This is a genomic window from Parapusillimonas granuli (genome assembly GCF_013416525.1).
GTDB lineage: Bacteria > Pseudomonadota > Gammaproteobacteria > Burkholderiales > Burkholderiaceae_B > Parapusillimonas > Parapusillimonas granuli.
On record NZ_JACCEM010000002.1, the window covers coordinates 396297 to 453967 of the forward strand.

General features: G+C 64.9%; 46 protein-coding genes and 2 tRNA genes (2 of these 48 cut by a window edge). 13 read left to right on the plus strand and 35 right to left on the minus strand.

Annotated features, from left to right (window positions below):
- The 4 genes in view from H0A72_RS04585 to H0A72_RS04600 are tightly spaced (at most 1 nt apart) and all read right to left on the minus strand, a layout consistent with a single transcriptional unit that may run on beyond the window.
- Nucleotides 1-926, minus strand: the 5' portion of a protein-coding gene (locus tag H0A72_RS04585; RefSeq protein WP_246436774.1) for a malonate--CoA ligase. Its footprint begins 607 nt before the window's first position; the window shows 926 of its 1533 coding nt (coding positions 1-926); its start codon is at nucleotides 924-926; its stop codon lies beyond the left edge, outside the window.
- Between the two features lies 1 nt (nucleotide 927).
- The gene (locus H0A72_RS04590) at nucleotides 928-1734 is read right to left on the minus strand and encodes an enoyl-CoA hydratase/isomerase family protein (protein WP_180153871.1); all 807 of its coding nucleotides are present in this window, start codon (nucleotides 1732-1734) and stop codon (nucleotides 928-930) included.
- On the minus strand, nucleotides 1725-3017 hold the full coding sequence (locus H0A72_RS04595; RefSeq protein ID WP_180153872.1) for a malonyl-CoA decarboxylase domain-containing protein: 1293 nt from the start codon (nucleotides 3015-3017) through the stop codon (nucleotides 1725-1727). The genes H0A72_RS04590 and H0A72_RS04595 overlap by 10 nt, the downstream gene beginning before the upstream one ends.
- Nucleotides 3014-3733 (minus strand): GntR family transcriptional regulator, encoded by a 720-nt coding sequence (locus H0A72_RS04600; RefSeq protein ID WP_180153873.1) that lies wholly within the window; start codon nucleotides 3731-3733, stop codon nucleotides 3014-3016. The genes H0A72_RS04595 and H0A72_RS04600 overlap by 4 nt, the downstream gene beginning before the upstream one ends.
- A gap of 137 nt (nucleotides 3734-3870) precedes the next feature.
- On the opposite strand from H0A72_RS04600, the gene H0A72_RS04605 reads away from it, so the two are divergent.
- On the plus strand, nucleotides 3871-5091 hold the full coding sequence (locus H0A72_RS04605; RefSeq protein WP_180153874.1) for a trans-sulfuration enzyme family protein: 1221 nt from the start codon (nucleotides 3871-3873) through the stop codon (nucleotides 5089-5091).
- A gap of 160 nt (nucleotides 5092-5251) precedes the next feature.
- On the opposite strand, the gene H0A72_RS04610 is transcribed toward H0A72_RS04605, so the two are convergent.
- Both H0A72_RS04610 and H0A72_RS04615 read right to left on the minus strand, forming a co-directional pair.
- Nucleotides 5252-7837, minus strand: a complete 2586-nt coding sequence (locus tag H0A72_RS04610) for a glucose/quinate/shikimate family membrane-bound PQQ-dependent dehydrogenase (RefSeq protein ID WP_180153875.1) — start codon at nucleotides 7835-7837, stop codon at nucleotides 5252-5254.
- Nucleotides 7838-8156: 319 nt separating this feature from the next.
- On the minus strand, nucleotides 8157-12620 hold the full coding sequence (locus H0A72_RS04615; protein WP_180153876.1) for a beta strand repeat-containing protein: 4464 nt from the start codon (nucleotides 12618-12620) through the stop codon (nucleotides 8157-8159).
- A gap of 262 nt (nucleotides 12621-12882) precedes the next feature.
- On the opposite strand from H0A72_RS04615, the gene H0A72_RS04620 reads away from it, so the two are divergent.
- Both H0A72_RS04620 and H0A72_RS04625 read left to right on the plus strand, forming a co-directional pair.
- Nucleotides 12883-14778, plus strand: a complete 1896-nt coding sequence (locus H0A72_RS04620) for a sensor histidine kinase (RefSeq protein ID WP_180153877.1) — start codon at nucleotides 12883-12885, stop codon at nucleotides 14776-14778.
- 21 nt (nucleotides 14779-14799) lie between these two features.
- A complete protein-coding gene (locus H0A72_RS04625) occupies nucleotides 14800-15489 on the plus strand; it encodes a response regulator transcription factor (protein WP_180153878.1) in 690 nt (229 codons plus the stop codon).
- A gap of 33 nt (nucleotides 15490-15522) precedes the next feature.
- Here the strand turns inward: H0A72_RS04625 and H0A72_RS04630 are convergent.
- Nucleotides 15523-15599 (minus strand) — tRNA-Arg (locus H0A72_RS04630).
- 116 nt (nucleotides 15600-15715) lie between these two features.
- Here H0A72_RS04630 and H0A72_RS04635 point away from each other — a divergent pair.
- Nucleotides 15716-17017 (plus strand): phospholipase A, encoded by a 1302-nt coding sequence (locus H0A72_RS04635; RefSeq protein ID WP_180153879.1) that lies wholly within the window; start codon nucleotides 15716-15718, stop codon nucleotides 17015-17017.
- 42 nt (nucleotides 17018-17059) lie between these two features.
- Here H0A72_RS04635 and H0A72_RS04640 read toward each other — a convergent pair whose 3' ends face one another.
- Genes H0A72_RS04640 through H0A72_RS04655 form a run of 4 tightly spaced genes read right to left on the minus strand, consistent with a single transcriptional unit; the run spans nucleotide 17060 to nucleotide 21665 of the window.
- Nucleotides 17060-17794, minus strand: a complete 735-nt coding sequence (locus tag H0A72_RS04640) for an ABC transporter ATP-binding protein (RefSeq protein ID WP_180153880.1) — start codon at nucleotides 17792-17794, stop codon at nucleotides 17060-17062.
- On the minus strand, nucleotides 17791-18570 hold the full coding sequence (locus H0A72_RS04645; protein ID WP_180153881.1) for an ABC transporter ATP-binding protein: 780 nt from the start codon (nucleotides 18568-18570) through the stop codon (nucleotides 17791-17793). The genes H0A72_RS04640 and H0A72_RS04645 overlap by 4 nt, the downstream gene beginning before the upstream one ends.
- Nucleotides 18567-20450, minus strand: a complete 1884-nt coding sequence (locus tag H0A72_RS04650) for an ABC transporter permease (protein WP_180153882.1) — start codon at nucleotides 20448-20450, stop codon at nucleotides 18567-18569. Before H0A72_RS04650 ends, H0A72_RS04645 begins: the two co-directional genes overlap by 4 nt.
- 3 nt (nucleotides 20451-20453) lie before the next feature.
- On the minus strand, nucleotides 20454-21665 hold the full coding sequence (locus tag H0A72_RS04655) for an ABC transporter substrate-binding protein (protein WP_180153883.1): 1212 nt from the start codon (nucleotides 21663-21665) through the stop codon (nucleotides 20454-20456).
- Between the two features lie 125 nt (nucleotides 21666-21790).
- On the opposite strand from H0A72_RS04655, the gene H0A72_RS04660 reads away from it, so the two are divergent.
- The 3 genes from H0A72_RS04660 to H0A72_RS04670 all read left to right on the plus strand — a co-directional run bounded on the left by H0A72_RS04660 (nucleotide 21791) and on the right by H0A72_RS04670 (nucleotide 25451).
- On the plus strand, nucleotides 21791-23680 hold the full coding sequence (locus H0A72_RS04660; protein WP_180153884.1) for an LTA synthase family protein: 1890 nt from the start codon (nucleotides 21791-21793) through the stop codon (nucleotides 23678-23680).
- A gap of 52 nt (nucleotides 23681-23732) precedes the next feature.
- Nucleotides 23733-25310 carry a TerC family protein gene (locus H0A72_RS04665; protein ID WP_180153885.1) on the plus strand — a complete coding sequence of 526 codons (1578 nt, stop codon included), beginning with the start codon at nucleotides 23733-23735 and terminating at the stop codon, nucleotides 25308-25310.
- Nucleotides 25311-25374: 64 nt separating this feature from the next.
- Nucleotides 25375-25451: transfer RNA gene (locus H0A72_RS04670), tRNA-Pro, on the plus strand.
- A gap of 91 nt (nucleotides 25452-25542) precedes the next feature.
- On the opposite strand, the gene H0A72_RS22500 is transcribed toward H0A72_RS04670, so the two are convergent.
- The 5 genes from H0A72_RS22500 to H0A72_RS04695 form a co-directional block, all read right to left on the minus strand.
- The gene (locus tag H0A72_RS22500; RefSeq protein WP_180153886.1) at nucleotides 25543-25788 is read right to left on the minus strand and encodes a helix-turn-helix domain-containing protein; all 246 of its coding nucleotides are present in this window, start codon (nucleotides 25786-25788) and stop codon (nucleotides 25543-25545) included.
- On the minus strand, nucleotides 25761-26339 hold the full coding sequence (locus H0A72_RS04680) for an HD domain-containing protein (RefSeq protein ID WP_180153887.1): 579 nt from the start codon (nucleotides 26337-26339) through the stop codon (nucleotides 25761-25763). Before H0A72_RS04680 ends, H0A72_RS22500 begins: the two co-directional genes overlap by 28 nt.
- Nucleotides 26340-26434: 95 nt before the next feature.
- The gene (locus H0A72_RS04685) at nucleotides 26435-27817 is read right to left on the minus strand and encodes a sensor histidine kinase (RefSeq protein WP_343060096.1); all 1383 of its coding nucleotides are present in this window, start codon (nucleotides 27815-27817) and stop codon (nucleotides 26435-26437) included.
- Complete coding sequence (locus H0A72_RS04690) at nucleotides 27818-28483, minus strand: response regulator transcription factor (protein WP_180153888.1); 666 nt, start codon at nucleotides 28481-28483, stop codon at nucleotides 27818-27820.
- Nucleotides 28484-28500: 17 nt separating this feature from the next.
- Complete coding sequence (locus H0A72_RS04695) at nucleotides 28501-28830, minus strand: PepSY domain-containing protein (protein ID WP_180153889.1); 330 nt, start codon at nucleotides 28828-28830, stop codon at nucleotides 28501-28503.
- 246 nt (nucleotides 28831-29076) lie between these two features.
- On the opposite strand from H0A72_RS04695, the gene H0A72_RS04700 reads away from it, so the two are divergent.
- On the plus strand, nucleotides 29077-29397 hold the full coding sequence (locus H0A72_RS04700; protein WP_180153890.1) for a PepSY domain-containing protein: 321 nt from the start codon (nucleotides 29077-29079) through the stop codon (nucleotides 29395-29397).
- A gap of 70 nt (nucleotides 29398-29467) precedes the next feature.
- Here H0A72_RS04700 and H0A72_RS04705 read toward each other — a convergent pair whose 3' ends face one another.
- The 4 genes from H0A72_RS04705 to H0A72_RS04720 form a co-directional block, all read right to left on the minus strand.
- Nucleotides 29468-30340: a PCC domain-containing protein gene (locus H0A72_RS04705; RefSeq protein ID WP_180153891.1), complete on the minus strand. Its 873-nt coding sequence runs from the start codon at nucleotides 30338-30340 to the stop codon at nucleotides 29468-29470.
- Nucleotides 30337-31944: an acyl-CoA synthetase gene (locus tag H0A72_RS04710; protein WP_343060097.1), complete on the minus strand. Its 1608-nt coding sequence runs from the start codon at nucleotides 31942-31944 to the stop codon at nucleotides 30337-30339. Before H0A72_RS04710 ends, H0A72_RS04705 begins: the two co-directional genes overlap by 4 nt.
- Nucleotides 31941-33110 carry an acetyl-CoA acetyltransferase gene (locus H0A72_RS04715; RefSeq protein WP_180153892.1) on the minus strand — a complete coding sequence of 390 codons (1170 nt, stop codon included), beginning with the start codon at nucleotides 33108-33110 and terminating at the stop codon, nucleotides 31941-31943. The genes H0A72_RS04710 and H0A72_RS04715 overlap by 4 nt, the downstream gene beginning before the upstream one ends.
- A gap of 93 nt (nucleotides 33111-33203) precedes the next feature.
- Entirely contained in the window at nucleotides 33204-33986 is a 783-nt protein-coding gene (locus H0A72_RS04720) for a 5'-methylthioadenosine/adenosylhomocysteine nucleosidase (RefSeq protein WP_246436775.1), read from the minus strand.
- Nucleotides 33987-34058: 72 nt separating this feature from the next.
- Between H0A72_RS04720 and H0A72_RS04725 the strand changes: the two genes are divergently transcribed.
- Together H0A72_RS04725 and rssA are read left to right on the plus strand one after the other, a co-directional pair.
- Nucleotides 34059-34526, plus strand: coding sequence for an AMP-binding protein (locus tag H0A72_RS04725; RefSeq protein WP_180153893.1), 468 nt, complete (start codon nucleotides 34059-34061; stop codon nucleotides 34524-34526).
- Between the two features lie 45 nt (nucleotides 34527-34571).
- The gene (gene rssA / locus H0A72_RS04730) at nucleotides 34572-35486 is read left to right on the plus strand and encodes a patatin-like phospholipase RssA (RefSeq protein WP_180153894.1); all 915 of its coding nucleotides are present in this window, start codon (nucleotides 34572-34574) and stop codon (nucleotides 35484-35486) included.
- Nucleotides 35487-35490: 4 nt separating this feature from the next.
- On the opposite strand, the gene pstB is transcribed toward rssA, so the two are convergent.
- From pstB to ppk1, 5 genes are all read right to left on the minus strand, one after another.
- Complete coding sequence (pstB, locus tag H0A72_RS04735) at nucleotides 35491-36267, minus strand: phosphate ABC transporter ATP-binding protein PstB (RefSeq protein WP_180153895.1); 777 nt, start codon at nucleotides 36265-36267, stop codon at nucleotides 35491-35493.
- A gap of 35 nt (nucleotides 36268-36302) precedes the next feature.
- Complete coding sequence (gene pstA / locus H0A72_RS04740; protein WP_180153896.1) at nucleotides 36303-37163, minus strand: phosphate ABC transporter permease PstA; 861 nt, start codon at nucleotides 37161-37163, stop codon at nucleotides 36303-36305.
- A gap of 9 nt (nucleotides 37164-37172) precedes the next feature.
- Complete coding sequence (gene pstC, locus H0A72_RS04745) at nucleotides 37173-38111, minus strand: phosphate ABC transporter permease subunit PstC (RefSeq protein WP_180153897.1); 939 nt, start codon at nucleotides 38109-38111, stop codon at nucleotides 37173-37175.
- Nucleotides 38112-38234: 123 nt separating this feature from the next.
- Nucleotides 38235-39278: a phosphate ABC transporter substrate-binding protein PstS gene (gene pstS, locus H0A72_RS04750; RefSeq protein WP_180153898.1), complete on the minus strand. Its 1044-nt coding sequence runs from the start codon at nucleotides 39276-39278 to the stop codon at nucleotides 38235-38237.
- Between the two features lie 101 nt (nucleotides 39279-39379).
- The gene (ppk1, locus tag H0A72_RS04755) at nucleotides 39380-41455 is read right to left on the minus strand and encodes a polyphosphate kinase 1 (protein WP_180153899.1); all 2076 of its coding nucleotides are present in this window, start codon (nucleotides 41453-41455) and stop codon (nucleotides 39380-39382) included.
- Nucleotides 41456-41751: 296 nt separating this feature from the next.
- Between ppk1 and H0A72_RS04760 the strand changes: the two genes are divergently transcribed.
- Nucleotides 41752-43245, plus strand: coding sequence for a Ppx/GppA phosphatase family protein (locus H0A72_RS04760; protein WP_180153900.1), 1494 nt, complete (start codon nucleotides 41752-41754; stop codon nucleotides 43243-43245).
- 35 nt (nucleotides 43246-43280) lie between these two features.
- Here the strand turns inward: H0A72_RS04760 and H0A72_RS04765 are convergent, their stop codons facing one another.
- The 5 genes from H0A72_RS04765 to H0A72_RS04785 form a co-directional block, all read right to left on the minus strand.
- Entirely contained in the window at nucleotides 43281-44063 is a 783-nt protein-coding gene (locus tag H0A72_RS04765; RefSeq protein ID WP_180153901.1) for a GNAT family N-acetyltransferase, read from the minus strand.
- A gap of 64 nt (nucleotides 44064-44127) precedes the next feature.
- Nucleotides 44128-45474 (minus strand): phosphoglucosamine mutase, encoded by a 1347-nt coding sequence (gene glmM, locus H0A72_RS04770; RefSeq protein ID WP_180153902.1) that lies wholly within the window; start codon nucleotides 45472-45474, stop codon nucleotides 44128-44130.
- Nucleotides 45471-46310, minus strand: coding sequence for a dihydropteroate synthase (folP, locus tag H0A72_RS04775; RefSeq protein WP_180153903.1), 840 nt, complete (start codon nucleotides 46308-46310; stop codon nucleotides 45471-45473). Before folP ends, glmM begins: the two co-directional genes overlap by 4 nt.
- 21 nt (nucleotides 46311-46331) lie before the next feature.
- Nucleotides 46332-48230 carry an ATP-dependent zinc metalloprotease FtsH gene (gene ftsH / locus H0A72_RS04780; protein WP_180153904.1) on the minus strand — a complete coding sequence of 633 codons (1899 nt, stop codon included), beginning with the start codon at nucleotides 48228-48230 and terminating at the stop codon, nucleotides 46332-46334.
- A gap of 104 nt (nucleotides 48231-48334) precedes the next feature.
- Nucleotides 48335-48979, minus strand: a complete 645-nt coding sequence (locus H0A72_RS04785) for an RlmE family RNA methyltransferase (RefSeq protein WP_180153905.1) — start codon at nucleotides 48977-48979, stop codon at nucleotides 48335-48337.
- A 17-nt stretch (nucleotides 48980-48996) separates the two neighbouring features.
- Here H0A72_RS04785 and H0A72_RS04790 point away from each other — a divergent pair, with 17 nt between their 5' ends.
- The gene (locus tag H0A72_RS04790; RefSeq protein WP_180153906.1) at nucleotides 48997-49572 is read left to right on the plus strand and encodes a YhbY family RNA-binding protein; all 576 of its coding nucleotides are present in this window, start codon (nucleotides 48997-48999) and stop codon (nucleotides 49570-49572) included.
- A 117-nt stretch (nucleotides 49573-49689) separates the two neighbouring features.
- Here H0A72_RS04790 and greA read toward each other — a convergent pair whose 3' ends face one another.
- Nucleotides 49690-50166, minus strand: a complete 477-nt coding sequence (greA, locus tag H0A72_RS04795; protein WP_180153907.1) for a transcription elongation factor GreA — start codon at nucleotides 50164-50166, stop codon at nucleotides 49690-49692.
- Between the two features lie 249 nt (nucleotides 50167-50415).
- The gene (locus H0A72_RS04800) at nucleotides 50416-51738 is read right to left on the minus strand and encodes a solute carrier family 23 protein (protein WP_180153908.1); all 1323 of its coding nucleotides are present in this window, start codon (nucleotides 51736-51738) and stop codon (nucleotides 50416-50418) included.
- A 135-nt stretch (nucleotides 51739-51873) separates the two neighbouring features.
- Between H0A72_RS04800 and H0A72_RS04805 the strand changes: the two genes are divergently transcribed.
- A complete protein-coding gene (locus H0A72_RS04805) occupies nucleotides 51874-52521 on the plus strand; it encodes a histidine phosphatase family protein (RefSeq protein ID WP_180153909.1) in 648 nt (215 codons plus the stop codon).
- Between the two features lie 9 nt (nucleotides 52522-52530).
- Here H0A72_RS04805 and H0A72_RS04810 read toward each other — a convergent pair whose 3' ends face one another.
- The 3 genes in view from H0A72_RS04810 to carA are tightly spaced (at most 18 nt apart) and all read right to left on the minus strand, a layout consistent with a single transcriptional unit that may run on beyond the window.
- Complete coding sequence (locus tag H0A72_RS04810) at nucleotides 52531-53289, minus strand: SDR family oxidoreductase (RefSeq protein ID WP_180153910.1); 759 nt, start codon at nucleotides 53287-53289, stop codon at nucleotides 52531-52533.
- 18 nt (nucleotides 53290-53307) lie between these two features.
- Complete coding sequence (gene carB / locus H0A72_RS04815; RefSeq protein WP_180153911.1) at nucleotides 53308-56550, minus strand: carbamoyl-phosphate synthase large subunit; 3243 nt, start codon at nucleotides 56548-56550, stop codon at nucleotides 53308-53310.
- A gap of 9 nt (nucleotides 56551-56559) precedes the next feature.
- Nucleotides 56560-57671 carry the 3' portion of a glutamine-hydrolyzing carbamoyl-phosphate synthase small subunit gene (gene carA, locus H0A72_RS04820; protein WP_425502466.1) on the minus strand. It continues 43 nt past the right edge of the window, so the window shows 1112 of its 1155 coding nt (coding positions 44-1155); its start codon lies beyond the right edge, outside the window; the stop codon is at nucleotides 56560-56562.

The window sequence follows — 57671 nt, forward strand, 5'->3', positions numbered from 1 at the left end:
ATGGTTTCGCTCATGCCGTAGCGCTCGAGGATGGTCATGCCCGTGCGCTGCTGGAATTCCGTGAAGGTTTCCATGAGCAAGGGCGCGGAACCGGAAATGAACAAGCGCATGCTGGCGCAGATTTCGCGGGTGAAGCGGGGATCCGCCAGCAGACGGACATAATAAGTGGGCACGCCCATCATGATGGTGCTGCGCGGCAGGTAATGCAGGGCCTGGTCTATGTTGAGCTTGGGCAGCCAGATCATGCGCGCCCCCGCCAGCAAGGCCCCGTGCGACGCCACGAACAGGCCGTGCACGTGGAAGATGGGCAGCATGTGCAGCAGCACGTCGTCGGGGCGCCAGCCCCAGTATTCTTTCAGCACCTGCGCATTGGACGACAGGTTGCGGTGGCTGAGCATGGCCCCCTTGCTGCGCCCCGTGGTGCCCGAGGTATACAGAATGGCGGCCAGGTCGTCCGGAGCGCTGCGCGCCGTGTCGAAATCGGCCGGCTGGCTGGCGGCCGCCACCGGCAGGCTGCCCGTGCCGTCCTCGTCGAGGGTGTACACATGGCGGGTGCCGGCTTTCTCGGCCAGCGCGGCAATCCATTCATGGTTCTTGCTGTCGCAGACCACCACGGAAGGCTCGGCATCGGTCAGGAAATATTCGATTTCCGCCGCGCGGTAGGCCGTGTTCAAAGGCAGGTACACCAGGCCGGCGCGCAAGGTGGCCAGGTACAGCATCAGCGCTTCGGGCGATTTTTCAACCTGGACGGCGACGCGCGCGCCTGCCGGCAGAGCGAGCGTGCGCAGCAGAGACGCAAAGCGCGCGCTTATTTCGTCGATGTCGTTCCAGCTGTAGGTGCGGTCCGGCGTTTCGATGGCGACCGCCGAACGGTCGGCCGGAAACCCTGAAGCCAGCAAAGCGTACAAGTTGGCATTGCCTTCCAATTCAATCTCCTGAGAACACTGGCTCGCGGCCAGCCAAAAATGCGTCGACGCCCTCGCGGTGATCGCGGCTGGGCGCATAACTGAAAAAAGAGCGCAGCTCCGCCTCGGACAAGGGTTCCGGCCGCGCACTGAGGCGGGCCACCATCTGCTTGTTCAGGCGCGCCGCCATCGCCGCGCCCTTTTCCAGCCGGGCGACCAGCCGGCCGACATCGGCGTCCAGGTCGGCGTCGGGCACCACGCGCGTCAAAAGCCCCTTGGCCATGGCTTCGTCGGCGCCGAAGACCCTGCCCTCGAGCAGGATCTCGAGCGTCGCGGCCCGCCCGGCAAGCGCCAGCAGGCCTTGCATTTCGTCGGGCGCCATGGGGAAACCCAGCTTGTTGATGGGAACGCCGAAGCGCGAGGACCTGGCCGCGATGCGCAAGTCGCACTGGCTGGCGATCTCGAGCCCGCCCCCGACGCAGACGCCTTCGATGCGGGCCACGACGGGGTGCGGGCAGGCCGCAACCGCCCTGAGCGCCGGCGCGATCACCTGCAGGTGGTAGCGCATGACACCGTCCGTGTCGGCGCGTTCGGTGGGGAACTCGCCGATGTCGGCGCCGGCGGCGAAGTTCCCGCCTTCCCCGGACAGCACCACGCAGCGCAGGCCGGCGTCGGACGACAGCCGGCCGAAGATCTGTTCCAGCTGGCGCCACATGGAGATGGTCAGCGCGTTGAGCCGGCCCGGATGGCTGAGGGTGACGTAGGCGGCGCGCCCCCGGAGTTCCGTCAGGATGCGGCCGCCCGCCGGGCCTTGCGGATTCATAGCCATCTGAGGTTCATTCCGGTCTTGGGTTTGCCCGCGGCCAGCAGGGCGAGGTTGTCGTCCAGCTGGTCCAGCTCGTACAGATAATTGACCATTATGCCGCAGGACTGCGCAATGCCCTTGGGCGAGGAATCGGCCGCCCAGTTGATGCGCTCGATGCGCGCGCCGTTGCCCAGATGGAAGCGCGCCACCGGGTCCAGCGGCTGGCCGTTCTTCATGGACTTGAGATAATGCGCCACCAGCCGCAGGCCGGACTTGCGCACGGCGTCGCCGGCCTTCCCGGCCGCCGCAGCCTGCAGGCGCTCCACCCATGCCTGCCCGGCCTTGGGGTCGTCCAGCGCTTTCTGCCGGTCGGCCTTGTCGTGCAGCAATTCATGGATGGCCTTGCCGTCCTGCTTGCCGAGCCAGTCGACGAAGCCGGGTATGGGCGAGAGGGTCGCAAAGGACTTGAGCTTGGGAAGCTCGATGAGCAACTGGTCGATCACGCGCTTGAGCAGGAAATTCCCGAAGCTGATGCCGCGCAGGCCCGGCTGCGTGTTCGAGATCGAATAGAAGATCGCCCAGCGCGCCTTGGACGGATCGCCCGCCGGCACGGCGGGATCCAGCAGCATCTGGACGTCGCCGGCCATTTCGGCGGCGAAGGCGATCTCGACGAAAATCAGCGGCACGTCGCTCATGCGGGGGTGGAAAAAGGCATAGCAGCGGCGCTGGCTTGCGACGCGGTGGCGCAGTTCGTCCCAGGAGCGGATTTCGTGGACCGCTTCATACTGGATGAGCTTTTCGAGCAGGGACGCCGGGGAATCCCAGGTGATCGGCCGCAATTCCAGCATGCCGACGTCGAACCAGCTGGACAGCAGGCCTTCCAGCTCGCGCTCGAGCACGGTCAGCCCGGCCACCTGGTTGCGCCAGCGCAGCATGTCGGCCCGGAGCTCGACCAGCAGGTGCAGGCTGTCGGCCTGCGCGTACAGCCGGCGGAACAGGCGCAGGCCCTTGTCTTCCCGGGGCTCCAGCCCGGCGCTGGCCTGCGCCAGGCCGGCCAGCAAGGCGCGCCTTTCCTTGGCGTCGGCGGCCAGATAGCGCTGGCTCCATTGCTTGGCCTTGCGGTTGGCCGCGACGTCGGTCATGCGCGCCGTGAAGAGCGAGAGGACGTCCGTCTGCAATGGCAGGTGATCGCGCTCGAGCCAGCGCCCCAGGCGGGCGATCAGCCCCTCGGTTTCCTTTTCGGAGGCTTTTTCGGCCTCGGCCTCGGGCTGCGGGGCGGGTAGCTTTTTCACGTCGGTGACCGTCATGATGTCTTGACTCCAGATGCGCGCGGCAACAATTGCGCAACATTGTCCTGCCTGGACGATGCCGCGCGCTCGTCCAGTGTGTGCAGGGCGTCCAGCTGGCGCAGCAAGTGCTTGCGCGTCAGCGCTTCCGCGCCGTCGGGGTCGCGGGCCTTCAGGGCGGCGAAAATCGCCATGTGTTCGGCGCAGGATTCTTTGATGCGCCCCGGCAGCGCCAGGCTTTTGTGGCGCGACAGGCTGAGCAGCTTGCGCAGGTGGTCGACCAGGTCCGACAGCCAGCGGTTGTCCGCCAGCGCCTGGACTTCTTCGTGGATGACGGCGTTGCAGGCGTAGTAGGCGTCGATGTCGCCCGCGGCGGCGTGTTCTTGCAGGCGGGCGTGCAGGGGCTCGAGGCGGAGCAGGTCGGCTTCGGTGACTTTCCGGGCGGCCTCGTAGGCGCAGCGCCCTTCGAGCATGGCCATGAGGGGGAAGATGTCGTCCATGTCGCGCGCCGACAGCTCGTTGACGAAGCAGCCGCGCCGGGGTTCGAGCCTGAGCAGCCCTTCGGCCACCAGCACTTTGAGCGCTTCGCGCAGCGGGGTGCGCGATATGCCGAGTTCGCGAGTGAGGCGGACTTCGTCTATCCATTCGCCGGATTCGAGCTCATGCGCCTGGATCATGGCGCGCAAGCGGTCGGCCACTTCCTGGTAAAGCACCTGCTGGACGATACGGGTTGCCATGCCTGCCTCGGTGTCTGGACCTCATAATTCATAATTATGGCAGTTTTTTCGATGAATACAAGTGTGACGGCAGCCGAAGCACAGGCGTATCATCGTTCCGTATCCCCATTCTCAACCACTCGACGGAGCACCCGGCCATGAGCCGCAACAACGCCCACCCAGGCACAGACCCCGGCAAGCACTGGCGCCAGGAAACCCTTCTCCTGCACCAAGACGCCCACCTGGCGACAGACACATCGGTCGTCGCCCCCATCCACTACAGCGCAACCTTCCGGGCCGACACCCCCGAAGAATTCGCCGAAATGGCCAACACCCCCCGGCACCCCGGCTTCTACAGCCGCTACGGCAATCCCGTCCATAAACGAGTCGAAGCCGTCATCGCCGCGCTCGAAGGCACCGAAACCGCCCTGCTCACCGCCTCCGGCATGGGCGCCATCAGCACCACCGTGCTGGGCCTGGTCAAGCAAGGGGACCACGTCATCGCCCAGCGCCGGCACTACATGAGCACCTCGAAACTGTTCGAAGAAGTGCTGCCGCGCTTCGGCGTCGCCTCGACCATCGTCGACCAGACCGACCTGGACGAACTCGCTGCGGCCATCCGGCCCGAGACCAGGCTGATCATGGTGGAGACCCCCGTCAACCCCACCCTGACGCTCACCGACCTCGCAGCCGTGGCCACCCTGGCGCGCGCCCGCGGCATCCTCACCATCGCGGACAACACCTTTGCCTCCCCGCTGAATCAGAAACCCCACGACCTCGGCATAGACATCGTCGTGCATAGCGCGACCAAGTATTTCGGCGGCCATCACGACATCACCGCGGGCGCCGTCTGCTGCAGCGAGGAACTGGCGGAGAAAATATGGAGCATGCACGTCACGCTCGGCTCCGTGCTCTCGCCGATGGACGCCTGGCTGCTGCTGCGCGGGCTGCGCACGCTTTCCCTGCGCATGGAACGCATCAACGCCAACGCGCTCGCGCTGGCGCAATGGCTGGAAACGCATCCCGCGGTGGAGCGGGTCTACTACCCCGGGCTCGCCAGCCATCCCCAGCATGAGCTGGCCCGGCGCCAGATGAGCGGCTACGGCGCGGTCATCGCCTTCAGCCTGAAAGGCGGCTTCCAGGCCGGCACCCGTTTCGTCTCCGCCCTGCGGCTGGCGACTCACGCCGTCAGCCTGGGCGGCGTCGAAACCCTGGCCGTCCACACCGCCGCCATGTGGGCGGGCACCATGACCGAAGAGCAGATGATTTCCGCCGGCATCGAACCGAACTTCATCCGCATGTCGGTGGGCGTGGAGCATATCGACGACCTGAAGGCCGATCTGGCGCAAGCCTTGGAGCCGGACCCCGCCGGGATCTGACCCCACGGCCAAGAAAAAACCCCGTAGAGGGGTCCCTACGGGGCAAGGCATTAGCTCAAATCTACTAAATCGCAAAGGCAGTATAGCCGACCATATTGAGAATAGCTATCATTTATAGAAGACGCAAGCATCGCGCCCTTCGACTCGCATCAGCCGGCCTTTAGGAAGGCAATACATAGGCGATAACGTCATCGCCGGCCTTGGTGCCCAAGGACCCATGGCCGCCTGCCGCGACCACTACGTATTGCCTGCCGTCCGAGCCGGTATAAGTGATGGGCGTAGCCTGGCCGCCCGCGGGCAAACGAGCCTTCCACAATTCTTCGCCCGTGGCGACGTCGTAGGCGCGCAGGTAATAGTCCAGCGTACTCGACAAGAAGGCCACGCCGCCGGCCGTCATAATGGGGCCGCCCAGGTTGGGCACGCCCATCTTGAACGGCAGTGGAATCGGTGAGCTGTCGCGGACCGTGCCGTTTTTATGCATCCAGGCGACCTCGCCCGTCGTCAGGTCGGCCCCCGCCACATAACCCCAGGGCGGCGCCTGGCAAGGAAGCCCGAGCGCCGAGGTGAAAGCACTGAGCTTCACGGCAAACGGCGCGCCGAAGTTCTCGTTCAACGCGGGCAGGCTGTCTTGCGGCCGTTCATCGCCCTGCACATAGAGCGTGGTGTCGTCTTCGCGCGGAATCAGCTGGGAAACGAAAGCAAGGTGGGTGGGCGTGGCAAAGGCAACTTGGCGCTCAGGGTCCACAGCGATCCCGCCCCAATTGAATACGCCGAAGTTGCCCGGATACACCAGCGTTCCTTCCGTACTCGGCGGCGTGTAGCGCCCGTCGTAGCGCAATTTCCGGAATTCTATCCTGCAAGCCAGTTGATCGAAGAGGGTGCCGCCCCACATCGACGCCTCCGTCAGCGGCGCGGGATCAAACGATAGCGCCGACACGGGCTGCGTAGGCGCGGTCCGGTCGCCTTGCACCGCCCCTTGGGGATAAGGTTTCTCGACGACCGGCAGGACGGGCTCGCCATTGCGCCGGTCCAGCACGAACAGCTCGCCTTGCTTGGTGGGCTGCACAAGAGCCGGAACGTTCCGGCCATCGATGGTCAGGTCGATCAAGCTGGGCTGAGACGGCACGTCGTAATCCCACAGGTCATGGTGCACGGTCTGAAAACGCCAGCGCACGCGTCCCGTGGCCAGATCCAGCGCCACGACCGCGGACGCATAGGAATCCGCGGCTTCGGTGCGCTCGCCCCCCCATTGATCCGGCGGCTGATTGCCCATGGGCACGTAAACCATGCCCAAAGCCTCGTCCACGCTGGAAATCGACCAGCTATTGGGCGTCGAGGGCGTGTAGGTCTCGCCGGGGCCCAATGGCTCAGTGCTTTCTGGATTGCCTGGATCCCAGTTCCACACGAGCTCGCCGGAGTTGACATCGTAGGCGCGAATGACGCCCGCCGGCTCGTGGGTCGATACATTGTCCAGTACGGTGCCGCCGACAATGATCAACGACCGTGTCACCACGACCGGCGAGGTCGAATAATAGCCTCCAGGCCGTGCGTTAGGCATATTGGCCCACAGATTGATCTGCCCCGTGCCGCCCCCGAAATTCGCGCATACCGCGCCATCGTCCGGGTTGAGCGCAATGATCCGCCCGTCGGCGGTAGGCATGAACAATTTGGCGGCGCACCGGTCGGTCGTCGTTCCATCTTCGGCCGCCACCGGCAGGTTCAGGTCTTGCAATGACGTCGCCGCGCCGGCCCGCCGATCGGCCAACGGCGCGGAGCCGGCGGCGCGATCGCCAGTTTCCGAACGGCCCCCATCCCGCCCCGCGTTCTCATTGCCCGATCCTTCTTGGGAGCCGCCTACAGCGACATCAGTCGCCATGCCGGTCTTCGCCGCATCATAGTAAGACAGGCCACGGCAGGTCAGGTGCTGCAATGCCAGCTCACCCCGTATCTGCGGATCGTAGCGCCATATTTCCTTCCCGGAGGTCGCGTCCAGCGCGATGACCGACTGGTGCGGCGTGCACAGATACAGTCGTTCGCCTATCTTCAAAGGTGTGACCTCGAAGGTCGTCTCCACCGGATCACCCTCACGGCCGCGCACGTCGCCCGTTTCGTAGTGCCAGGCGACTTCCAGCCGGGACACGTTATCCGGGGTGATCTGCTTGAGGGGCGAGTAGCGCTGGCCATGGCTGGTCCGCCCATATGCATGCCATTCTCCGGGCGGTACCCCCAGGGAATTTGCGGCCGCTTGGTTCCGGACGCCAGGCAACGTCCCTTCGATGCGATGCGGATCGACGAACCAGGATGCGATGGCAACGATCAGGAACAGCAGCAAGGAGGCCATCAATGGCAGGCCGGCCCGCCTTGCGGCGCGCGCGTCTTGCTCGCGCGCTTCGGAGGTCGTTCGAACTTGGCGAAGCAGCGGACGTGTGACCCAAGGGGTCAGCAGGAACAGCCCGAGCAGGAAGAGAATATCGCCGCGTGCCGCCAACGGCCACCAGTCCAGGCCCACTTCCCACAGAGCCCACGCCAGGGTCGCCAGCACCAGCGCGGCGTAGAGCCACAAGGCTGACGCCTTGCGCTGAAATAACAGCGCGGCTGTGGCCAGGAGCGCGACACCCGCCAAGGCGTAATACCACGATCCGCCTACGGCGATGAGCCATATGCCGCCAACGATCAAAACGATGCCGAACAGGGCATTCAGGAACACCGCCGCCAACAAGGCGGCGTTCCTTCGAGTATTTCGCATGGGTTCTTCTCCTTGGCACTTGCTCGCTGGATGGGGATTCGGCGTTGATGCCGAGCAGCAAGTTCAGTACCTGGAGCCGGACGGCAAGCTCAGGCCATGACGAAAATGATTGTCGCCCTCGCCGCCATAGATGGTGCCATCGCCGGCAGCTTCAGCCCCGAACCCGCTGGCGCCCGGAAGCCGACCGGAATCGGCGCGTTGACGGACGGGGCCCATCCGGCTGGGCGCTCAAAGCCCAGCATGAAGGGGGACACGGCCGCCACCCCGCGCCGGGATGTGCCGCCACAACGGCTTCTTCGGTCGGGGCGACCAGATCAGGTCACAAGTTCTCCAGAGTAATGGTTGCCCCACGACCGGAGCTTGTCGCCCCTTCATCTGACTGCCCCACGAAACCAACGAGGACAATCGCTTCGTATTCAGGAACCCGCCCCGCCCCTCGTACAGTCGACAAATCATAAGTCAACAACGTATCAGTACCGGATCCCCCTGCTGTGAACTGGTTACTACCGGAATCGTAGATCCCGCGAGTGAACTTGAGCCCCTCCCCTACACCGGATACATCCGTAGACGATGCATGCACGGACCAAAAGCGGTTATTAGTGGTATCAAGATAGATTTCCAGCTTATCACCAGTACCCAAACCGGTATAGATATCAAATCCAGAGGTATTCACGGACGAACCTGTTGCATTATTTGCGCCTGAGTGGCCGCCGCGCAACACCACTGTGTCGGTACCAGCACCTACGTTAATTCGATCGGCACCCATACCGCCCGTAATCCAGTCATTGCGTGCGCTACCGACCAAGGTATCTGCTGCAGCACTTCCATTCAGCGTATAACCTGCAGTACCCGTTGACGCCGATACATTGATGGTGGCGCCCCCTGCGGCCGCATTCAGCACCGCAGTTCCCCCTTGGACAGTTGCATTGGTCGCAACGAAAGCAGTCACATTGTTCGCCGTTGCTGTCGCACCCGCCGAAACCTCCAGGATGTCGCCCGTCGCCAGATCGGTGATCGTGTCGGACCCCGCGTCCACCTTGAAGGTGTCGTTACCCGAGCCACCAGTCAACGTATCGTTACCCAAGCCACCCGTCAACGTATCGTTACCCAAGCCACCAGTCAACGTATCATCGCCTCCACCCCCCGTAATCTGGTCATCGCTCGAACTGCCAACCAAGGTGTCTGCTGCAGCGCCACCATTCAAGGCATAGCCGCCACCGGTTGACAACGATACATCGATGGTGGCACCCGCAGCGGCCGCATTCAGCACAGCAGACCACCCTTGGGTAGTTGCATTGGTCGCAATGAAATGAGACACATTGTTCGCCGTGGCTGCCGCCCAATTCGAAACCACCAGAATGTCGCCCGTGGCCAGATCGGTGATCGTGTCGGCACCCGCGTCCACCCTGAAGGTGTCGTTACCCGAGCCACCGGTCAACGTATCATTGCCTCCTCCCCCAGTGATGATGTCGTTGCCCGCGCCGCCCTGGATGGTGTCATTGCCTGCGCCGCCATTAATATCATCGTCACCATCGCCGCCGTCGATAACGTCGTTGCCATTGCCGGAATTGATCACGTCGTTGCCGGCGAGTCCGTTGATGGTCAGGTGGCCGGCCGCAAAAGAGGCAAGGTTGTAGGTGTCCGGGCCCGGCGTACCCTGTACCGTCACCGTGCCGTTGGTCGCGTTGTGGATGGCGGTCAGCTCGCCGGCATCCACGGCGCCATTCACAATGACGTTCGCTGTCAAGGCGATGACTCTCGTCGCCTCGGTGATCAGCGCGGCGGTCAGTTCGGCGGCCGTGCCGGAAATCGTGACGGCATTCGTAACCGTGACGGTTCCCGTGGTTGTGCCCCTGAGCGTGCTCAGTGCCGTCGCATTCAGTCCGGTGCCGGCGGAATCGTTCACCGTGATGGTGTAGGCATTATTGGTTTCCGTAAGCCCGCTGAAGTCGGACAGCGCGCCCACGAGCGTAGCGGTGACGATACCGTCCGTTGCAGCGGCGATGAGGTTGGCCTGGGCTGCGGTTGTGGTGCCGCTGAGGGTGACGCTGGCCGCCGTCGCGATCACTTTGGTGGCCTCTGTCACCAGCGCCGCCGTCACTTCAGCGGCCGTGCCGGTGATCGTGACGGCATTCGTGACAGTGACCGGCGCTGTGGTCTTGCCTCCCAGCGCGCTCAGCGCCGTTGCGGTCAGGGTAGCGGTGGACGCATCTGTGACCGTGATGGTGTAGGCATTATTGGTTTCCGCAAGGCCGGCGAAGCTGGCCAGCGCACCCTCGAGCGCGGCGGTGACGACACCGTTCGTTGCAGCAGCGATGCCATTGATATCATTGATGTCAACGGCGCTCGTTACCGGGATCATGCCGCTGACCTGGACGTTGGCCGTCCCCGCAGTCACCTTGGTATCGTTGGTGACCAGGGCTGCCTTCACTTCCGCAGCGTTGCCGGTGATCGTGACGGCATTCGCGACGGTGACCGGCGCAGTGGTCTTGCCTCTCAGCGCGCTCAGTGCCGTCGCATTCAGTTCGGTGCCGGCGCCGTCGTTCACCGTGATGGTGTAGGCGTTATTGGTTTCCGCAAGCTCGCTGAAGATGGCGAGCTCGCCCGCCAGGCTGGCGGTGACGACACCGCTCGTTGCAGCAGCGATGCCATTGATGTCATCGGCGCTCGTTACCGGGATCATGTCGCTGATCTGGACCTTGGCCGTTCCCGCGATCACCTTGGTGTCGTCAGCGATCAGGGCTGCCTTGACATCCGCAGCCGTGCCGGTGATCGTGACGGCTTCCAGGACCGTCACGGTGCCGGTGGTTTTTCCCCCAATGGCGCTCAGGTCGGACGCCAGCAAAGGTGTGGTCGCCGTGCCTGCTTCTGTGTCAGTTATCGTGACCACAGCCGTCGGGGCGCTGACACAGGTGGCCGGGGTGACCAGCGCAGCAGTAACTTCAGCTGTCGTTCCGGAAATGGCGACCGCGTTGCTCACGGTGACATCCCCGGTGGTTTTGCCGCCAAGCGCGCTGAGTGCCGTCGCCGACATCTGGGTGCCCGCGTCGTCGTTCACCGTGATGGTGTAGGCATTGTTGGTTTCCGCAAGGCTATCAAAGCTGGTCAAAGGCCCCGACTGAAGCGTGGCGGTGACGATGCCGCCCGTTGCCGCGGCGATGTCATTGGCATCGGCCACGCTGACCACGGCGTCGGTCAGGGTCACATGCGCCGAGGGGGCCTCCACCTTGGTGTCGGCCTCAAGCAGGGCGGCCTTCACATCGGCGACCGAGCCGTTGACTGTCATATTCTGTGAGTCGGCTACCGTGACGGTGCCCGATGTGGCGCCGCCGATGGCGCGCAGCGTGGCAGCGTCGACCACGGTATTGGCGGCGGTGGAAATATTGACGACGGAATTCGGAGCCGAGACGCGGGTATCCGGGGTCACCAGTGCCGCGGCAATTTCAGCTGCCGTTCCGCCAATGACCACCGCGTTGGTGATGGTCACAGGCCCCGTGGTCTTGCCGCCCAGCGCGCTCAAGTCTGTCGCCGGCATGTTGGTCCCGGCGGGGTCGTTCAGCGTGATCGTAAAGTTGTTGCCCGCCTCGATGCCGTTGAAACTGGCCAAGCTTCCCGGCTCCAGGGTGGCCGTGACCACACCATTGATCTTCCCGGCGATCGTGTTGGCTTCAGTCGCCGAAATCATATCGCTGATGGTTACCGGGCCCGTAATGGCGGGGTCGATTGACGGGGTAGCGGCATTCGCGTTGGCGATGATGCCGTTCAGAATCGCACTTTCCGCCACCACGCTCACGCCATTGACGATGATGCCTTTGGTGACGCCCTTCGGAATAGCCACGGGGTTGCCGTTGGCCGGCGTGAACACATAATTGCCATTGCTTTCCGTGATGGTGACGTTGCCGTTGCCGGACGACACGATCAGGACGCCGTCCTGATCCGGCACCACGGTGAACGTGGGCCCGGTCGAGCCACCGCCGCCGGGTGTCGGCTTGTTGTCCAGCAGGAACACCTGGTCGGACAGGATCACCCCATCCGGCACTATCACTTCCGGCGGAACGATCAGCTTCAGCCCGGAACCCGCCGGCGCCCGGAAGTCGACCGGAATCGGCGCGTTGGCGGACGGGACCCATCCGGCTGGGCGCTCAAAGCCCGGCATGAAGGGGGACACGACCGCCACACGCGCCCAGGCTTGCGCGAAATCGCCATTAGCAAGCGCCTGCGCGAACGCGGGATCGTTGCCGAAATTGGACAGCTTCACGCCGTTTCCGAGATCGCGGCCTTCGGCAATACCGTATTCCATCAGGTGCACGAAAGGCGAAAGGCCTTCGGACGCGAACGGCCCCTGCAGGTCGGCATTGGCGTTCAAGTATTTTCCCAGGTCCAGGTAGGGACTGATGGGCCGCCCTTCCCTGTGCCCGAACAAGACGAAATGCTGCACCGCCGATGCCATCTGCCCGCTGGCGATGGCCTGGGCGACATCGGGGTTGTGCCGCACATAGAAGTCCTCGTCGAAAAGCGGACTCAGCAGCCGCCCTTCCGCTATGCCGAACATCAGGGCGTGGTCCCATGGGGTCAGCGTGCCGGCGCGTACCGCGGCGGCCACGTCGGGGTTGTTCGCGAGATAGTATTCGACGTCGAACAACGGCGACCCGCTGCGCCCTTCAACGCGCCCAAATGTCTGGAAATGGGTTTCCGCGTCGGTCAGGCCCGCCCGGACCGCGGCAGCCACGTCGGGGTTCCGCAATAAATACCAATTTGCGTTGAAGGGTAGCGAAGTTACCATGGTAGTTTCCTGAATCAATGGGGTAGCCGGCGGGCCGGCCCGCCGGCGTGGCTGCATGAATGCGTTCCATCGCATGTACGACATCCGGGAACGCCATGCCCGCGTTTTACCAATCGCAAAAACGGAAACATTAAGGCACCTTAAAAAAGCGTTGGCTCTCCGCTACAATTTCCGCCCTCCCTTTTTCCTGTGTACTGCGCCGGCCACCATGGTTTTGTTACAACGCCACCTCGCTCTCAGCGTTCCAGGCGGACAGCTTCGGATGAAGGACCATGCAATGCGGGCATGGCGCCATGTCCTCTGCATCGTGCTCCTGTGCCTCGGGGCGGCCGCCTCGGCCGGCGCCGCCGCCACCGACCACATCGTGTCGCAAGCCTGGTTCGAAGACACCACGGGGCGCATGAGCTGGGCCGAGGTCCGGCAGCAGGCCATGACCCCGTTTTCCGGGGTGCTGGCCCGCGGCTACGGAAAGGCGCCCATCTGGGTCAGGCTGCGCATCGATCCTTCCGCGTCCGGCACGCCGGCCGACGAGTCCCTGTACCTGCGCATCCGTCCCGCCTACCTGGATGACCTGGTGCTGTACGACGCCGCGCAGCAGCCCAGCCGCCAGGGACCCATCGGCGACCGCTACCCGATATCGATCCAGTCCGCCCACTCGACCCGCTTCACGTTCAGCCTGCCCGCCGGCTCGGCCCCCCGCGACATCTGGCTCAGGCTGGAGACCACCAGCACCCGCATGGCACGTTTTGAAGTGCTCAACGGCATGGATCTGGCCGTAAGCAACGGCATCCTCGATATGGCGGGGTCGTTTTATCTGGGCCTGCTGGGCCTGTTCATCCTGTGGGGCGTGATCCAACTGGTCCTGCGTCCCGAGCCGCTGGTCGCATGCTTCGTGGCTCATCAGGCCACCGCCCTGGTCTTCGGCGGGAGCACGCTGGGCTACACCAGACTGCTGCTGGATGGCATCGTGAGCCCCGCCAGCCTGGACATGCTGACGAGCGTGGTCGGCATCGGCGCTTCGGGCCTGGCGGTTCTCTTTGCGCAGTTCCTGCTGAATGAACTCGGTCACGCGCGCTGGCGCAGCCGCGTCATCGGCGGCATTCTTTTCGTGTTCGCGGCGCTGTTGGCGCTGCTGGCCAGCGGGCGGGTCATGGAAGCGCTGGAAGGCAACATGAGGCTGATCCTCGTGGTTCCCACCCTCCTGCTCGTCATGGCCCTCCTGAGCCGCTCGCCTCCCGACGCAAGAGCGGAAGGCAAGTTGCCCAAGCCCTGGGTGGTGGGGTATTTCGTGCTGACACTGGCCTTCACACTGTTTGCCGCCGCCCCCTCCCTGGGCTTGATCGCGGCTCCCGAGCTGAGCCTTTACATCGTGCTTTTCTACAGTCTCAGCTCAGGCCTGCTCATGATCGTCATGCTCCTGTACCGGGCCCACCTGCACCTGCTGTACCAGCAGGCTCAGGCGACCAAGGCGCAGGCCAGTGAGCAGCGGGCGGATCAGGAAAGAGCGCACCGCCTGGATCGCGAACGCTTGCTGGCCATGATGGGGCACGAGCTCAAGACGCCGCTGGCCACGCTGCGCATGCTGCTGGACAACCAGGCCATACCGCAGCCGTTGTCGCAGCGCATGGACGTGTCGATAAAGGAAATGGCCGGCGTGATCGACCGGGTGGTGCAGACCGGGCGCCTCGCTGACCAAGCCACCATCGTGCGCCATGAGCGATGTTCGCTGGAGCAGATCCTGGACCATGCCCTCGGCGAGCTCCCCGAACGAGGCCGGGTGGCGATCGAGCGCCCGGCCGGCCGGCCGAGGGAAATCGAAAGCGACCCGGGCCTGATGGCCGTGATCCTGCGCAATCTGCTCGATAACGCCTTGAAGTACAGCCCTCCGGCGTCGCCGGTCACGGTGCGCTATGAGCTGGCGGACCGTCCCGATCAGTGGCTGATCGAAATCGAGAACATGGTCGGGCGTGCCGGACGGCCCGACGCGCAACACGTGTTCGACAAATACTATCGCAGCCCCCAGGCCGGCTATCGCTCGGGCTCCGGGCTGGGTCTGTACATCGTCCAGGAGCTGGCGCAGATGCTCGGGGCCGGCGTGATGTACGCTCCCGATGATGAAAGGATACGTTTCAGGCTTTCGACCCATGGCAGCCGGTAAAGCGAAAGGAAGAATGGCCGCATGACAGACCGTTTATTGATCGCGGTGGTTGAAGACAACGACGCCTTGCGTGACGCGACAGTGGAAATGCTGGCGCACAACGGGTTCCGGGCGACAGGCGTTGCCTGTGCCGAGGACATCGACGACACCCCGTTCCCGCAACCGCCCGACATCTATGTGATCGATCTGACTTTGCCGGGGGAAGACGGCTTATCGTTGGCGGCCCGCCTGCGGCGAGCGCAGCCGAAGGTGGGCATCGTCATCACCACCGCCCGTACCTTGCTGGACGACCGCCTGAAGGGGTATGAGTCCGGCGCGGACATTTACCTGCCCAAGCCGGTGGACCCCAAGGAATTGCTGCTGGCCCTGCAGGCGCTGGGACAGCGCCTGCGGCACATGGACCCGCCATCGCAAGGGCTGGTCCTGGACAGGCATGCCCTGGTGCTGAGGGGTTCCGCCGGCTCGTGCAAGGTCTCGGCGTCCGAAGCCCGCCTGCTGTCCGCGTTCGCCTCGGCGAATGAAAACACGCTGGAGCGCTGGCAGGTGGCCGCGCAGATGAGCCCGGGCAGCGGAAGCATCAGCCAGGAAAGCATGCAGGCCCGCCTGAGCCAGCTGCGCAGAAAAATCCAGGCTTGCGGCTATGCTGGCGAAAGCATCAGGTCCATCAGGAACAGCGGCTACAAATTCTGCCTGCCGATCCAGACGATTTGACCGCGCGCCGAAGCACGCGCCGGGCACGGTGATTGGCGCGGCAGGAGGGTCTCGAACCCCCGACCCCGGGCTTAGAAGGCCCGTGCTCTATCCAGCTGAGCTACTGCCGCAATTTGAATCCGCGCATTTTACCCCATCGGCCCCGCGCGTCCGGCGCTTACAATACGTAGCGCTCCGTTCGACGATGAATGCTACAGTTTCCATCGTTTCATCACACCAACACGCCATGAGTTTCCTGTCCAAGCACAATAAGCACGCACTCCGCGCCATCGCCGCATCCGCCGCATTGGGCGCCGCCGCGACGGCGTCGGCGGGCATCACTTACCAGCTGGACCAGACCCACGCCGTCGCGGGGGACGCCGTCACGATCCGGGCGGTGCTGTTCAATGACACGGACAGCGCCATGACCTGGCGCACGCCCAAGAACCTGGTGCTGCAGTGGCGCGACCAGAACGGGCATGCCGTGCGCAGCCTGGCCTACCTGGAAGGCGACGGCGATCCGGTGAATGTGCCGGTGAACAACTTCGTGAAGCTTTCATGGCGCGCCATCGTGCCCAGCGGCGTCAAGGGGCTGCAGGCGGTGAACGTCGAAGGGGAATCCACGCTGCTGGCGCTGGACGCCACGCCGCTGGACAAAAGCGTGATCGCCGGCACGACGGCCGACGTGCCGGTCGTGGACGCCGGCGCCGGCGGTCTGCGAGACCGGGATCCTCCCCTGCCCCCGAGAGTCGTCTCGGCGGTGGGCGCATCGGCAACGCAAGGGCCGGCCGTGGGCGGCAGCACCGCGACCGCGGCCCAGTCCACCGGTTTCGAAACCTTCAGAAGCTCGCTGTCCGCCTATGAGCCGATCTATTTCGACGTGGGCAACAAGGGCGGGCGCAATGCGCGCTATCAGGTCAGCTTCAAGTACCGCATCTTCACGCCGAACGACCCCAACAATCCGCAGTTCATCGACCATCTGTACCTGGGCTATACGCAAACGGCGCTCTGGGACCTGCATTCCGATTCCCATCCTTTCGTGGACACTTCCTTCAAGCCCAGCCTGTTCTGGCGCAAGGACGCGCTCTGGCGGTCGCGCCAGAACGATTGGTTCCTGGGCTTGGCGGGCGGTGTGGAGCACGAATCCAACGGCAAGAGCGGCAATGATTCGCGCTCGCTCAATTTCGCCTACATCCAGCCCGAGTTCAACTACCGTTTCAGCGGCGGCAGCACGCTGACTTTCGCCCCGAGGCTGAAGGGTTACTTCGGCACCCGGAACAATCCGGATTATGCCGATTATGCGGGCCACGTGGACTGGAAGCTGCGCTGGGCGCAGGACAACGGCCTGGTGCTGACGGGCCTGTACCGGCATGGCCACGGCAACCACAATACCACCCAGATCGAGGCGGCGTGGCCGCTGCGGCGCACTTTCCTGAACATGAACGGGTATCTGCACGTGCAGTATTTCAAGGGGTATGGCGAGACGCTGCTGGGCTACGATCACAAGAGCGGTTCGCAGGTGCGCATCGGGATCGCGCTGGTTCCGTGACCGGCACGTAACTGCCGGCGCGCCGCCGCATTCGGCACGCCCCTAAACCGCCAGATACGCCCTGCGAACGCTCTCGTCGCCGGCCAGGGCCGACATGCTGCCTTCGTAGCGGATCTCCCCCTTCTCCAGGACGTAGGCGCGGTCCGAAACCAGCCTTCCGAAGTGGATGTTCTGCTCCGACAGCAGAATGCTGGCCCCCCGCGCCTTCAGCGCCAGAATCATGTCCGCCATCTGCTCGACGACGACCGGCGCTATCCCTTCCGAAGGCTCGTCGAGCAGCAGCAGGAAGGGGTTGCCCATCAAGGTCCTGGCGACGGTCAGCATCTGCTGTTCGCCGCCGCTCATCGCCCCCGCCGGCCGGTCCAGCATGCCTGCCAGGGCGGGAAACAGCGCCAGCACGTCGTCCAGGCTCCAGTTCAGGCCCGGCGAGCCATCGGGCCAGGCACGCGGCGGCTGCCTGCCGGCGGACAGGTTCTCGGCCACGGTCAAGTCCGTGAACACCCGCCGGTCTTCGGGCACATAGCCCAGGCCCAGCCGCGCGATCTGGTACGGCTGCAGGCCGTGCAGAGGACGGCCCATGAACCGCACATCGCCCCGCGTCCGCGCCAGCAAGCCCATGATGGCCTTCAGCGTGGTGGACTTGCCGGCGCCGTTGCGGCCCATCAAGGCCACGACCTCGCCCCTTGCCACGCTCAGGCCGATGTCGTGCAGGATATGGGCCGCGCCATACCAGGCGTTCAGGCCCGACACCGACAGCAAAGGCCGCGTTTCCGTCATGCCGGGCCCGCCTCTTGCGCATGCGCGCCGAAAGTCTTGCCGGTGCCGAAATACACCTCCTGGACCTTGGCGTCGCGCCGCACCTCGTCCACGCTTCCTTGCGCGATCAGGCTGCCGCGCGCCAGCACGATGACCCGGTCGGCATAGGCGAACACCACGTCCATGCTGTGTTCGGTGAACAGCACCGCAAGATTGCGCTCCGTCACCAGCTGCTTCACCAGGCCGACCAGGGCATTGCGTTCGGCGGGCGCCATGCCCGCCGTCGGCTCGTCCATCAGCAACAGCGTGGGCGCCGCGGCCAGGCTCATGGCCAGCTCCACCCGCTTCACGTCGCCGTAGGCGAGCTCGCTGCAGGGGCGGGCCGCCTGCTCCCGCATGCCCACCTGGCCGAGCAAGGCGTCGGCTTCCGCCGCGTACTGCCGGGCGGCGCTGCGCCAGAAGGAGAACACCTTGCGATGGTGGGCCAGGAGCGCCATCTGCACATTCTCGCGCACGGTCAAAGAAGAAAAAGTGGCGGCGATCTGGAAGGTGCGCCCCACGCCCAGCTGCGCGATCCGGCGGGAAGGCAGGCCCAGCAATTCGGCACCGTTCAGCTTCACCGAACCGGCCGACGCCGGCAATTGCCCGCCGACCATGTTGAAGGTGGTGGATTTGCCCGCGCCGTTGGGGCCGATCAGGGCCAGCAGTTCGCCCGGCCGCAGGTCGAAGCTCACCCCGTCGACCGCCCGGTTGCCGCCGAAGTCTTTGGTCAGCCCTCTGACGGAAAGCAGGCTCATGCCTTCGCCCCCCACGCCCGCCGCCCTTGGAACGCGCCGGCGATTCCCTGCGGGAACGCCAGCACGATGAGCAGGATCACGGCGCCGAAGAGCGCACGCCAGTATTCGGTGACGCCCACGAAATAATCCTGGAGCACGGTGAAGCTCGCCGCCCCGACGATGGGCCCGGACAGGCTCTGGATGCCGCCCAGCAGCACCATGACCAGGCCGTCCACCGACTTGCCCACGGTGATCACCTCCGGCGACGTGCTGCCTTTCGAAAATACGTACAGCGCGCCCGCGACGCCGGCGAGCAGGCCCGCGATCGCGAACGCGGTCCACTGTATGCGCTTGACGTCCATGCCCAGCGCATCGGCGCGCAACGAGGAGTCGCGGACGGCCCGCAAGGCCTGGCCGAAGGGCGAAAACGCCATGCGCCTGACCCACAGCGCCAGCAGCGCGACCACGGCCAGGCTGAAGTAGTAATAGCGGCCCGCGGCCAGCCAGTCGTCCGGCCAGATCCCGACGATGCCGTTGGAGCCGCCCGTGACGTCGTCCCATTGATACACGATGGACCAGATGATTTGCGCGAAGGCCAGGGTCAGCATGGCGAGGTAGACGCCGGTGAGGCGTATGCAGAACCATCCGAACACCATGGCGGCCAGCCCGGCCACCACGGGCGCCGCGACGATGGACGCCGCCATGCCCAGGCCGGCCGCCTTGAAAAGCAGCGCGGCGCTGTAGGCCCCGATGCCGAAGTAGGCGGCGTGGCCGAAAGTCGGCATGCCGCCCAGGCCCATCATGAAGTGCAGGCTGACGGCGAACAGCACCGCCACCAGCATGTCCTGCGCGAGCACCGTGGCGTACGGCAGCGTGGCCGACAGCAGGGGCAGCGCGGCCGCGGCGGCGACGAGCGCGAGCGCGGCCAGCCGGAACGCCGGGCCGCCGGGCCGCAAAGTGGGCTCGGCCGAGGCCGCGTGCCGCATCAGCGGCAGCGGCTTGCCCATGAGGCCCCAGGGCTTGAAGACGAGGACGAAAGCCATGAAGATGAATTCGACGACCAGGGTGAGCTTGGGAAAGGCGATGCTGAGGCCGAACAGCTCCACCACGCCCAGCGCGATGCAAAGCGCCTTGAGCTGGGCGATGATCAGCGCCGCCAGGTAGGCGCCCGGCAGGGAGCCCATGCCGCCCACCACGACCACCACGAAGACGTCGCCGATGATGCCCAGGTCGAGCGTCAGGCTGGCCGGCTGGCGGGGAATCTGCAGGGCGCCGCCCAGCCCCGCCAGGAAGGCGCCCAGGGCGAACACGCTGGTGAACAGCCAGGCCTGGTTGACTCCCAGCGCGCCCAGCATTTCACGATCCTGGGTGGCCGCGCGGATCAGCGTGCCCCAGCGGCTGCGGGTCAACAGCAGCCACACCAGCAGCAGGACCAGCGGCCCCGCGGCGATCATGGCCAGGTCGTAGACGGGAAGATAGCGGCCGAGGATGCGGACGGAGCCGTCCAGGCCCGGGGCCAGCGGCCCCAGGAGGTCGTCCGGCCCCCAAAGCCACATGGCCATGTCGTTGAAAACGAGGACCAGGGCGAAGGTGGCCAGCAGCTGGAACATTTCGGGCGCTTTGTAGATGCGCCTGAGCAGCAGCAGTTCGGCCAGGGCCCCCAGCAGGCCGATCGCCAGCGCGGCGCACAGGATCGCCAGCCAATAGCCCGCCGGCCCGTCGCCCCAGGCCTGGACCAGCGTGTAGGCGACATAGATGCCCAGCATGTAAAGGGAGCCATGGGCGAAATTGACGATGCGGGTGACGCCGAAAATCAGCGAAAGCCCCGCCGCGACCAGGAATAGGGAAGAGGCTTCAGCCAGCCCGTTCAGGAACTGGACGATGAACCCTGCCGGCTGCATGCATCAACCGCCCGCGCCGGGCCGCCACTTGCGGACGAGCTCGTCGGGCGGCTGAACCGAGGCGCCGTCGACGTATTGGAAGTCGACCATCACGCCCTTGCCGTCCTTGACGGCCAGCTTGCCCACATAGGCGCCCATGGTGGATTGGTGGTCCAGCCCGCGGTATTTGATGCGGCCGAAAGGCGTGTCGACTTCGAGTTCCTTGAAGGCCTGGATCAGCGCGGGGGTGTCGGTCGTGCCGGCCTTGGCGATGCCGGCCGCCAGGGACAGGATCGTGTTGTAGCCCACGACGGTGCCCAGGCGCGGGTAGTCGTCATAGCGCTCCTGGTAGGCCTTGAGGAAGCGGTCGTGTTCGGGCGTGTCTATGGCATACCAGGGGTAGCCCGTCACCACCCAGCCTTCCGGCGTTTCGCGCCCCAGGGGATCCAGGTATTCCGGTTCGCCCGTCAGCATGCTGACGACCGACAGGCCCTTGAACAGGTTGCGCTGCGAGCCGGCGCGCACGAACTTGGCCAGGTCGGTGGCGAACAGCACGTTGAACATGGCCTCGGGCTTGGCGTCGGCGAGCGCCTGCACCACGTTGCCCGCGTCGATCTTGCCCAGCGGCGCCGCCTGCTCCGCCACGAATTCCACGTCGGGCTGGGCCTCTTTGAGCAGCGTCTTGAACGTGGCCGTCGCGGACTGGCCGTATTCGTAGTTGGGGTAGACGATGGCCCAGCGCTTCTTGTTCATCTTGACCGCGGCGGGAATCAGCATCGCCACCTGCATATAGGTGGAATTGCGCAGGCGATAGGTGTAGTCGTTGCCTTCGGCCCAGACTATCTTGTCGGTCAGGGGCTCGCTTGCCAGGAAGAAGCGCTTCTTGTGCTTGGCGTAGTCCGTGACCGCCAGCCCCACGTGCGACAGAAAAGTGCCGGTCAAGACGTCGACCTTGTCGCGCGAGAGCAGTTCTTCGGCCGCGCGCACCGCGTCGCCGGGGTTGGAATTGTCGTCGCGCACGATCAGTTCCAGCTGCTTGCCGTTGACGCCGCCCGCCGCGTTGATTTGCTCGACCGCGAGCTCCATGCCTTTTTTGTAGGGCCCCAGGAAGGCGGGCTGGGACTTGTAGCTGTTGAGCTCGCCGATCTTGATGACGTCGGCGGCGCGGGCTGGAGCGCTTGCCGCGGTGAAGGCGAAAATGGCGAACAGCGCTGTGTGGAGCCGGACCGAGAACATGATATTTCCTGTGCGGGGCGTAATGATGAGTGGGTACGAGCGAATAAATTGTACGCAATAACCGGGCGGGCGAAAGCCATATGCCATTACACTACATCCCTTTCCATACGACAAAGCCTTCCGCGATGCGCGCCCTTATCCTGAACTTCATTGTGTCGGGCCTGTGCCTGCTGACCGCCAGCCGCCTGCTGCTGGCGGCATGGCAATGGAAGCGGGTCCGGCAAGCCGGCGGGCTGCTGCCCATACTGAAAGGCGGCCTGCGCATAGACGCCAACCAGATCGCCGTGGTCAGCGGCATTCCGCTGTTGCTGGCGCCCTGGCTGGGGCATCACCCCCTGGCGGTGCAGATCACCGGCTATTGGTTTCTTCTCGCCTGGATGCTGCTGGTCCTGCTCGAAGTCTCGACGCCCCAGTTCATCCATGAATACGATACCCGCCCCAACCGGCTGTATGTGGAATATTTGAAGCACCCGCAGGAAGTGTTCGGCATGCTCTGGAAGGGCTACAAGGGCGTCATTTTCGGCGCGCTCGCGGCCCTGGGCCTGTTCGCCTGGATAGGCCACGGGCTTTTCGTCGGCGCGGCGCCCGACCCGGCCATGGCCTGGTGGCAGCGCCCGCTGTTCTCGCTCGGCGCGGCCGCCGCCGTCTTCCTGGCCATACGCGGCACCTTGGGGCATCGTCCCATCAACCCCTCCACCGTCGCCTACTGCGGCGACAGCATGCTGAACACCCTGCCGCTCAATTCGCTGTACAGCGTGGCCTACGCCATCTACAGCATGAAGAACGAGCGCTCGGCGTCCGACGTCTACGGCGACATGCCCGAACAGGACGTCCATGCAACGGTGCGCCGCTGCGCCGACCTGCCCGACGGGCCGCCCGAGATCCCCACGCTGCACCTGCAGCAGCCGGGCGCGGCGCGCGCGCGGCCGTTCAATCTGGTCATGATCGTGGAAGAAAGCCTGGGCGCGCAATACGTCGGCAACCTGGGCGGCGCGGGCCTCACGCCCTGCCTGGACGAGCTGGCCAAATCCGCCTGGAACTTCACCCGGGCCTATGCGACCGGCACCCGTTCGGTCCGCGGCCTGGAGGCCGTGGTGGCGGGGTTCCCGCCCACCATCTCGGACGCCGCGCTGCGGCTTTCCGGCGCCCAGAGCAATTTCTTCACCATGGCCCAGGCCTTGCGCCGGCACGGCTACCGTTCGCATTTCATCTATGGGGGGGAAGCCCACTTCGACAACATGAAGAGCTTCTTCCTGGGCAACGGCTTCGACGAGCTGCACGACCTGCCCACCTTCAAGAACCCGGCCTTCGTGGGCACCTGGGGCGCCAGCGACGAAGACATGTTCAACACCCTGCACACACTGCTGGACGAGAACGGCGGCGAACCCACTTTCGCGCTGGCCTTTTCGGTCAGCAACCATTCGCCCTGGGAATACCCCGCCGGCCGCATCGCCACCGACGGCAACCCCGCCACGGTCGAAAACACCGTCCGCTACGCCGACTGGTCCATCGGCCGGTTCTTCGAGCAGGCCCGCCAGTCCGCCTATTGGGACAACACCGTCTTCCTGATCGTGGCCGACCACGACTCCCGGGTGTTCGGCGCGAACCTGGTGCCGCTGCGCCACTTCCACATCCCCGCGCTGATACTGGGCGCCGGCGTGCCCGCCCGCCAGGACGACCGCCTGATCAGCCAGATCGACCTGCCCACGACCCTGCTGTCGCTGATCGGCCTGGAAACCCGGCATCCCATGATAGGCCGCGACCTGACGCGGGCCACGCCGGGCCGCGCCATGATGCAATACGGGGAAAACTACGGCTACCTGAAAGACGACATGCTGGTGGTCCTGGAACCCCACAGGCCGCCGACCCAGTACCGCTACGAGGCGCCCGAGCGCTACACCCCGGTTGCCCTGGACGAAACGCTGGCCCGCGAAGCGCTGGCGCACGTGCTCTGGCCCAGCCTGGTCTACCAGAAACGGGCCTACACCCTGCCGCAACTCCAGGCCCGGCCCTGAGCCGGTCAAAGCCACGATACAATGCTGACATCTAACTGAAAAGGAAATTCTGATGGAGTTGCTGCTTGACCCGTCCGTATGGGTCGGCTTATTGACGTTGGTGGTCCTGGAAATCGTCCTGGGCATCGACAACCTGATCTTCATCGCCATCCTTGCGGACAAGCTGCCGCCCCAGCAGCGCGACCGCGCCCGCGTCATCGGCCTGTCGCTTGCGCTGATCATGCGCCTGGCGCTGCTGTCGGCCATTTCATGGCTGTTCAAGCTCACCACGCCGCTCTTTTCCGTGGGCCCGCTCGCCTTCTCGGGCCGGGACCTCATCCTCATCCTGGGCGGCTTCTTCCTGGTGTTCAAGGCCACCATGGAAATACACGAGCGCGTGGAAGGCAAGAGCCACGCGATGTCCGGGTCCAGGATGTACGCAGGCTTCTGGGTCATCGTCACCCAGATCGTCGTGCTCGACGCGGTCTTCTCCCTGGACGCCGTCATCACCGCGGTGGGCATGGTGGACGACCTGGAAGTCATGATGGCCGCCGTCATCATCGCCATCGGCATCATGCTGGTCGCGTCCAAGCCGCTGACCCGGTTCGTGAACGCCCACCCCACCGTCGTCATACTGTGCCTGGGCTTCCTGCTGATGATCGGTTTCGCCCTGGTGGCGGAAGGCTTCGGCTTCAAGGTGCCCAAGGGCTATCTGTACGCCGCGATCGGGTTCTCGGTCATCATCGAAACCCTCAACCAGATCGCGCGGCGCAACCTGCTCAATGCCGACCATCGCCCCATGCGCGAGCGCACCGCCGAAGGCATATTGCGCATGCTGGGCAAACGGCCGCAGTCCGACCAGCCTCCGCCCGAAGGCGCCGCGCAGCCGCCGGACGAAACGCCCTTCGGCATCGAGGAGCGCAACATGGTGAGCGGCGTGCTGCGCCTGGCCGACCGCAACGTGCATTCGATCATGACGCCCCGCAACGACATCACCTGGATCAACATCGAAGACGATCCGGACACCATACGCGAAGAGATCACGCGCACCCCGCACGGCTTCTTCCCGGTCTGCCGGGGCTCGCTGGACGACATCGTCGGCATAGGCCGCGCCAAGGACATGATCGCCGACCTCCTGCAGAACAAGACGCTGAACCAGAAAGCGCTGCGCCCGCCCATCATCGTCCACGAGACCGTGCGCATCCTCGACCTCATCGACATCCTCAAATCCGCCCGCGGGCAGCTGGTGATGGTGATCAATGAATTCGGGGCGGTCGAGGGGCTGGTCACGCCCATCGACGTGTTCGAGGCGATCGCGGGGGACTTCCCCGACGAGGACGAGACGCCCGACATCATCCACAGCGGCGAGAACCGCTGGGTCGTCGACGGCGCCACCGACCTGCACCACTTCGAGCAGTCCCTGGAAATCGAAGGCCTCATGGGCGAATCCGACGACTACAGCACCGTCGCCGGATACCTGCTCAGGCAATTCGGCAGGCTGCCCGACGTCGGCGACCACCTGACCCTGGCGCTGGCGCAAGGCCACTTCCGCTTCGAGATCCTGCAGCTGGAAGGGCGGCGCATCGCCAAGGTATTGGTGGAACGGGGCGGCGACGCGGCGAAGGACGCCCCGCCCGCCGATGCCGCCTGAGCCCGGCCGGCTTGCAGCCGGTCGGCCTTGTAAATTCATGCTACACTACTTGGCTGTTGTTCGTCGGGGCGTAGCGCAGCCTGGTAGCGCATCTGGTTTGGGACCAGAGGGTCGCGAGTTCGAATCCCGCCGCCCCGACCAATAGAATCAAAGGGTTAGCAGCGCAAGGCGGCTAACCTTTTTGTTTTTCGGGCCAGTGCAAGTTGCGTGTCCGTAATGTTTGCCACGGCGCTCAGGCAGACAGCCTTAACTCCGGATGCAACCCCGCCCGCGCCGCCAGCGTCAGCAGCATATCCAGACTGAAATTCCCCACCTTGCCCTTGATCAGCCGAGAAACCCTCGGCTGTGTGATACCAAGTTGCTTTGCCGCCTCAGCCTGCGTCCAACCTTGCTCCTTGAGCCTCTGCGCAGTCCGAATCATCACCTCCGCACGCGGCGATCCGCTTGGCGTCACTCTCCAAAATGCCGCGTTACCCATTGTTCACACACGGCCCAGAGCAGCGGAGCGCCTCTTTTAATGATGGGGCCATAGCGGGAAAAAACTTGTTCAAACGAAACGCTGCTTTCTATCCAGGTTCCGCCACCGGTGAATACATTTACAAGGAGCGGCTGAAAGCGATCAAGCGCCTTCGCAAATTTTGCGTCATCCGTCTCTGCGCGCTCAAATTCCTGCCATAAGCCGAGGAGTTCGTTACCTTGCTGCTGAGGCAATAAGCCAAATAATCGTTCTGCTGCTCTAGACTCTTGTTCAGTCTGCGATTCGTTTGAAGATTCACTATGGATTGGAAAATCGCCAACATCTATCTCGACAATGTCATGCAGTAAAAGCATCTGTATGACGCGATTTTTATTTATAGGCCCGCACGCATACTCACTCAGTATCAAAGCGTACATCGCTAAGTGCCAAGAATGCTCGGCAGAATTTTCTTTCCGACTTTTGTCAAGCAAAGATGATTGTCGTACTACCGTTTTCAGTCGGTCGATTTCTCTTAGAAAAGCCAACTGCTTTTCCAATGCTGTCGATTGCATAATCTTTTCAATCTAAAAGCCACGTCTTAGTATATAGCGCGGTTGCAATGACAGCCGCTCAGGGCCGAAAGCCGCTGCAACGCAGTGCCTTGCCTTCAGTCGATGCGCGGCAGGCGCAGCACGATTCTGAGTCCGCCCAGGTCCGATTGCGACGCGGCCACATCCCCGCCATAAAGCCCCGCCAGGTCCTTCACGATCGCCAGGCCCAGGCCCGAACCCGGCGCCTGTTCGTCCGCCCTGACCCCGCGCTGGAACACCGCTTCGTATCCGTCCTGGGGCAGTCCCGGGCCGTCGTCGTCCACGGTGAAACGCAAGTAGCGGCCGTCGGCGCCCACGCCTATCACGATGCGGCGCCTGGCCCATTTACAGGCATTGTCCAGCACGTTCCCCAGCATTTCCTGCAGATCCTGCTCTTCCCCGCGAAAGGCCAGGCCGGGCGGGCAAGGCGCCAAGGCCAGGTCCAGGCCTTTGTCGGCATACAGCTTTTCCATCACGCGCAGCAGGCCGCGCAAGGGTTCGTCCACCAAGGTGCGCAGGCCCGATGCCTGCATGGCGGCCGCCGCCCGCGCGCGCATCAAGTGGTGATCGACTTGCCGGCGCGCCATGCCCACCTGTTCGTCGACCAGACGCCCCAGCGCGGTGTCGTCCCCCGCCACGGCATTGGACAGCACCGACAGGGGAGTCTTGAGGGCATGGGCGAGGTTGCCCGCCTGCGCCCGCGCCCGGGAAACGACTTCGGCGTTCAAGGACAGCACGCCGTTGAAATCGTCCACCAGCGGCTGAAGCTCCGTGGGGAACACGCCTTCGATTTGCGGTTTCTTTCCTTGCCGAAGCGCCGCCAGTTCGCGGCGCAAGCGGCCCAGGGGCCGCAGCCCCAGGAAAACCTGGCCGACCGCCGCCAGCATCAACCCCACCGCCAGGACGCCCAGAGAAAGCGTCAGCATGCGCATGAAGCGTTCGATCGGCTCGGCCATCGCGGCCTGGTCCGCGGCCACCATCAACCGCATGACCGGCGCCGCCTCTTCGGCGGGATGCACGATCTGGGAGACCATCGACAGCCTGGCGCCGTTGGGCCCCGCGACGTCGAAATACAGGCGTTCATTGCCGTCCGGCGCCGCGCGCGCATCCAGTGCCTGGTCCCACAGGGAGCGGGAACGCAGCGCGCCCGCGGCGCCCGGGCGTTCCGGGCCGCCCAGCAGGTCCACCTGCCAGTACAGGCCGGAATAGGGCTTGTCGAAACGAGGGTCGCTCAGGGCCGCCGGCACGGCCGGCCGGCCGGCGGCGTCGAAGTCCACCGCGGCGATGAGCTGGTCCAGGTGCATGCCCAGCTCCGCCCTGAATTGCGCGCGGATATGCTGGCGAAAAAGGCCGTCCAGCGCCCAGCCCGTGGCCAGCACGGCCAGCAGCACCCAGACCAGGGTGCCCAGCAGGAGGCGCAAGCGCAGCGAGTTCAGCAGCGGCCATCGACGCATGCCCATTCATCGCTCCGGCGCGGCCAGCCTGTAGCCCAGCCCGCGCACCGTCTCGATGTAATCAGGCGGCAGCTTCTTGCGCAGGCGGGCGATGAAGACTTCTATGGTGTTGGAATCGCGATCGAAGTCCTGGGCGTAGATGTGTTCCGTGAGTTCTGCGCGCGAAATCACCTTGCCGACGTGATGCATCAGGAATTCCAGCACGCGGTATTCGTGGCTGGTCAGAGCGACCTGCTTGCCGCCGGCGGAAACCCGGGCGTTGCGCGGGTCGAGCACCACGTCGCCGCAGCGCAATTCAGGGCTGGCGTGCCCATGCGCGCGCCGCAGCAAGGCGCGCACGCGGGCCAGCAGTTCTTCCATGTGGAAAGGCTTGGTCAGGTAGTCGTCGGCGCCGGCGTCGATGCCGGCGACTTTCTCGTGCCACATGTCCCGCGCGGTGAGGATGAGCACCGGCATGGACTTGCCCGCCATGCGCCATTTCTTGAGTATCGTGATCCCGTCGACCACGGGCAGGCCCAGATCGAGGACGACGGCGTCGAAGGGCTCGACTTCGCCCAGGTACAGGGCGTCGCGGCCATTGTCGGCAAGGTCGACGGCATGCCCGGCCCCGCGCAAGGCCTCGCACAGCTGCATGGACAGCGTGGGCTCGTCTTCAACCACCAGTATACGCATCGCTTACCGCCTTGCTTCTATCTTTCGCGCTTCCGCATTTTGCTCTTGAGCACGGTGCCGTCGCGCGCATCGATTTCGAGTTCGACCATGCGGCCGCCGGCCTGCAGGACTTTGAGTTCGTACACCCATGCCCCGTCTTCCCGTTCGAACTCCACCTCCACGACCTGCCCAGGGTAGTCGCGTTCGATGAGGCTCAGCACTTTGCTCAAGGGAAGGATATCACCGGCTTCCAGCGCCTGCCTGGCTTTTTCGTGGTCGCGTTCGTCGCCGTGACTGACGCCCAGGGGCAGCATGCCGCCCAGCAAGGCCGCCGCCACCACGATCGCTCCGAATTTTCTGTTCCGCATACGGCCTCCGTGTTCCTGCCGCCCCTTGGGCGGATGCTGGGGCCTGTTGACGCCTGTGGGCAGGCGGCCGCCTTTTGGCGAGTGTGGACCCTTGTCGGTTATAGCGCCCGCGAGATGAACGGGGGATGAACGAGGCCTTCAGACGGCGTTCATATGGCGGGGCGCACAATGGCGTCAAGGTCATGAAACGGCCTGTCTTTTTAGCCACTGAATTTTTTAGCCACTTTTCAACTACTGGAGAACGCCATGCGTGCAACGACAAAACTTTTTTCCGCTCTTTTCCTTGGTGCGAGCCTGTTGGCGACGGGCGCCGTGATGGTGCCGGCGCAGGCGCAGAATGCGCCGGCCGCCCAGGTCCGCCAAAACGATGCGGGCAGCCGCCTGAATATCAAGCAAGTCTACGACAAGCTGGAAGCGGCCGGATACACCCGCATCACGGAGATCGAGTGGGATGACGGCCGGTATCAGGCGACGGCCGTGAATCCGCAGGGGCAGCGTAGCAAGGTGGACATCGATCCGGTAACAGGAGAGATCATAGGCTTCAAGCTGAAGGACCGCCGGAACTGATGTGACGGTAAGCTAGGGCCGGGGGCCGGCCAGCCTGCGGGTTGGCCGGCCCCTTCTTTTGCACGTCCCGCTACCGGGACGACAAGGGCTCGACCAGCAGCTCGAACGTCACCAGCACTGCGTTGCTCCCCCGCCGCAGCCGCCCTTCCGATATCCGCCCCGTATGGTCGACCATCCGGATGTCGACGTCCGCCTTCAGCCGCCCGTTCGCGTCTGCCGCGATCCGGCCCCGCCGGACATAGACTTCCGTGATGTGCGGCTCGACCACCCGGCCGTCGTCGAACACCGCGCCCACCAGGCTGCCGACGCCCGCGCACAAGGCCGCCTCGCGGATGCCCCGCGACTCGCATTCCGCTTCGAGCGCCGTGCAAAGATCCTGGTTCGGCGCCAGGCGCAGCGCGAAGGCCGGCCTGGCGTCGGGCGGGCGCACGACGGGACGCGAGAAGGGCTGGAACAGCGAGAAATTCGTTTCGGGATCGGGCGCCACCCGGAACTCCACCCCCCGCATCAGCCAGGCCTCCGCCTGGATCGGCTCGGCGATCACGCTTTGATCGGGCAGGATGTGGCCGCAGCCCGGCTTGCCGTCGGCCGTCGTCCAGGCCGCATGGCAGTGCAGCCAGGGACCGTCGTCGCGTATCCCATAGGTGACGCAGCCTTCCTGCAGCGTCGCCACACCGGGCGGATCGTGGCGGCCGCTGAAATACACCGCGTGATCGGGCGAGGAAGACGTGGCCGGCATCACGTAGGCAAGCTTGCCGAACGCGCCGCCCCGCAAGGCCAGGGTGGCGCTGCGCGCGCTGTGGCTTTGCAGGCGCACCGCGAGCGCGTCGAGCAGGGTCAGCCCGGGCTCGAGCTCGAACCGGGCCTTTTCCAGCCAGCCGTCCGCCCGCGTCGCGCGCGCTTCGAGGACGGGACCGGGATGTTCAATCAAGCGCAGGCTCATTTCTTTTGCTCCCATCCTTCCAGCAGGCCGCGGCGTTCGAGCTCCTGCCTGACCAGCATCTTCGGCACCTTGCCGTAGGCGGACTTCGGCAGGGCGTCCCAGAAAAACACGCGCTTGGGCAGCTTGTAGCGCGCGATCCGCTCGGCCATCCACGCCAGCAGCCCGGCCTCGTCGATGTCGGCGCCGTCGAAGGGCACGCAGACGGCGATGCCCACCTCGCCCCACTTGGGATCCGGCACGCCGACCACGGCGACTTCGGTAATGGCGCCGTGCGTCAGGATTTTTTCTTCGATTTCCCGGGGATAGATGTTGGAGCCCCCGGAGATGTACATGTCGGACGCGCGGCCCGTGATGTAGATGTAGCCCCCCTCGTCGCGGCGGCCCAGGTCGCCCGTGCGGAACCAGCCGTTGCGGAACGCCTTGGCGTTGGCTTCCGGATTGTTGTAGTAGCCCGCGAACACGGCGGGACCGATGACGCAGATTTCGCCGGTCTCGCCGTCGGGCAGCTCGTTGCCCTGGTCGTCCTGGATCGATACCTGCATGCCCGTGCGTTCGTAGCCGCAAGTGCCGGCGCGCGCTTCATCGCCGTGCTCGGCCGGCGGCAGCACCGTGATGTTGCCGGTGACTTCGCCCAGGCCGTAGTACTGCACGAGCACCTTGCCCAGCTTGCCCAGCGCGCGTTTCTGGTCCTCCGCATACATGGGCGCGCCGGCGTAGATGACGTGCCGCAGGCTGGAATGATCGTAGCGGTCGACGGCGGGATGCTCGACCATGAGCTTGAGTATGGTCGGCACCGTGAAAAGATTGGTCAGGCGGTGGGTTTCGATCAATGAGAAGGCGAGATCGACGTCGAATTTTTCATTGGGCAGCAGCACGGTCTGGCCGCCGCGCGCGATCATGTTCAACTGGTGCACGCCCGCGCCGTGGGAAAGCGGCGCCACCACCAGCGAGCCGTCGTGCTCGGTGGCGCCGGGCATGAGGTCGCACAGATGGTTGTTGACCACGAAGGCCATCTGGCCATGGGTCAGGACGGCCGCCTTGGGGCGACCTGTGGTGCCCGACGTGAAGAACAGCCAGCAGGCCGAATCGGCCATGACTTCGGCATCGGGGAAATGCCGCCCCAGATGCCCGGCAATGAGCTCGCCGGCATGGGCGCCGTCGCGGGGCCGCGGCGCATCGCCCGTCAGCCAGATGACTTCGGTATCCGGATGGGCCGCCCGCAAGGCCTGCGCGTGCTCGGGGAAGTCCACCTGGCACAGGAACACCCGGGGCCGCGCCACGTCGGCCATGTATACCAGTTCGTCCGGCATGATGCGGAAATTGGTCGGGACCCAGACCGCGCCCAGGCGGAAGACGGCCAGCATGGATTCCAGCATTTCATTGCTGTTCTTGCTGTGCACCAGCACCGCCGTGCCGGGGCATACGCCGCGCTCGGACAAGGCGGCGGCCAGCGCCGAGACCCGGTCGTTGAACTGCCGCCAGTTCCAGGACTGGCCGCGCCACACCAGCGCGGGGCGCTGCGGCAGGCGGCGCGCATTCCGCGTGGCCCAATAAGCCAGGTTCATCACCCTGCGCGACACCGGAACCTGATGGATCACGTTCACTTTGCACGCTCCAGGATGGAGACATAGTTCGCCACGGCGGCGCCGCCCATGTTGAACACGCCCGCCAGCGCGGCGTTGGGGACCTGCATGGCGCCGGCTTCGCCCATCAGCTGCATGGCCGCCATCACGTGCATGGAAATGCCCGTGGCGCCCAGGGGGTGCCCCTTCGCCTTGAGCCCGCCCGACACATTGACCGGCAGGCGCCCGTCTTTGTGCGTGACGCCGTCGCGGATCACCTTCCAGCCTTCGCCCGGCCCGGCCAGCCCCATGGCCTCGTATTCGAGCATTTCCGCAATCGTGAAGCAGTCGTGGGTTTCGACCAGGCTCAGGTCGCCGAGCGTGACGCCGGCATCGGCCAGCGCCCGCGCCCAGGCGCGCCGCGGCCCTTCGAAGGCGATGGGATCGCGGCGCGACAGGGGCAGGAAGTCATTGACGTGCGCGCGGGCGCGCAAGCGTATGGCGCGCGCCATGCTGCTTGCGGTTTCCTCGTCCGCCACCACCAAGGCGGCGGCGCCGTCGGACACCATGGAGCAGTCGGTGCGCCGCAGCGGCCCCGCCACGATCGGGTTCTTGTCCGACACGGTATTGCAGAACGCCACGTCGAAGGCTTTCTGGACATGGGCGTAAGGGTTGTGCATGCCATTGCCGTGGTTCTTGGACGCGATCATGGCGAGCTCTTCGCGCCGGTCGCCGTACCGGTCGAAATACGTTTGCGCGATGTTGGCGAAGATCCCCGCGAATCCGTAGGGGTTTTCCTCTTCCTTGCGATAGCAGCCGCTGAGCAGGGCCTCGGCGACCTCGCGCGGCGGCACGGCCGTCATTTTTTCGGCGCCCACCGCCAGGGCGATGCGGCCCCGGCCGGATTCGATGAAATCCATGGCGCGATACAGCGCGGCCGTGCCGGTGGCGCATGCGTTTTCGACGTGCACGGCGGGCGTGAACCGCAGCGCGGGTTCGCCCAGCGCGACCAGGGCGCCTTCGAAGCCCTGCGGGGTGAGCCCATTGTTGTACACCCCCACGGTGATCGCGTCGACCTCGCCAGGGCCGACCTGCGCGTGGTCCAGGGCGCCGCGCGCCACCTGCGCGATCAGTGTTTCGACGTCGGGGTCATCGAGTTTCCCGAACCGGGTATGCGCCCAGCCAACGATTACGGCGCGCTTGGACATATCTGCTCCTTTGATTTGTTTTCGATCGCCGGTCATTATCGCCAGAAATTCCGGATTAGGCGACGCCCGGAAACGGCTTCCGGGGCCGCGCCGCTACCATGCCATGGTCAGGAAGCGCTCGAGGATGCCGGCGGAGTAGTAACGGGCCACACGGGAAAGAAAGCCGCTGAAGCTGGCGCTCGCCTCGTCGTCGGCGCGGTCGGATATGGTGCGCACCACCGCGCAGGGCACATCGTATTCATAGCAGATCTGCGCCACCGCCGCGCCTTCCATTTCGACGCACAGCGCATCCGGCAATTCGTCCCGCAAGCCGCGCACGGCCGCGCCGCAACCCACGAAACGGTCGCCGCTGATGATGACGCCCCGATGCACGCGCGGATCGGCCACGCCGAAGGCGGCCAGCGTGTCGGCCGGAACCTGGCGGGGCAGCACCTCGGCCAGGTATTCCCGGGCGGCGAGGCTCAGCCGCTCGGAAGTGGCGCGATCGGCGTCGAACCGGCTGCGCTCCAGCAACGGCACTTCATAACAGGGGAACAGCGGGCTGGCGTCCAGGTCGTGCTGCAGCAAGGCGGTGGCCACCACCACGTCGCCCACCGCGACGTCGCGCGCGACCGCGCCCGCCAGGCCCGCGAACACCACGACCCGGGCGTCGAATTCGCGGATGAGCGTCACGGCCGTCGCCGCCGCGGCGACCTTGCCGACGCGCGCCAGCACCACCACGACCTCCCGGCCGTGGATGGCGCCGGTATAGTAGTCGCGCCGGCCGACGCGCGTGCGCTCCGCATCCGGGCCCATCGCTTCCAGCAAGCTCGAAATTTCATCATGCAAGGCGGCCATTATGCCGATGCGGCCCATTTCGTCCTCCTGTCGAGTCATGGCAAGAAGGCCGATTTAACCATATACTCGGCCAATTCCCTCCCATACCAAGACACCAAGGCAATCTCTAGCATGCTGACTCTGGATTTTCTGAAGAACCTGGCCGAACGGCACGGAAACGAAATCGCCCTGGAAGACGACGACGTGCAGGTAAGCTATGCCGAACTTGCCACCGCGGTCAATGCATTGGCGGTCGCCCTGCAAATGAAGGATCCCGCCCTGGGCTCCCGGGTGGCGCTGTGCGCGGCCAACTCACTGGAATACCTGGTGGGCGTGCTGGCCGTGCAGGCCGCCGGCAAAGTGCCGCTGCCCCTGAGCCACCGCGGCGATGCCGACGCCCTGCACGCGCTGCTGCTCGACGCGCAGCCCACCGCCCTCATCGTCGACGACGCGGGCGCCGCGCTCATCCAGTGCGACGAAGACCTCAAAATCCACATCTCGCAGTTCGCCGGCCTGGTGCACACCTACCGCGACCACACCCCCGATCGCGAGGGCAATTATCCGGCTCCGGTCATCCAGCCGGAGCAAAGCGCCGGTTAAAATGCGGGCCGGGCCGCGCCGCGGCGCCAACTGAAGGGTATGCCCATGCAACCTCTTTCCCAACGAAAGCCCCGCATCGGCCTGGTCCTCGGCAGCGGCGCGGCGCGCGGCTGGGCGCACATCGGCGTCATCCGGGCGCTCGAAGAACACGGCATCGCGCCGGACATCATCTGCGGCACTTCCATCGGCGCGCTGGTGGGCGCCACCTACGGCCTGGGCGTGCTGGACGACTTCGAGGCCTGGGTGCGCGGGCTCGGCATCAAGGACGTCGTGTCCTTCATGGACCTGCGCCTGGACGGCGGCATGCTGAAGGGCGAGCGCCTGATGGACTTCTTCCGGCGCACCTTCCAGGACCGCCCCATCGAAGAACTGAAGCTGCCTTTCGGGGCGGTCGCCACCTCGCTGCATACCGGGGCCGAAATCTGGCTGCGCACGGGCTCCACCGTGGACGCCGTGCGCGCCTCCATCGCCCTGCCCGGCCTGTTTTCGCCGGTCTGGCACGGCGAACACCTGCTTGCCGACGGCGGGCTGGTGAACCCCGTGCCGGTCTCGCTCGCCCGCGCCATGGGCGCCGAAATCCTGATCGCCGTCGACCTCAATGCGGACCTGTTCGGCCGCCATTTCAACAAGCCCGCCCCCGCGCAGCCGCAAACCCTGGTGGGCCACGAATGGATGCAGAAGCTGCAGCGCAACCTCAGCGCCTGGCTGCCCGAACCGGAAACGGAAACGCGCCGCCTGCCGTCCATGCTGGACGTCCTGGCATCGAGCATCAACATCATGCAGGTCAGGATCACGCGCAGCCGCATGGTGGGCGAACCGCCCGACGTGGTGATCACCCCCAGGCTGGCGCAGCTGGGCCTGCTGGATTTCCATCGCGCCAGGCAGGCCATAGAGGAAGGCGCCAGGGCGGCCAAAGCCGCCATCCCGACGCTGGTGGAACTGGGCCTGGCAAAAACCTGAAGCCTCAGCCGAAACGCCCGGTGATGTAGTCTTCGGTTTCCTTGCGCGCCGGCTTCACGAAGATCTGGTCGGTTTCGCCGTATTCCATGAGCTCGCCCAGGTACATGTACGCGGTGTAGTCCGAGCAGCGCGCCGCCTGCTGCATGTTGTGCGTCACGATGACCACCGTGTATTCCGACTTCAGCTCGGCGATCAGCTCTTCGATCTTGGCCGTGGAAATGGGGTCGAGCGCGGAGCAAGGCTCGTCCAGCAGCAGGACTTCGGGCTTGATGGCGACGCCGCGCGCGATGCACAGGCGCTGCTGCTGCCCGCCCGACAAGCCGTAGCCGCTTTGATTGAGCTTGTCCTTGACCTCGTTCCACAAGGCCGCCTTGGTCAGCGCCCATTCCACCCTTTCGTCCATCTCGCCCTTGCTCAGGCGTTCGAACAAGCGCACCCCGAATGCGATGTTGTCGTAGATGCTCATGGGAAAAGGCGTGGGCTTCTGGAACACCATGCCGACCTTGGCGCGTATCAGGGAAATGTCCATCCTGGACGTCAGCAGATTGTCGCCGTCCAGGTTGATCTCGCCCTCGGCGCGCTGGCCGGGGTAGAGCTCGTACATGCGGTTGAAGGTGCGCAGCAAGGTGGACTTGCCGCAGCCCGAAGGGCCGATGAAGGCGGTGACCTTGTTTTCCTTGATGGAAAGGTTGACGTTCTTGATGGCGTGGAACTTGCCGTAGTAGAAGTTCAGGTTCCTGACTTCCAGTTTCGTGCGTTCGGCGGTCGTGGTAGATGGCATAATCCGTTCCCGGCGGGGGCTTCCCCCGCGCTCTGTTATTTGCGGAATAAAGTGCGTGCGGCGATGTTGATGCCCAGCACGAGCAAAGTGATCATGACGGCGCCCGCCCAGGCCAGGCGGTTCCAGTCTTCATAGGGGCTGGCGGCGTACTGGAAAATGACCACCGGCAGGTTGGCGATGGGCGCATTCATGTTCATGGACATGAACTGGTTGTTCAAGGCGGTAAACAGCAAGGGCGCGGTCTCGCCCGAGATGCGCGCAATCGCCAGCAGCACGCCGGTGATGATCCCCGACCGCGCGGCCCGATAGCAAATGAACATGACCACCCGCCATTGCGGGCAGCCCAGCGCGGCCGCGGCCTCGCGCAGGCTGTTCGGCACCAGCATCAGCATGTTGTCGGTGGAGCGCACCACCACCGGGATGACCAGGATGGCCAGCGCGAACGCGCCGGCCCAGCCGGAATAGTGCTCGACCTGCGCGACGTAGATCGCGTAGATGAACAGGCCGATGATGATGGAAGGCGCCGACAGGAGGACGTCGTTCAGGAAGCGGGTGGCGGGCGCCAGCCAGCCCCGCCGGCCGTACTCGGCCAGATAGGTGCCGGCCAGCACCCCGATGGGCGTGCCGATGAGGGTCGCGACGGCCGCCATCATGACGCTGCCCAGGATGGCGTTCAGCAGGCCGCCGTCGGCGCCGGGAGGCGGCGTGCTTTCGGTCAGCAGGGTCAGCGACAGCGCCGCGCCGCCCTTGATGAACAGGGTGAGCAGCAGCCAGCACAGCCAGAACAGGCCGAAGACGACGGTGGCGCCCGACAGCGCCAGCATCATGCGATTGACGCGCTGGCGCCTGCGGTAGACGCGGTTCGATAGATTGACGACGGAATCGGAATTGAACATATCGGGACCCTAGTGCGAGGTTCCCTCGCCCTTGGCCAGGCGAAGAAGCAGGAGTTTGGACAAGGCCAGCACGACCGTCGTGATCAGGAACAGGATGAGGCCGAGTTCGAGCAGGGCGGACTTCTGCATGCCGCCCGCCTCGTTGAATTCATTGGCGAGCGCCGACGCGATCGAGTTCGACGGCGAGAAAATCGACGCGGGCAGCGTGAACGCGTTGCCGATCACGAACGTCACCGCCATGGTTTCGCCCAGCGCGCGGCCCAGCCCCAGCATGATGCCGCCGATGACGCCGGTCTTGGTATAGGGCAGGACCACCTTCCACACGACCTCCCAGGTCGTGCTGCCCAGGCCGTAGGCCGACTCTTTCAGCATGGACGGAACCAGCTCGAATACGTCGCGCATGACGGCGGTGATGAAGGGAATCACCATGATGGACAGGATCAGGCCGGCGGTGAAGACGCCGATGCCGAAAGGCGGGCCGCCGAAGATGTCGCCCAATACGGGCACGCCTTCGAAAGCGTCGATGATGTGGGGCTGTATGTATTGCTGGAATATGGGCACGAACACGAACAGCCCCCACATCCCGTAGATGATGGAGGGGATGGCGGCCAGCATTTCGATGGCGGTGCCCAGCGGCCGGCGCAGCCACACCGGGGAAAGCTCGGTCAGGAACATGGCGATGCCGAAGGAAACCGGCACGGCGATGGCCAGCGCGATCAGGGAGGTCAGCAAGGTGCCCATGATGGGGACCAGGGCGCCGTAGACGTTCTGGACGGGATCCCAGTCGTTGGTCCAGAGAAAGGCCAGGCCGTATTCGGCGATGGATTCCCGGCTGCCGTAGATCAGGGACACCATGATGGCGCCCAGCAGAATGAATACGAAGAACGCAAACGTACGGGTCAGGTTCTTGAACAGTGCGTCAAGGAATGCGTTCCGGTTATTTTTCATGTTGGTTTCGTAGCATGTGCGACCAGGCCCTCGGGCCGAATTCAAGGTACTTTACATGGCAAAGACGGTGCCTTACGACACCGTCTTTGCCGCGGGAAAGGAACGACGCCTCTTCCGTGCCGCTTATTTCCAGATGGCGCTGCCGTCGGCCGCCTTGATTTCGGCCTTCCAGGCATCGGCGATCCGGGCGACGACACCGGACGGCATCGGCACGTAGTCGAGTTCTTCCGCCATTTTATTGCCATTCTTGAAAGCCCAGTCGAAGAAGGCCAGGACTTCCTTGCCGCTTTCGGGCCTGTTCTGCTTCTTGTGGACCAGAATGAAGCTGGCCGAGGTCACGGGCCAGGATTCGGCGCCGGGCTCGTCGGTCAGCACCACGCCCATGCCGGGCGCGCTGGCCCAGTCGGCATTCGCCGCGGCCGCGGCGAATGCGGCCTGAGTCGGCTGGACGAACTTGCCGTCCTTGTTCTTGAGCTGCGTCCAGGACAGCTTGTTCTGCTTCGCATACGCGTACTCGACGTAGCCGATGGAGTTCTTCAGCTGGCGCACGTAGGCGGCCACGCCCTCGTTGCCCTTGCCGCCCTGCCCCGTGGGCCACTTGACGGCCTTGCCTTCACCGACCTGCGCCTTCCAGGCGGGGGAAACCTTGGATAGGTAGTTGGTCCAGCCGAAGGTGGTGCCCGAACCGTCGGAGCGATGCACCACGATGATGGCGGCGGACGGCAGCTTGAGGTCGGGATTCAGCGCCTTGATGGCGGGATCGTCCCATTTCTTGATCTTGGCCAGGAAGATGTCGGCGATGACTTCGCCGGACAGCTTCAATTGGCCGGGCTCGATGCCGCTGATGTTGACCACCGGCACGGTGCCGCCGATGATGGCGGGGAACTGCAGCAGCTCGTTCTGCGCCAGGGCGTCGGCCTTCATGGGGTCGTCCGACGCGCCGAAATCGACGGTCCGGGCGATGATCTGCTGCTGCCCGCCGCCGGAGCCGATGGACTGGTAGTTCACGCGATTGCCGGTTTCTTTCTGGTATTGCGCGGCCCATTTGGCATAGATGGGATACGGGAAGGACGCGCCCGCGCCGGTGATGTCGGCGGCATGGGCGGCAATGGCGACCGTACCCAGGGCAAAACCGACGGAGACCTTCAAAAATACGCCTTTGAACATGTGAGGAACCCTTTGGATTGAGACTGGTGAAAGCAGGCAGGCCTGCATTGCCGCCATAGTAGAGATCGAATGTGACATGTTCGTGACAGCGCTGTAAAAAGCTATGAGCCCAGCTGCCGCATCAGCTGCTCGTGCAGATTGAAGGGCTTGCCGCTGGGCTTGACCTTGATGTAGGCGCCGTTGGGCAGCGCCCGCCAGGCCAGCTGGTTGTCCCGCAGCGCGTAGGTGAACGCCTCGTTGATGACGCGCTTCTTCAGGGCCTTGTCCAACACCGGAAAGCCGATCTCGACCCGGCGGAAGAAATTCCGGTCCATCCAGTCGGCGGACGACAAATAGACGTTCTCGGCGCCGTCGTTATGGAAATAAAACACCCGGGAATGCTCCAGGAAACGGCCGACGATGGACCGGACCCGTATGTTTTCCGACAGGCCCGGCACCCCCGCCCTGAGCGCGCAGGCCCCCCTGATCACCAGGTCGATCTTGACGCCGGCCTGGCTGGCCTTGTAGAGCGCGTCGATGACGATGGGCTCCAGCAGGGAATTCATTTTGGCCATGATCCTCGCCTTCCGGCCGCTCTTGGCGATCGACGCCTCGTTGCGTATCAGCGCCAGCATGGTCTCGTGCAGGGTGAAAGGCGATTGCAGCAGGCATTTCAGCGGGCGGCGCGCGCCCAGCCCCGTCAAGAGCGAAAACACTTTGTCCATGTCTTCGCATATTTTCTGGTCGGCGGTGATCAGGCCGAAATCCGTATAGAGCTTGGCGGTGCGGGGATGATAATTGCCCGTGCCCAGGTGCCCATACCGGCGGATGCGCCCGTTCTCGCGCCGCAGGACCAGCGCCATCTTGGCATGCGTCTTGTGCCCCACCACCCCATAGCTGACGTGCGCGCCGACCTCTTCCAGCCGGGCGGCCCAGTTGATGTTGGTCTGCTCGTCGAAGCGCGCCATGAGCTCGACGATCACGGTGACTTCCTTGCCCGCCCGCGCCGCCGCCAGCAGCAGCCGCATGAGCTCGGAATCCTCGCCGGTGCGGTAGATGGTCTGCTTGATGGCCACCACGGACGCATCCCTGGCCGCCGCGGTCAGGAAAGCCAGCACCGGCTGAAAAGACTGGTAGGGATGGTGCAGCAGGCGGTCGCGCTCGGCGATGGCGGCGAACAAGGCCTCGGGCTCGTCGTCCGGCAAGTGGTCGAACGGCGCCGGCAGCTTGGGCCGGTATTCCGGGAAGGACAAATCGGGCCGGTCGACGACGTTGCACAGCTGCATCAGCCGGGACAGGTTCACCGGGCCGCTCACGCGATACGTGTCTTGCGGCTGCAGCAAGAACTCCTGCTGCAGGAAGGCCTCCAGGTCGGGCGGCATGCTCTGGTCGATCTCGAGCCGCACCGCCGCCCCGAAATTGCGCTGCGACAATTCCCCTTGCAGCGCCTGCCGCAGATTGGTGATTTCTTCTTCGTCGACGAACAGGTCGCTGTTGCGGGTGACGCGCCACTGATACACGCCCTTGACGTCCAGCCCGGGAAACAGCTCGCCCACGAAGACGCTGATCAGCGCCGACAGCAAGATATAGCCGTGCGGCACGCCCGATATTTCGGACGGCATGTGCATCACCCGCGGCAAGGCGCGCGGCGCCTGCACGATGGCGATGGACGCGCTGCGGCCGAAGGCGTCCTGCCCCGACAAGGCCACGATGAAATTCAGGCTCTTGTTGTAGACGCGGGGAAAAGGATGGGCCGGATCCAGGCCGATGGGGGTGAGCATGGGCATGACGTCGCGCTCGAAGCAGTCGTGCGCCCATTCGCGCATTCCTTCGTCCCAGTTCGGGGGCGGCAGCAAGGCGATGCCTTCGGCCCGCAGCTTGGGCAGCACCTGGTTCATCAGCAGGTTGTTCTGCCTGTCCACGAGCTCGTGCGCGGCGGCCTGCACCCGCTCGAAGGCTTCGCCCGGCGTGTAGCCGTCCACGCCGACCAGCGTCGGCGTCTGCCTTTGCTGCTCTTTCAAGCTGGAAATCCGGATTTCGAAGAATTCGTCGAGGTTGGAGCTGACGATGCAAAGATACCGCAGACGCTCGAGCAGCGGCGTGTTGCGGTTCTCGGCCATGGCCAGGACACGCTCATTGAACTTGAGCAGGGAAAGCTCGCGGTTCAGCAGAGTGGGATTCGACGACGCAGGAAGCATGGATCAGTCCAGAAAAAGAGGCACACGAGGTTTTACGTCATTTTCATTACTGTCATGTGACAAGCCGTAAAAAAGGCGCGCACGATTTCTATACTATCAAAACGCTCCTATACCGGCTTGCCGCTTTATGCCGCGCATGTTGTTTGGTCCCCAAGCGGCTTGCTCGTCGCACATGCCAAGCAGGCCGCATTCCATGACGCGAACGGCGTGCGCCAAGACGGTCCATGATGCAGTGCAAAGACGCATATGCGCGCAGTCTTTATAATTCGCAAGTATCCACCAGTAAACTTGCTTAAATGGACCATCTACTTGCCGCGGTCGACCTGGGTTCCAACAGCTTCCGGCTATCCATCGGGCGCGTCGTGCAACTCGACGGCAAAGCGCAGATCTACGCCGTCGACCGCCTGAAAGAGTCCGTCAGGCTGGCGGCCGGCCTGGACGCCGACAAGATCATCTGCGAAGAAGCCATCGAGCGCGCCATCACCGTCCTCAAGCGCTTCGGCGAGCGCCTGTCCGGCTTCCATCCCAACCGCGTCCGGGCGGTCGCCACCAACACCTTCCGCATCGCCCGCAACGTCGGCGACATCCTGCCGCGCGCCGAAGCCGCCCTGGGATTCCCCATCGAAGTCATCGCCGGCCAGGAAGAAGCGCGCCTGATCTTTTCCGGCATCACCAACGAACTCCCGCCCTCCCCCAATCGCCGCCTGATGATAGACATCGGCGGCGGCTCCACCGAAGTCATCATCGGCAAAGGCTTCGAGCCCATCCACATGAGCTCCCTGTACATGGGCTGCGTCAGCTACACCCGGCAGTTCTTCCCCGACGGCCACATCACCCAGGCCCGCATGGAAAGAGCCCTGCTGGCGGCGCGCCGGGAGTTCGAAGGCATATCCAAGCAGTACCGGAAAACCGGCTGGCAGGAAGCCTATGGTTCCTCCGGCACCGCCAAAGGGCTCATCGCCGTACTGCAGGAAGGGGGCATGTCCAAGAAAGGCATCACCCTCGAAGGCCTGGAACTGCTCAAGGCCAAGCTGATCCGGGACGGCAAGGTCATCATGAAAGAGCTGCCGGGGCTCAAGCACGACCGCTCGCTGGTGCTGGCTGGCGGCCTGGCCATCATGCTGGCGGCCTTCCAGGAGCTCAAGATCAAAGTCATGGCGCCCGGAGAAGGCGCCCTGCGCATGGGGGTGCTGTACGACATCCTGGGCCGCGACTCGGACCACGACAAGCGCGACGAAACCGTGCGCCAGTTCATCAAGCGCCACCACATCGACACCCGGCAATCGGAACGGGTCAAGCGCATCGCCCTGCAGTTTTTCTCGCAACTCGACCTTTCGGACGACGTCGAGAAGGAAGACCTGCAGCGCACCTTGGGCTGGGCCTCCGACCTGCACGAAGTGGGCATCAGCATCGCCCACGCCGAATACCACAAGCACGGCGCCTATATCCTCCAGCACGCCGACATGCCGGGTTTTTCGAACGACGACCAGTCCCTGCTCGCGCTGCTGGTGCTGGGGCACCACGGCAAGATCAACAAGCTGTCGCTGCTGGAGCCCACGCGGGGCAAGTGGCTGACCCTGCTTTGCCTGCGCCTGGCGGTGCTGCTGTGCCGGCGGCGTGAAGACCACAAGGCCGGGCTGCCCATCACCCTGGAAGTCAACGGCCGGAAAATCACCCTCAAGGCGGCGAAAGCCTGGCTGGAGGCGCACCCGCTCTCGGAATTCTCGCTGCAGGCCGAAACCGCCGAGTGGGCCAAGGCCGGATTCGAGTTCACCCTGGTGGAAACCTAGGGCCGGCGCCGCCCGCCTTTTAGCGTCAACAGGCCCTAATCCAAACCGAAGCGGCGCCGATAGCGCTCCTCCATGTCGCGGATGTCCAGCAGCACCGGGAAATCGGCCGTGTTGAAGTCGGGATCCCAGGCGGGCTCGCCGCAAATCGTGGCGCCCAGCTTCAGATAGCCTTTGATCAGCGGCGGGATGCGCGCCGGCAAGGCGCTGTCCAGGCATTCCACCGGATAGCGGTGATGAGGCGTGACGCGCGGAATGCCGGACGCGCCTTCCAGGCCTCTTTTGACCATGCGCCAGACTTCGGCGGCGGTGACGCCGTCGTCGCGCAGGCTGACGCTGGCGCAGCCCAGCAGATAGCGGAAGCCGGACCGGTGCATCATGCCGGCGATGCCGGACCATAGCAGCATGATGGCCGCGCCGTTCCGGTAGTCGGGATGCGTGCAGGACCGCCCCACTTCGACGACTTGCTCGCGGATGGCGCCCAGGCCGCTCAGGTCGAATTCCGATTCTGAGTAATAGCCGCCGGCCTTGCGCGCGTTCGCCGGCGTCAGCAGGCGGTAGGTGCCCACCACGCGGCCGGTGTGCGCCTCTTTGACCATGAAGTGTTCGCACCAGGGATCGTAGCGGTCGGCATCCAGGCCGTCCGCGGCATCCGGGAACACCGCGTTCATTTCTTCAGTGAATACCTGGTAGCGCAGGCGCTGTATGGCCTCCAGGTCTTCGGCGCCGCGCGCCAGCCCCATCACCAGGCCGCCGGCCACGGGCCGCGCCCAGTTCCTGTCCGCCGGGAAACCGGCTTCTATGCGTGCAGACTCTAGCATTCGAGCAACTCCCAAACATTCCGTGATTGTCCGCGATGAATGTTTCAGGTTTTTGATGCTTACGTTACTCGTTTGCCAAGTTCACCGCAACCAGCTCCCGCACGCCCTCTTCCGCCAGCGAGGCATCTTCGGCCTCGACCATGAGACGCAGCTTGGGCTCCGTGCCCGACGCGCGTATCAGCACGCGCCCGCGCCCGTTCAGCTTCTGCTCGACCTTGGCGCGCGCGGCGGCCAGGCCCGGGTGGGTCTGCCATCGCACCTCGGGGGCCAGGGGCACGTTGACCATCTTCTGGGGGTACATTTTCAGGTCGGACACCAGGTCGGCCAGCGCGCTGCCGCCGCGGCTCATTGCCCGAAGGACTTGCAGCGCCGCGATGATCCCGTCGCCCGTGGTGTGGCAATCGAGGCACAGCAGGTGCCCCGAGCTTTCCCCGCCGTACAGCCACCCGCGCGCCTGCATGGCTTCCAGCACGTAGCGGTCGCCGACCTTGGCGCGCTCGAACCCCACGCCCAGCGCCTGCATGCGCTTCTCGAAACCGAAATTCGTCATGAGCGTGCCGACCACGCCCTCCACGCTTTGCTGCGTCATGCGATCGCGCACGATGGCATACAGGAGCTCGTCGCCGTTGTACAGGCGGCCGCTGCCGTCGACCATCTGCAGGCGGTCCGCGTCGCCGTCCAGGGCGATGCCGATGTCGGCGCCGCGCGCGCGCACTTCCGCGACCAGCGTCTCGGGATGCATGGCGCCTACGCCTTCGTTGATGTTGAAGCCGTCGGGCTGGCAGCCTATGGCGAAGACCTCGGCGCCGAGTTCGCGGAAGACGTGCGGCGCGATGTGGTAGGCCGCGCCGTGGGCGGCGTCCACCACGATGGACAAGCCGGACAGGTCGAGCTCGTTCGGGAAGGTGCTTTTGCAGAACTCTATGTAGCGGCCGGCCGCATCGTCGATCCGGCGCGCGCGGCCCAGCGCTTCGGAGCCGACGCAGCCCAGCGGCTCGTCTATCGCCGCTTCGATCTCGGCCTCGATTTCGTCCGGCAGCTTCATGCCCTGGGCGGAAAAGAACTTGATGCCGTTGTCCTGGTAGGGATTATGGGATGCGCTGATGACGATGCCCGCCACCAGGCGCAGGGCGCGGGTCAGGTAGGCCACGGCCGGGGTGGGAACGGGGCCGGCCAGCAGCACGTCGATGCCGGCCGCCGACAGGCCCGCTTCCAGCGCGGATTCCAGCATGTAGCCGGAAATCCGCGTGTCCTTGCCGATGACGACCGCGGGGCGGCCGCGGCCGGGATGCTTGCGGGCCAGCACGCGCCCAGCCGCATAGCCGAGCCGCAGCGCGAATTCCGCGTTGATGGTGGAGCCGCCCACTGCGCCCCGAACCCCGTCGGTGCCAAAATACTTGCGTTCGGTCATAAATATGCTCCGGTTTCCACTGCGCTCCAGACTTTGAGGGCGTCCGAGGTCGCAGCCACGTCGTGTACCCTGATGATGCGCGCACCGCGCGCCACGGCCGCCAGCGCGGCGGCCACGCTGCCATGGACTCTTTCGGCGGGCTTGCGCCCTATGATGTGCCCGATCATGGATTTGCGCGATACGCCGATCAGCCAGGGGTGGCCTTCGCTGTCCATGTCCGCCAGCTTGCGCAGCAGCAGATAGTTCTGCTGCGGGGTCTTGCCGAAGCCGAAGCCCGGATCCAGGACGATGCGGCGCTTGTCGACTCCCGCCGCGCGCAGCGCATGGGCGCGGTCCAGCAGGAATTGCCGGACTTCCAGAACCACGTCGCCGTAGCGCGGGTCGGCCTGCATGGTCTTGGGTTCGCCCTGCATGTGCATGACGCACAGCCCGCAATTGGAATCGGCGACGGCTTCGATGGCGCCCGGCCGGGTGAAGCCGCAGATGTCGTTGATCATGTCGGCGCCGGCGTCCAGCACCGCGCGCATCACTTGCGGCTTGAAGGTGTCGACGGACAGCGGAATGCCGATGTGGAGCAGGCCTTCGATGACGGGCAGCACGCGGCGCAGCTCGTCATCGGCGGACAAGGGCTCGGCGCCGGGGCGGGTGGATTCCCCGCCGATGTCGAGGATGTCGGCCCCTTGCTCGGCAAGCAGGCGACCGTGCGCGATCGCGGCTTCCGCCTCGAAGTGTTCGGCGCCGTCGGAAAAGGAATCGGGGGTGACGTTCACCACCCCCATGATCAGTGGGCGCCCGAGATCGAGATCGAAGCGCCCACAAAGCAGGCTGGAACCCATTGAAACCAGTCGGAGTCCAGCTTAGACCGGCGTGGCCGCTGCGTCGCCGCCCGCCGACGTGACGCCCGCGGCCGGCGGAGCGGCGTCGGACGCGTCGTTACGGCCCGACAAGGCCTGCGGCGGACGCGGAGGACGGCCCTGCATGATGTCCTCGATCTGTTCCGCATCGATGGTTTCCCATTCGAGCAGCGCCGCCGCCATGGCTTCCATCTTGTCGCGGTTGTCTTCGATGAGCTTGCGAGCGACGGCGTACTGGCGGTCGATGATGTCGCGGATCTCGTGGTCGACCTTCTGCATGGTGGCCTCGGACATGTGCGTCGTCTTGGTGACGCTGCGCCCCAGGAACACCTCGCCCTCGTTCTCGGCGTAGACCACGGGCCCGAGGGAGTCGGTCATGCCGTAGCGGGTGACGATGTCGCGCGCGATGGCCGTGGCGCGTTCGAAGTCGTTCGAGGCGCCCGTCGTCATTTGGTTCATGAAGACTTCTTCGGCGATGCGGCCGCCGAACAGCACCGCGATGGTGTTCAGCAGGCGTTCCTTGTCCATGCTGTAGCGGTCGCCTTCGGGCAGCTGCATGGTGACGCCCAGCGCGCGGCCGCGGGGAATGATGGTGACCTTGTGCACCGGATCGGTCTTGGGCAGCAGGCGCGCCACCAGCGCGTGGCCGGACTCATGGTAGGCCGTGTTGCGGCGCTCTTCTTCGGGCATGATGAGCGAGCGGCGCTCGGCCCCCATGATGATCTTGTCCTTGGCCTTTTCGAAGTCGGCCATGTCGACCGTGCGGCCGTTGCGGCGCGCGGCGAACAGCGCGGCCTCGTTCACCAGGTTGGCGAGGTCGGCGCCGGAGAAACCGGGCGTGCCGCGCGCGAGCACCATGGCGTCGACGTTGGTGGCCAGGGGCACCTTGCGCATGTGGACTTTCAGGATCTGTTCGCGGCCGCGGATGTCGGGCAGCGACACCACCACCTGGCGGTCGAAGCGGCCGGGCCGCAGCAAGGCGGGATCGAGCACGTCGGGACGGTTGGTGGCGGCGATGACCAGCACGCCCTGCCCGGTTTCGAAGCCGTCCATCTCGACCAGGAGCTGGTTGAGGGTCTGCTCGCGTTCGTCGTTGCCGCCGCCCAGCCCGGCGCCGCGCTGGCGCCCGACCGCGTCGATTTCATCGATGAAGATGATGCAAGGCGCCTGCTTCTTGGCGTTCTCGAACATGTCGCGCACGCGGGCGGCGCCCACGCCGACGAACATCTCAACGAAGTCGGAGCCGGAAATGCTGAAGAACGGCACCTTGGCTTCGCCGGCGATGGCCTTGGCCAGCAAGGTCTTGCCGGTGCCCGGGGAGCCGACCATCAGCACGCCGCGCGGAATGCGGCCGCCCAGGCGCTGGAACTTGGTGGGATCGCGCAGGAAGTCGACCAGTTCCTGGACGTCTTCCTTGGCCTCGTCGCAGCCGGCGACGTCGGCGAAGGTGACATGGTTGGTGTTTTCGTCCAGCATGCGCGCGCGCGACTTGCCGAAGCTGAACGCGCCGCCCTTGCCGCCGCCCTGCATCTGGCGCATGAAGAAGATCCATACGCCGATCAGCAGCAGCATGGGGAACCAGGAGATGAACAGGCTGGTCAGGAACGAGGGTTCTTCGCGGGCCTTGCCCGACACCTGCACGCCGGACTTGACGAGTTCGGGCACCATCCAGAGGTCGCCGGGGGACGTCAGGCTGTACGGGCGGCCGGCGTCGGGGGTGACATACAGGGTGTCGCCCTGGATGTCGACCTTGGCGATGCGCCCGGCCTGGGCGTCGTTCATGAATTGGGTATAGGTCACGGTCTCGGTCGTCGGCGCGCGCCCGTCGAACTGCTTGAACACAGTGAACAGGACGAGCGCTATCACCATCCAGATCGCGACCTTGGAAAACGAGTTGTTCAAAGCCAACCTCCTACTTGTAACCTGAGCTTGCCACACCCCCGCGAACCACGGCAGCAGGACAAGTATGTCAATGATTCATTCTACCTGATAGAAGGAATCCTGTTTTAAGAAACCTGGTGCTTCAGACGCCGTGCAACCAGGAAGGTTTCAGAGGATTTGTCGCGCGAAGCCTTGGGCTTGCGTTCGACCACCCGCTGAAAGCTGCGCTTGAACGATTCGACGATCTGGGAGAACCCGCTGCCATGGAAGGCCTTGACGACCAATGCGCCTTCCGGCTTGAGGTGCCGGGAGGCGAAATCGAGCGCCAAATCACATACATGCTGAATTCTAGCTGAATCTGCCGACCCTACCCCTGATAAGTTGGGGGCCATGTCGGAAATTACAAGGTCCACCCGGGCGCCCCCGAGGCGCTCGGCCAGCTGCTCGAGCACGGCGTCTTCGCGGAAGTCGCCCTGTATGAATTCGACGCCCGCGATGGGTTCCATGGGCAGCATGTCGAGCGCGATGATGCGCCCGTTGAGCACGCCGCCCGGGCCGACCAGCCGTTCGCGCGCCACCTGGGACCAGCTGCCCGGCGCGGAACCCAGGTCGACCACCACGTCGCCCGGGCGCAGCAGCTTCTCGCCGTCGAGGATCTCGGTGAGCTTGAAGGCCGCGCGGGCGCGATACCCCTTCTGTTGCGCCAATTTGACGTAGGGGTCGTTAATATGTTGCTGGATCCACTCTTTAGAGAATTTTTTTTTGGCCATTCCCGTACAATCTCACTATGCCAAAACTCGACATCACATCCCAAGAGCGCAGCGCCCTGCGCGCCGCCGCCCACCCTTTGCGCCCGGTCGTCCTGATCGGAGACCGGGGGCTGACGGATTCCGTACTGAAAGAAATCGACAACAACCTGACTGCGCACCAATTGATCAAGGTCAGGGTCGCCGGCGAAGAACGCGAAGCCCGCAACGCCATGCTGGAAACCATATGCGACAGCCTGTCGTGCGCGCTCGTGCACCATCTGGGCAAAACGCTGATTATTTACCGGCCGGATCCCAAAGCGCAAAAAGCCAAGGCCGAAGCGGAATACGCCACGCGTGCGCTGCGCAAGCCGTCTGAACCGCACACCCCCAAGAAGCAAGCGGCGGAAGGCATCACCCGCAGCCGGCGCGACGAAAAGACCAAGCGCGCGGCGCAAAGAGCCGAAGCGCCCGAAACCGCCGCGCCTCGCGCCCGCCGCGCCATGGCGGCGCAAAACGTCCCGGCGCGGCCGGCCCACGGCATACCGCGCCGCAGCGGCAGCGCGCTTTCGCTGCGCGCCGGGGCCCGGCGCGGCCTTCGATCAGGAAAACGTTAAGCAAATTATAAAGCCCAACGCCAGTGCGTTGGGCTTTTTTACTTTGGACGGCAGGCCCCCGGGGGTGTCGTGGCGGCGGCAGTTGCGCCGGACTCTGCCGCCGGGCCGCCCCGGACTTCAGATATAGCTGATGTTCAGCACTTCGTATTCGCGGATGCCGGCCGGGGCCTTGACTTCGACCACGTCGCCCTCGGCCTTGCCGATCAGGGCGCGGGCCACCGGGCTGGAAACCGAGATCAGATTCGAGCGGATGTCGGCTTCGACGTCGCCCACGATCTGGTATTTGACGCGTTCGCCGGATTCCAGGTCTTCGATTTCGACGGTGGCGCCGAACACGGCCTTGCCGTCGACGTCCAGCGAGGCGGGGTCGATGATCTGGGCGTTGGAAAGCGTGCTTTCCAGTTCCTGGATGCGGCCTTCCACGAACGCCTGGCGCTCGCGCGCGGCGTCGTATTCGGCGTTTTCCGACAAGTCGCCCTGCGCTCGCGCCTCGGCGATGGCATTGATGACTTCCGGCCGCTCGACGGTTTTCAAACGATGTAGTTCTGCTTGCAAGCGCTCAGCGCCGCGAACTGTCAACGGGATCGCAGACATAATATTCCTGACTCAAAAGTAAAAAGACGCTCGTCACGTGGAGCGCCTGTCGAAATTATTGGGACGGCCATGCATGCCGCCCGCGCGTGGAACTAAAGGGATCGTTGGATTGTTATAGCTGTCAACAACAATTTGGCTTAGTTCAAAATAAACCCCCGGCATGACGGACAACCGGGGGAACGTCTGTATTGTCGGCAAACTTCGAGGAAAATGCAAGCCCGCCCGGCGCCGCGGCGGGCGCGGCCGGCATCACGCCGCGGCGGGCGAACTGCGCCGCAGCAGCGCGTACAGAATAATGGCGCCGAAAGTGGCCGTGCCGATGCCGTCGAGGCGAAATGCGCCCAATTGCAAGGAAAAATTACCCGCGCCCAGGACCAGGGTGACGGCCGCGACGATCAGGTTGCGGTTGTCGCTGAAATCGACCTGGTTCACGACCCAGATGCGGGCCCCGGCCACCGCGATCAGGCCGAACACCACCACCGACATGCCGCCCAGCACCGGCCCGGGAATGGTCTGGATCAAGGCGCCGAACTTGGGCGAAAAGCCCAGCAGCACCGCGATCAGGGCCGCCACGACGAACACCAGCGTCGAATAGATGCGAGTCACGGTCATCACCCCGATGTTCTCGGCATAGGTGGTGACGCCGGTCCCGCCCACCGCCCCGGACACCATGGTGGCGACGCCGTCGCCCACGAAGGCGCGGCCCAGGTAGACGTCCAGGTTCTGCCCCGTCATGGCGCTGACGGCCTTGATGTGCCCGAGGTTTTCGGCCACCAGGATGATGGCCACCGGCACGATCACGCTCATGGCGTGCAGTTCGAACACCGGCGCCGCAAAATGCGGCAGGCCGATCCAGGGCGCCGCGTGGACGCCGCTGAAATCGATGGGCTTGCCCAGCCCGAGGCCGTTGGCCAGCACGGCGTAGATCACGCAGGCCAGCAGCAGGCCCACCAGGATGAGCAGCCGCTGGACCGTGCCGCGCGTATAGACGGCCACGCCCCCCACGCACAATACCGTGACCAGGGCCATCACGGCCTCGAAGGTGCTGCCGCCCATGGCGCCCTTGGCGGCGATGGGCGCCAGGTTCAAGCCGATGACGGCGACGATGGCGCCCGTCACGACCGGCGGCATCCAGGCGTTGATCCATTGCGCCGCCCCGCCGGAGCGGGCATTGGCCCACCAGACCAGCAGGCCGATGAGGGTGTAGACGAAGCCGCAGGCGATGATGGCGCCCAGCGCCACGCCGATGTTCGCATTGGCCCCCGCGCCCGCATAGCCCGTCACCGCGATGACCCCGCCGATGAAGGCGAAGCTGGACCCCAGGTAGCTGGGAACGCGCCCGCCGACGAACAGGAAGAAGATCAGCGTGCCGATCCCGGACATCAGGATGGCCACATTGGCGTCGAACCCCATGAGCAGGGGCGCCAGGATGGTGGAGCCGAACATCGCGACGACGTGCTGCGCGCCCATGGCGATGTTCTGGGGCCAGGACATGCGCTCGTCAGGCTGCACCACGACGCCGGAAGCGCCGCCCTCGACCTTGCGCCACCGGGGAAAATAGGAGTTCGACATGGAATTCGCCCTTTCTTATTGAATCCGCTTTTTTTGTTGCAGGCGAAAGTGTACGTGCGCCGCGTGCCTCACTGCAACAATTACGGTAATCTAATAGGTTTACTGTGGCGAAATCCGCCTTGACATGCTTTGGACATGAACACGACACACTTCTGGCTGGTGCGGCATGGGGAAACCCTTTGGAATGCGGAACGCCGGCTGCAGGGCTGGCTTGACATCCCGCTCAATGAAACAGGGCGCAAGCAGGCCGCGCAACTGGCCCGCTTCCTGGCTTCCGACGCGTTCACGGCGGACATCCACGCCGTATACAGCAGCGACCTCAGCAGGGCCTACGACACGGCGCAGATCGCGGCCCGGTCGCTGGGGCTGCCCATTTTCCGTGAGCCGGGCCTGCGCGAGCGCAGCTACGGCATTTACCAGGGCGAGGACTGGTCCAGCCTCAGCATGGCTTCCGGCGGCAAGGCGCTCGTGGATTTCCGCGACCCGGAGCAGCCCATCGAGGGCGGGGAATCGTATCTTGCGTTTTCGCAGCGCGCCGGCCGGGCTTTCGAAGAGATCGCCGGCAGGCACCCCGGCCAGAATGTTCTGGTGTTCACGCATGGCGGCGTGATCGATATCGCCTGGCGGCGCAGCATCGGGGCGGCGCTGGATGTGCAGCGGCCTTTCCCGATACTGAACGTGAGCATCAATCGCTGCGGCATCCGGGGGCCCGGGGATTGGTTCATCCAGGACTGGGGCTATACGGGCCACCTGGAAAACGAGGCGCTGGACGACGTCTGGTAGGGGGGGCCGTCACTCCCCGATTCGCGGCTTGCGTTTCCGGCCCGCGGCGAAATAATCGTACAAGCCATCAGGCACCGCGCGAAGCAGCTTCGCCACCACCCCCATCTGCCACGGAATCACGGTGTACGGCACACCCCGCTCGATCGCCCGCGCCGCCCTGGGCACGAATCGCTCCACCGGCATCAGAAACGGCATCCGATAGGGGTTGTGCGCCGTCATCGGCGTCTGGATGAAACCCGGCGCGATCGTCACCACCTTGACGCCGCTGGACCGCAATTCCACCCGCAGGCTTTCGCAATACGCCCGGACGGCCGCCTTCGATGCGCTGTACGCCCCGGCGCCGGGCAGCCCGCGCACCCCGGCCACGCTGCCCATTCCGACGAGCCTGCCCGCGCCCCGCTGCCTCATCGGCGCGATGAAAGGCTCGAAAGTCGCCACGGTGGCCAGCAGGTTCGTGTTCATGATGGCCGCGAAAACATCGTAGTCCGCGGGCTCTTCGGTCAGCGTGCCGGCGCTGATGCCGGCGCTCGCGATCACCGTGTCGACCGGGCCCGCGGCGAGGAAATCCTGGGCCGCCGCATGCAGGGCGCGGCGATCGGTGGCATCGACGGCATAGATCGAATGCCGGCCGGGCAGCGACGCGCGCAGTTCGGCCAGCGCCGCTTCCCGCCGCCCCAGCAACGCCAGCTGCGCGCCCCGGGCCGCATAAAAACGGGCGAGCCCGGCGCCGATGCCGCTGCTCGCCCCTGTGATGAAAATGCGCTTCACCGGCGCGCGGGCCGCTTGCTAAACGGCAGCAATCGACGCATGCAGGTCCTGCAAGGCATAGACCTTGAGCCCGTCGCCCTTGCGCAGGTACTGCAGGCCTTCGACCGCGGCCCGGGCGCCGGCGATGGTCGTGAAGAAGGTGACCCGCGCCGCCAGCGAATTCGTGCGTATGGTGCGCGAATCCGCAATGGCGTTGCGGCGTTCCTCGACCGTGTTGATGACCATGGCGATCTCGCCGTTCTTGATCATGTCGACGATGTGCGGGCGCCCTTCCGTGACCTTGTTGACCACTTGCACGGGCAAGCCCGCTTCTTCGATGGCGGCCGCGGTGCCGCGCGTCGCGATGATCTTGAAGCCGAGTTCGACCAGGCCGCGGGCCACTTCGACGGCGCGGGGCTTGTCTTGCGCCCGCACGCTGATGAAGGCCGTGCCTTTTTCGGGCAGCAGCACGCCGGCGGCCAGTTGCGACTTGACGAAGGCTTCGCCGAAGCTTTGGCCCACGCCCATGACTTCGCCGGTGGATTTCATTTCAGGCCCCAGGATGGTGTCCACGCCCGGGAACTTGACGAAGGGGAAGACCGCCTCTTTGACGGAGTAGTACGGCGGCACGACCTCGCGGGTGACGCCCTGCGCGGCGAGCGTCTTGCCGGCCATGGCGCGCGCCGCGATCTTGGCCAGCTGCAGCCCCGTCGCCTTGGAAACATAAGGCACGGTGCGCGATGCGCGCGGGTTGACTTCGAGCACGTAGACGTCGCCGTCCTGGATGGCGAACTGCACGTTCATCAGGCCCTTCACGTTCAGCGCGCGGGCCATCAGCGTGGTCTGGCGCTTGATCTCGGCGATGGTCTCGCTGGACAGCGAATAGGGAGGCAGGCTGCACGCGGAATCGCCGGAGTGGACGCCGGCCTGTTCGATGTGTTCCATCACCCCGCCGATGAAGACGGTCTCGCCGTCGGCCAGACAGTCCACGTCGACTTCCGTCGCGTTGTTCAGGAAGTGGTCCAGCAGCACCGGGGAATCATTGCTGACCTTGACGGCCTCGCGCATGTAGCGCTCCAGGTCCTGCTGCTCGTGGACGATTTCCATGGCGCGGCCGCCCAGCACGTAGCTGGGGCGAACCACCAGGGGGTAGCCGATTTCGGCGGCGAGCGACAGGGCCTCGCCTTCGGTGCGCGCGGTGCGGTTGGGCGGCTGGCGCAGGCCGAGCTTGTTCAGCAGCTTCTGGAAGCGCTCGCGGTCCTCGGCGACGTCGATGGACTCGGGGCTGGTCCCGATGATGGGCACGCCGTTGGCTTCCAGCGCGCGCGCCAGCTTGAGCGGAGTCTGCCCGCCGTACTGGACGATCATGCCGATGGGGTTTTCCTTGTGCACGATCTCGAGCACGTCTTCGAGGGTCAGGGGCTCGAAATAGAGGCGGTCGGACGTGTCGTAGTCGGTGGAAACCGTTTCGGGATTGCAGTTGACCATGATGGTTTCATAGCCGTCTTCCCGCAGCGCCAGCGCGGCGTGCACGCAGCAATAGTCGAACTCGATGCCCTGGCCGATGCGGTTGGGCCCGCCGCCCAGCACGATGATCTTCTTGCGGTCGGTGGGCGCGGCCTCGCATTCGTCCTCGTAGGTGGAGTACATGTACGCGGTGCGCGTGGGGAACTCGCCCGCGCAGGTATCGACGCGCTTGTACACCGGCCGCACGCCCAGCTGGTGGCGCAGCTTGCGCACTTCGGATTCGGACGTGTCCAGCAGGAAGGCCAGCCGGCGGTCCGAGAAGCCGCGGCGCTTCAGCTGCCAGACGGTTTCATAGTCGAGGTCGGCCAGGGTCTTTTGTTCGAGCGCGAGTTCGATGTCGACGATTTCCTTGATCTGCGCGAGGAACCAGGGATCGATGCTGGTCAGGGCATGGACCTCTTCCAGGGTGAACCCCTGCGCGAAGGCGTCGCCCACGTACCAGATGCGCTCGGGGCCGGGCTCGCCCAGCTCGACCTGCAGCTTCTCGCGATCGGTGGTCTTCTGGTTCAGGCCGTCGACCCCGACTTCGAGGCCGCGCAAGGCCTTCTGGAAGGATTCCTGGAAGGTGCGGCCGATGGCCATGACCTCGCCCACGGACTTCATTTGCGTCGTCAGGCGCGAATCGGCCTGCGGGAATTTCTCGAAGGCGAAGCGCGGCACCTTGGTCACGACGTAGTCGATGGCCGGCTCGAAGGAAGCCGGGGTGGCGCCGCCGGTGATTTCGTTCTTGAGCTCGTCGAGCGTGTAGCCCACGGCCAGCCGCGCGGCGACCTTGGCGATGGGGAAGCCGGTGGCCTTGGAGGCGAGCGCCGAGGAGCGCGACACGCGCGGATTCATTTCGATGACGATCAGGCGGCCGTTGGCCGGATTGACCGCGAACTGCACGTTGGACCCGCCGGTGTCCACGCCGATTTCACGCAGGACGGCAATGGAGGCGTTGCGCATGACCTGGTATTCCTTGTCGGTCAGCGTCTGGGCCGGCGCCACGGTGATGGAGTCGCCGGTGTGCACGCCCATGGGGTCCAGGTTCTCGATGGAGCAGACGATGATGCAGTTGTCGGCCTTGTCGCGCACGACCTCCATTTCGAATTCCTTCCAGCCCAGCAGCGATTCCTCGATCAGCAGCTCGCTGGTCGGCGAGGCCTCCAGGCCGCGCCGGCAAATGCTTTCGAATTCTTCGCTGTTGTAGGCGATGCCGCCGCCGGTTCCGCCCATGGTGAAGCTGGGGCGGATGACCACGGGGAAGCCCGAACCGCCCGCTTCTTCGCCGATGCGGCGCTGGACTTCCCAGGCTTCTTCCATGGAGTGCGCGACGCCGGACTTGGCCGATTCGAGGCCGATGGCGTCCATGGCGAGCTTGAACTTCTGGCGGTCTTCGGCCTTTTCGATGGCATGCTCGTTCGCGCCGATGAGCTCGACGCCATGCTTGGCAAGCACGCCGTGGCGGACCAGGTCGAGCGCGCAGTTCAGCGCCGTCTGGCCGCCCATGGTGGGCAGCAGGGCATCGGGCTTTTCGCGCTCGATGATTTTTTCAACGGCCTGCCAGGTGATGGGCTCGATGTAGGTGACGTCCGCCGTTTCCGGGTCCGTCATGATGGTGGCGGGGTTGCTGTTGACCAGTATGGTGCGATAGCCGTCGGCCTTGAGCGCCTTGCACGCCTGGGCGCCGGAATAGTCGAATTCGCAGGCCTGGCCGATGATGATCGGGCCGGCCCCGATGATGAGTATGCTTTTTATGTCTGTACGCTTTGGCATAATGCTGAATTATTTTTTTGCGGCCATGAGGCTGATGAATTTGTCGAAGAGCACCACGATGTCGTGCGGGCCGGGGCTGGCCTCGGGATGCCCCTGGAAGCAGAAGGCGGGGCTGTCGGTGAGCTCGAAACCCTGAAGCGTGCCGTCGAACAGGGACACGTGGGTGACGCGCGCATTGGGCGGCAGTGAATCGGCGTCGACGTTGAAGCCGTGATTCTGGCTGGTGATGAACACCCTGCCCGTGTCGAGGTCCTGCACGGGATGGTTGGCGCCATGATGGCCGGCTTTCATCTTGACCGTCTTGGCGCCCAGCCCCAGGCCGAGGATCTGCTGCCCCAGGCAAATGCCGAACAGCGGGATCTTGCGCTCGAGCGCCGCCTTGCAGGTGTCGATGGCGTAGTTGCAGGGTTCGGGGTCGCCGGGGCCGTTGGAAAGGAAAATGCCGTCCGGCTTCAGGGCCAGGACTTCTTCCACCGGCGTCTGCGCGGGCACCAGCGTGATCCGGCAGCCGCGGTCGGCCAGCAGACGCAGGATGTTGGTCTTGATGCCGTAGTCGTAGGCGACCACGTGGTAGGTGTTTTCGGCCGGATCGGCGAACCCCTTGCCGATCTGCCAAGTGCCGCCGCGCCAGTCGTTGGGCTGCTTGGTGGACACCGTGCTGGCCAGGTCCTGGCCGGACATGCCCGGGAACTGGCGGGCCAGTTCCAGCGCGCGGTCGACGTCGTCGCCCACCAGGATGCACCCGCCCTGCGCCCCGCCGTCGCGCAGGATGCGCGTAAGCTTGCGCGTGTCCACCCCCGAGATGGCGACGACGCCCTCTTCCTTGAGGTATTCGGGCAGGGATTTGGTGGCGCGGTAATTCGACACGCGCAAGGAACAGTCGCGCACCACGAGGCCGGCGGCGTGCACCTGCGTGGATTCGACGTCTTCGTCGTTGACACCGGTGTTGCCGATGTGCGGGTAAGTCAAGGTTACGATTTGGCCGCTGTAGCTGGGATCGGTCAGGATTTCCTGATAGCCGGTCATGGCGGTATTGAAGACGACTTCGGCGACGCAATAACCATCGGCGCCGATAGAGACACCCTTGAAGATGGTACCGTCCGCCAGGGCAAGAATTGCTG

Bases quoted from the DNA above. Each gene is read 5' to 3' on its own strand.
- H0A72_RS04590 (WP_180153871.1), bottom strand. From the start codon at position 1,734: ATGGCTATGAATCCGCAAGGCCCGGCGGGCGGCCGCATCCTGACGGAA.
- H0A72_RS04595 (WP_180153872.1), bottom strand. From the start codon at position 3,017: ATGACGGTCACCGACGTGAAAAAGCTACCCGCCCCGCAGCCCGAGGCC.
- H0A72_RS04600 (WP_180153873.1), bottom strand. From the start codon at position 3,733: ATGGCAACCCGTATCGTCCAGCAGGTGCTTTACCAGGAAGTGGCCGAC.
- H0A72_RS04605 (WP_180153874.1), top strand. From the start codon at position 3,871: ATGAGCCGCAACAACGCCCACCCAGGCACAGACCCCGGCAAGCACTGG.
- H0A72_RS04610 (WP_180153875.1), bottom strand. From the start codon at position 7,837: ATGCGAAATACTCGAAGGAACGCCGCCTTGTTGGCGGCGGTGTTCCTG.
- H0A72_RS04615 (WP_180153876.1), bottom strand. From the start codon at position 12,620: ATGGTAACTTCGCTACCCTTCAACGCAAATTGGTATTTATTGCGGAAC.
- H0A72_RS04620 (WP_180153877.1), top strand. From the start codon at position 12,883: ATGAAGGACCATGCAATGCGGGCATGGCGCCATGTCCTCTGCATCGTG.
- H0A72_RS04625 (WP_180153878.1), top strand. From the start codon at position 14,800: ATGACAGACCGTTTATTGATCGCGGTGGTTGAAGACAACGACGCCTTG.
- H0A72_RS04635 (WP_180153879.1), top strand. From the start codon at position 15,716: ATGAGTTTCCTGTCCAAGCACAATAAGCACGCACTCCGCGCCATCGCC.
- H0A72_RS04640 (WP_180153880.1), bottom strand. From the start codon at position 17,794: ATGACGGAAACGCGGCCTTTGCTGTCGGTGTCGGGCCTGAACGCCTGG.
- H0A72_RS04645 (WP_180153881.1), bottom strand. From the start codon at position 18,570: ATGAGCCTGCTTTCCGTCAGAGGGCTGACCAAAGACTTCGGCGGCAAC.
- H0A72_RS04650 (WP_180153882.1), bottom strand. From the start codon at position 20,450: ATGCAGCCGGCAGGGTTCATCGTCCAGTTCCTGAACGGGCTGGCTGAA.
- H0A72_RS04655 (WP_180153883.1), bottom strand. From the start codon at position 21,665: ATGTTCTCGGTCCGGCTCCACACAGCGCTGTTCGCCATTTTCGCCTTC.
- H0A72_RS04660 (WP_180153884.1), top strand. From the start codon at position 21,791: ATGCGCGCCCTTATCCTGAACTTCATTGTGTCGGGCCTGTGCCTGCTG.
- H0A72_RS04665 (WP_180153885.1), top strand. From the start codon at position 23,733: ATGGAGTTGCTGCTTGACCCGTCCGTATGGGTCGGCTTATTGACGTTG.
- H0A72_RS22500 (WP_180153886.1), bottom strand. From the start codon at position 25,788: ATGGGTAACGCGGCATTTTGGAGAGTGACGCCAAGCGGATCGCCGCGT.
- H0A72_RS04680 (WP_180153887.1), bottom strand. From the start codon at position 26,339: ATGCAATCGACAGCATTGGAAAAGCAGTTGGCTTTTCTAAGAGAAATC.
- H0A72_RS04685 (WP_343060096.1), bottom strand. From the start codon at position 27,817: ATGGGCATGCGTCGATGGCCGCTGCTGAACTCGCTGCGCTTGCGCCTC.
- H0A72_RS04690 (WP_180153888.1), bottom strand. From the start codon at position 28,483: ATGCGTATACTGGTGGTTGAAGACGAGCCCACGCTGTCCATGCAGCTG.
- H0A72_RS04695 (WP_180153889.1), bottom strand. From the start codon at position 28,830: ATGCGGAACAGAAAATTCGGAGCGATCGTGGTGGCGGCGGCCTTGCTG.
- H0A72_RS04700 (WP_180153890.1), top strand. From the start codon at position 29,077: ATGCGTGCAACGACAAAACTTTTTTCCGCTCTTTTCCTTGGTGCGAGC.
- H0A72_RS04705 (WP_180153891.1), bottom strand. From the start codon at position 30,340: ATGAGCCTGCGCTTGATTGAACATCCCGGTCCCGTCCTCGAAGCGCGC.
- H0A72_RS04715 (WP_180153892.1), bottom strand. From the start codon at position 33,110: ATGTCCAAGCGCGCCGTAATCGTTGGCTGGGCGCATACCCGGTTCGGG.
- H0A72_RS04720 (WP_246436775.1), bottom strand. From the start codon at position 33,986: ATGACTCGACAGGAGGACGAAATGGGCCGCATCGGCATAATGGCCGCC.
- H0A72_RS04725 (WP_180153893.1), top strand. From the start codon at position 34,059: ATGCTGACTCTGGATTTTCTGAAGAACCTGGCCGAACGGCACGGAAAC.
- rssA (WP_180153894.1), top strand. From the start codon at position 34,572: ATGCAACCTCTTTCCCAACGAAAGCCCCGCATCGGCCTGGTCCTCGGC.
- pstB (WP_180153895.1), bottom strand. From the start codon at position 36,267: ATGCCATCTACCACGACCGCCGAACGCACGAAACTGGAAGTCAGGAAC.
- pstA (WP_180153896.1), bottom strand. From the start codon at position 37,163: ATGTTCAATTCCGATTCCGTCGTCAATCTATCGAACCGCGTCTACCGC.
- pstC (WP_180153897.1), bottom strand. From the start codon at position 38,111: ATGAAAAATAACCGGAACGCATTCCTTGACGCACTGTTCAAGAACCTG.
- pstS (WP_180153898.1), bottom strand. From the start codon at position 39,278: ATGTTCAAAGGCGTATTTTTGAAGGTCTCCGTCGGTTTTGCCCTGGGT.
- ppk1 (WP_180153899.1), bottom strand. From the start codon at position 41,455: ATGCTTCCTGCGTCGTCGAATCCCACTCTGCTGAACCGCGAGCTTTCC.
- H0A72_RS04760 (WP_180153900.1), top strand. From the start codon at position 41,752: ATGGACCATCTACTTGCCGCGGTCGACCTGGGTTCCAACAGCTTCCGG.
- H0A72_RS04765 (WP_180153901.1), bottom strand. From the start codon at position 44,063: ATGCTAGAGTCTGCACGCATAGAAGCCGGTTTCCCGGCGGACAGGAAC.
- glmM (WP_180153902.1), bottom strand. From the start codon at position 45,474: ATGACCGAACGCAAGTATTTTGGCACCGACGGGGTTCGGGGCGCAGTG.
- folP (WP_180153903.1), bottom strand. From the start codon at position 46,310: ATGGGTTCCAGCCTGCTTTGTGGGCGCTTCGATCTCGATCTCGGGCGC.
- H0A72_RS04785 (WP_180153905.1), bottom strand. From the start codon at position 48,979: ATGGCCAAAAAAAAATTCTCTAAAGAGTGGATCCAGCAACATATTAAC.
- H0A72_RS04790 (WP_180153906.1), top strand. From the start codon at position 48,997: ATGCCAAAACTCGACATCACATCCCAAGAGCGCAGCGCCCTGCGCGCC.
- greA (WP_180153907.1), bottom strand. From the start codon at position 50,166: ATGTCTGCGATCCCGTTGACAGTTCGCGGCGCTGAGCGCTTGCAAGCA.
- H0A72_RS04800 (WP_180153908.1), bottom strand. From the start codon at position 51,738: ATGTCGAACTCCTATTTTCCCCGGTGGCGCAAGGTCGAGGGCGGCGCT.
- H0A72_RS04805 (WP_180153909.1), top strand. From the start codon at position 51,874: ATGAACACGACACACTTCTGGCTGGTGCGGCATGGGGAAACCCTTTGG.
- carB (WP_180153911.1), bottom strand. From the start codon at position 56,550: ATGCCAAAGCGTACAGACATAAAAAGCATACTCATCATCGGGGCCGGC.